A 57,671-nucleotide genomic window follows, 5' to 3' on the forward strand; every position below is an offset into this window, starting at 1 on the left:
CCTCACCGCACAATCGTCCCCACCCCCCCGCTCTCCCGTTCGGGGCCGGGTGGGTGCTGCGGGGGGGCGGCGCCCGGGGCCCCCGCCCCGCCGGGCTACGGGAAAGGCGGAGCGGAGGCCCGGCCGGTCTGAGGGTGCCGTCAGACGGTCAGGCGGCCCGTCAGGGGACGGACAGCACGAAGTCGAACGTGGCGGTGCCGCTCTGCACCTTCATGAGCAGGCGCGGGTCGTAGATCGTGTCCGTCTGGTTGCGCGGCTCGCCGGGGAAGTAGAGCTGCGTGGTCAGGATCGGCCTGTTGGGCGCCTGCGCCTTGACGTGGATGTGGCGGGTCCGGCCCGGGTACAGGCCAGGCACGATCGTGGTCAGGGTGAAGACCCCGTTGGCGTCGGTGAACAGGTGACCGCGGAACCGGAAGCCGGTGTTGTCGTAAGTGCCGACGTTGTCCGCCTGCCAGAAGTCCAGCAGCACCTGCGCCAGCGGCTTGCACGACCGGCTGTAGACGCGGCCGGTCACGGTCAGCTTGGTTCCGGCCGCACCCGTGGGGATGATGTTGCTGCGCAGCGGCGAGTTGGGCTTGAAGTACGGGCCCTCCGTCTGCGAGATGGTCGTGGAGCCGCCGGGGGTGCAGGCCAGCAGCCCGTCGTCTGACTGCAGCGCGGCGGCGGGTCCCGCGACGGCGCCCGCGACCACGGGGGCGGCGATCGCGCCCAGGCCGACCGCCGTCACGAACTGCTTACGGCTGAGGCCGGACTCCAGTTCCTCTTCGGGGGTGCGAGGGAACTCGGTCATCAAGGTTCTCCTTCGGAGATGTGTCCCCGTGCTGGGGGGTGCGCACGGTTCCAGTCGTGTATATCCACTTGGCTGACTTGCAAGGTTGACTCTGAGTGCCAGACTTTTGTCGAGGCGTGCCGGGCATAACGCCATGTTGGATCCGAATGGGATTGCCGCAGAGTGGGAACCGGGGGTGAAGCTAGGGTCATCGCCTCATTAACGCCGAGGAGAGCGTCATGCCCACACTCGTCAGTACGGCCGGCCTCCCCCCCAGGGAGCAGGTCGAGTTCTGGCGTAATGTCGTGTCGGACGCCTTCGGCCCGCTACAGCTGCGGGCCGGGGACACCGGGGGGTTCGCGGGCCGCATCGCGGGTCGCACCCTCGGCCCCGTCCAGGTCAGCGACGTACGCGCCCCCGCGCACGTGGTCAGTCGTGCCGCGCGGCACATCACCACCAGAGGGGGCAGGGAGCACTACAAGTTCTGCCTGCTGTTGCGGGGTTCGGGAGTAATCGAGCAGGCGGGACGTCGTGTCGTCGCGACCGCCGGGGATCTGGTCTTCTACGACCTGACCCGTCCGATGGAGCTGGTTCTCGACGCCCATCACCTGCTCGCCCTCACCGTGCCACGCTCTGCCATACCGCTGCCCGCCGCCCATGTGGCGGATCTGGCGGGCACGTTACTGGCGAGCAGGCAAGGTCCGGGAAGGTTGACCGTCTCCTTCCTGACGGCCCTGGCCGCGGAGGGTGACGCCGTGGACGGGCCGCACGGCCAGTATCTCGGGGAGGCCATCGTCAACATGGTGACCTCGGCCCTGAGCGAGCGCCTCAGTGGCGACTCACCGGTTCCCGGCGCGGGCGCCGAGCTGCTGCAGTGCATCACGGACTGGATCGAGCGCAACCTGCACCGCCCCGATCTGTCGCCCGCCGTCATCGCGCACGCCCACCACGTCTCGGTGCGCCAGCTTCATCGGATCTTCCACTCGGCCGGCATGACCGTGGCCGCCCACGTGCGGACCCGCCGGATGGATCGCTGTCGCCGCGAGCTGTCGACGGCCCACCTGCGCGCCGACCGGGTCAGCTCGATCGCCGCACGCTGGGGTTTCTCGGACGCGGCCTCGTTCAGCCGGGCGTTCCGCCGGATCTACGGCTGCGCGCCCAGCGACTATCGCGCGGCGCTCGCCGACGACGACGTGGTTGACGAGGCCGAGACCCAGCAGCGGAGGCCCGCCTAACGCGTGTTCCCCGGCCGGACGGTGATCGTCGGTCAGCCCACAGGCCAAACCGTGGGACTGGTTGCGACATGGGACGCCGTTCGGCTGGGGACCGGTTGTGGTGTGGGTACCTCAGTGTCTGGACTGGGACCCGCCCCGCCTCATTGCGCTGGGACTGGTTGTGGCTTGGGCGCGTCGGTGTCTGGACTGAGGAGAGAGGGAGCGAAGCGACCGAACGACGAGGGAAGACACCGACACATGGGCGCCCAAGCCCGCGACGCCGAAGGCGTCGCAATCAGCACAGCCCGCGACGCCGTCAGGCGTCGCAATCAACACAGACTCGCATCCACCCGGTGGGGGGCGGATGCGCCGGTACGGCCCGCGTCCGTCGATCGTGGCGTGGAGGCGGGCCGTACCGGGCTGAGTGCTGTCCGCGTGGCCCCGTGGTCGTCGTGGCTTTAGTCGAGGACCACGACCTGGCGCAGGACCTCGCCGCCCCTCAGCGCGGCCACCGCGTCGTTGAGGTCGGAGAGCCCGATGCGGGCACTGATCATGCTTTCCAGGTCGAGCCTGCCCGCCTTGTACAGCTCGGCGAAGAGGGGGAAGTCTCTGCGGACGTCTGCCCCGCCGTACAGCGAGCTGAGGATGTTCTTGCCCTCGAACAGCAGGTTGAAGGCGCTCAACGGGACCATGTCGTCTGTCGCGCCCGCGCCGACCACGATGACGTCGCCGCCGCGGCGGGTCGCCCGCCAGGCCGTCATGGTGGCGGCGGACGTGCCGACGGCCTCGAAGCCGTGGTCGAACCCCTGCCCTCCGGTGAGCGTGCGGACGGCGTCGGCGACCTGGCCGGGCGTGACGGCGTGGGTCGCGCCGACCTTGAGGGCCAGCTCGTGCTTGGACTCGAGGGGGTCGATCGCCAGGATCGTGGTCGCGCCCGAGAGCCGGGCGCCCTGGACCACGGACAGGCCGACGCCACCGCAGCCGACCACCGCGACGGTCGAGCCCGGCCTGACGCGGGCGGTGTTGAGCACCGCGCCGACGCCGGTCGTGACGCCGCAGCCGATCAGCGCCGCCGCCTCGAAGGGTACCTCGGGGTCAACCTTGATCGCGCCCTGCCAGGGCACGACGATCTCCTCCGCCCAGGTGCCGCATCCGGCCATGCCGAACGCCGGGGTTTCGCCGTCGTAGCGGAAGCGGGCGTTGACGAAGCTGTCCATCATGTACGTCATGCACAGGAACGGCTGACCGGCCAGGCAGTTCGGGCAGCTGTCGCAGGCCGGGGTCCAGCTGATGATCACGTGGTCGCCCGGCTTGACCGTGGTCACGTGGTCGCCGACCTCGACGACCTCGCCTGAGCCCTCGTGACCGGGGATGATCGGAAGCGGCATGGGCAGCACGCCGTTGATCACCGAGAGGTCGGAATGGCAGACTCCGGTCGCCCTGATCTTGACGCGGACGTCCGCGGGACCCATCGGAGCGAGGGTGAAGTCGTCGCGGATGTCGAGCCGGTCGTCACCGACGGCGTGCAGAAGCGCGCCACGCATGAGGGTCCCTCCTAGTTCTCCTCAAGGGAGAGAGCGGCTTTCGGGCAGGACCGCACGGCGTGCCGGACGCGGTCCAGCATCTCCGGCGGCGGCTCGGGCATCAGCACGTGCAGTTGGTCGTCGTCGTCGAGTTCGAAGACCTCGGGAGCGAGCCCGGTGCAGACCGCGTTGGCCTCGCACACCAGGTAGTCGACTTTGACCTTCATGTGAGCCTCCTAAACGGGGGTCGCGAGCTTGCGGTGGTCCCAGGAGATCACTCGGGTCGGTTCGATCACGTAGGCGACCCGCTTGCGGCCCGTGTAGGCGACATACTCTGCCAGAAGCCCCTCCTCGTCCGGCATCCCGGCCATCCGCCGGGCGACGTTCATCCCGACCTCCAGGACGCCCTCCGAGTCGTCGATCAGCTTCGCGACGCCGTACACCAGGACCCCGCGCAGGTCGGAGTACTCGTCTCCGGCCTCGATCAGGCAGCTCACCCGGGAGTCCCGCTGGATGTTGAGTGTCTTCTGGGCCTTGCCGTAGGTCCAGAACGAAATCTTCCCCTCGGTCAATCCGTAGAACATGGTCACCATATGCGGTGTTCCATCCGGGTTGATGGTGCCGAGCTGGAGTTTCCGTGACTCGCCGATGAAAGCGGTGATCTCGTCGCCGGACATGGAGATACGGGCACGCTGGTTCACGGTGAAAAGTAGAACACGTTGCACTGGGGCGGGCAAGGGGCGTTCGGAATATTGTTCGGTCCGGGTAGCCTGCTCCGATGAGCAACGCGACCATGCCCGCCGACCTGCTGCACGCCGCGAAGCGGGCCAAGGGTTTCATGCCTCACGCCGAGGGGCTCGTCCTCTTCGAGACGGCCGTCGAGTACGGCCCGCGAGGTCCGATCTGCGAGATCGGCACCTACTGCGGGAAGTCCGCCGTCTACCTCGGCGCGGGAGCCAGGCAGGCCGGTTCCGTCGTCCTCACCGTCGACCACCACCGAGGCTCGGAGGAGATCCAGCCGGGCTGGGCGTACCACGACCCCACGCTGATGGATCCCCGCTTCGGCAAGATGGACTCGCTGCCGACCTTCCGGCACACGATCGCGGCCGCGGGCCTCGAGGAGGAGGTCATCGCGATCGTCGGTCGCTCGGAACGGGTCGCGGAGCTCTGGAACACCCCGCTGGCGATGCTCTTCATCGACGGCGGCCACTCGCAGGACCCGGTGACCAGGGACTACGAGGGATGGGCGCCGCACGTCGTCCAGGGCGGCGCGCTGGTCTTCCACGACGTCTACCCCGACCCGGCCGAGGGGGGGCAGGCGCCCTACCACGTCTATTTGCGGGTGCTCGCCTCGGGAGCGTTCAAGGAGGTCAGGCAGGAGGGATCCCTCCGGGTCCTGGAGCGGGTCGGCCCCGGCATCGGCTGACCGGCCGCCCCGGACGGCCCGGCCGCCCCGGACGGCCCGGACGGCCCGGACGGTCCGGTTCCGGCGCGGGGGCGTACGCGGGCGGAAACGGCCAGGAACGCGCCCCGGCCCGCGCAGACGACCAGGAGCGAGAGCGGTAGTCCTGGGGCGACAGGCAGTCCGTAGACCGCCGCCGCGGCCAGGCCGAACGCGACCTGGTTCCGCGCTCCTGGCGGGGTCGTGCCCGCGTCGGCCAGCACGTAGCAGGTGTGCAGGACGAAGGCGGCGCCGGTCATCGGCAGCAGGGCGCAGCTGACCGGGACGTCGCCAAGCGCGCCCCTGACGAGCCCCTGCAGGGCGAACCCGCCCGTCCAGGCCAGCACCAGCGGCAGCCGCCCGGCCGGTCTCACGTACGCCGTGCCCAGCGCCAGGACGGCCAGCGGCACGAGCGCGTCGAACGGCCCGGAGACCCACGCGGTGAACTGGTACGGCGGCGCCGCGCCGACCCCGGGGAACAGCAGCGGGACGACGGTGACACCGAGAGCCACCGGGTTCAGGAAGGGCACGCCCTGCCCCTCCCGCGGCCCCGGGCGCGCCAGGCCGAGCCCGTCACTCGCGCCCGGCCGCGACCTGCCGGGAGACCTGACCCGCAGGGCGTACCTGCCGCCGACCCCGATCAGGACGGCCAGCGCGACCGGCGCCAGGTGGGCGTCGCCGTACAGCAGCATCGCGCAGAGCAGGCCCTCGACGTACGACGGCAGGAGGAAGTCGACGATCCCGCCTGGCCGGGTGCCCCGGTATCCGGGGGTCCTGCCGAGGGCCAGCGCCTCCACGGTCTCCAGCACCAGCTCGGCGGTCACACCGGTGAGCACGCCCACGACCGGGGCCAGGTAGGCCTGCTCGAAGCCGAGCAGGCAGTGCCCGACGACGGTGATCCCGGTCACCGAGGCCGCCAGCCGGCGCAGCGTTGTGTCGCGCCTGTGCGGGACGGAGGTCGCGCGGCGGCGCGGCGCCGTGTCGCGTCCGTGCGGGACGGTCACGACCGCTTCATCTCCGAGGCGCCCCGCTCGGTCAGCAGGAGGTGGTGCCAGCCGGGATCCAGGGACGTCGACGCGGTGCGCGGGACGCCACAGGCGTCGCGCCAGGACAGCTCGACAGGCAGGGAACCGCCCCCGGCACCGCCCGCGACGACGCCCCCCGCCATGCTGTCTCCCACGCCGCCCACTGTGCTGCCCACCGCGCCGCCTGCTGTGCCGCCTGCTGTGCCGTCTTCGGCGTCGCCGAGGCCGAACAGCAGCTCGGGAGCGGAGACGCCGTTGTGCCCGCCCGCCGGGTAGAGCTGCCGCGCGAGCGTGCCCCCGCCAGGCAGGCGCAGCCTGGCCGTTGCTCCGATCGCGGGACGCGTCATGCCGCCCGCCGTGGCGCCGCCCGGCCCCGTGCCGGTCGCCTTCGTGCCGCCTGTCATGATGCCGCCCGTCGTAGCGCAGGGGCCGGCGGGCAGGCGCAGCCGCAGCCCGACGAAGGGGGCGGTGACGCCGTGGTTGCGGTACAGCGTGGACGCGGCCCACTGGTTGGCGACCGCGAAGTCGAGGCGTCCGTCGTCGTCCACGTCGCCGACGGCGAGGGCCCGGCCGACCGTTTCACCGCCGACCCCGGCCGGTGCCGCCACGTCCGTGTAGCGGCCGTCCGCGCCCCTGGTGAGGAAGGTGTTCGCGTCGTGGCCCGACAGCTCGTCACCCGCCCTGAGGGCAGGCCACAGCGCCGGGTCGGAGACGGCCAGGTCGTTGGACATCGCCGCCTCCCGCAGGCGTGCCGACCTGTCGGCCTCGCCCAGGACGAACCCGGTCGCGTACACGATCTCGTCGCTGCCGTCGTTGTCGAAGTCTGCGGCCTTGACGTCCCACGACCAGCCGGTACGGCTCAGCCCCAGCTCCTCCGCGCGGTCCTCGTACGGCGCCTCGCCCTCGTGGAGGCGGTCGTGAACCTCGCCGGACTCCGAGACGAAGGCGAAGTTGCTCTCGTGCGGTCCGTAGTCCTTCGCGGTGTTCCCGACCAGGATGTCCTGTACGCCGTCCGCGTTGAGGTCGGTGAAGCCGACCCCCCTGCTCCCGAAGGAGTCCTCACCGAGGACGGCCGACCTGGGTGTGGTCAGGTGCCGGGTGCCCGACGCCCGGTGGAACCGGATCTCGCCGGGTGCGGACTCGTTGACCAGCAGCAGGTCGGGGCCGAAGTCGTTGGCCACGTACAGTTCGGGCAGCCCGTCGCCGTCCAGGTCCTGGGCGCCGAGCGCGAGCGTCCAGCCCGTGCCCCCGACCTCGTCGAACGCCCCTCGCGCCTCGCCGAACACGCCGAGTCCTCTCCCGAGGTACAGCCGGTCCCGGCCTCCGTCACGGGCGTTCGACAGGGAACCCGGCATGATCGCGTCGCCGTGGCGGCCGGTCCTGTCCAGCACCCCGACCCCGTCGGGGAAGTAGTTGCCGAAGACCAGGTCGAGGCGCCCGTCGCCGTCGAAGTCACCGGCCGTCGCGGCACCGGTGTTCCAGATCTCCCGCTCCGGGGTCAGGTCACGCCGGCGGAAGGCCGCGCTCGACGGCCGCGTCCCGGGGATACGCATGAACAGGCAGGGGGAGCGGCCCCAGTAGTAGACGACCAGGTCCTGCAGGCCGTCCTGGTCGAGGTCGGCGGGCAGGCACCCCGTCGGGGCCTCGTACGGCCTGCGCTCCGGCGCGGCCAGTGTGAACGGCCGGTAGCCCCCGTGTGTGCCGGGCGCGGGCTCGACGGTCACCGTGTCGCGGCGCGGGTCGACCAGGCAGACGTCGTCGGAGACGATCTCGTCGTCGACGTCGAACAATGCGACTCCCGCGCCCGTTGACGAGACCCAGGCCCTGAGGTTCTCGTAGCCGGGGGCGACAGGGCGCACCCGGCGGTCGCCGGGCCTGCCGGGAGGACCGAGCGGCTCGGCGACGAAGGAGAAGCCGGGAAGCGTCCCCGGTGCCCTTGCGCCACCGGTGGCGCCGCCCGACGCCCCCGCCGTACCGCTCGCCGGGTCACCTTCCCTGCCGGCCGCTCTGCCGGTCGCCCCGCCGCCCGGCGCCTCAGGCCCGCCGCCCGTCGCCCCGGTCAGCGCCCATCCTGCGGTGACGGCGGCCAGGGCCAGAGCTCCCGCCGCGCACCTGCGAATCCCCGATGTGGATCTCAACGCTCTCCCGATGCCCGGTCATGAATCGCGGTTGCGTCTCGCCCATGCCTTCCTGACCCCGGCTCGCCACGCCTGGTACTGGTCGCCGCTGTGCGCGTTGTGCCCCAGGGCGACGAACGCCGTTTCCGTCCAGTGCCCGGCCTCCTCGACGTCCACCTCGCACAGCGCGGAGACGGCGGTCGCCGTGTGCTCCGGCACGGTCCCCGAGATCAGGCGGACGGCACCGGCGAAGGCGGCGCCCTGCACGAGGTGGGCGCGGAAGCCGTCCTCGGCCGCCGCCGTGTTCAGCCGTTCCAGCTCCCGGGCGTCCGCACCGCCGACGTACGCGGCGGCCAGGCCGACCCCACTCCACAGGTCGGCGCGGCGCCCCGCGGGAAACTCGGCGACGCGCAGGATGACGTCGTCGACGCCCGCGCATTCGTGGAACCAGAGCGCTCGGCCGACCCCCTGATCGAAGATCGCCCGCCGGGTCCGGTCGAGCAGCCCGGCCGTGCGCTGCCGCCCGACCGTCCGGTCGGCCGCGAAGAAGCCCTGGTGAAAGCCGAAACCGTCGAAGGCCAGCCAGCGCAGCAGGGGATGAACGGAACGGATGCCCCACATCGGGCGCATCCGCAGCCGGGCGTACGCCCAGCCCGTGCCCAGGTGGATCAGGTGCGGGTGGCGCATGCCCTGCCCGCTGAGCAGGTTCTTGAGCCGCCTGCCACCGGTGATCGTGAGCACGTCGAGGGTCGCGCAGGCCATGCCCGCGCCCTCGTAGGCGAAGCCGCGCAGCTCCTCGCGCAGGTCGTCGATCCGCTCCGCCTCGCCCGCGACCACCGCGTTGTAGCCCGCCAGGCACGCCTGTCCCGCGGCCTCCAGGTGCGGGCGGGCCTGTCCGAGCCGGAAACGCCGCACTCCGAACCCGGCCTGGCCGAGGTCCTGCCACAGCAGCCCGGCCAGGCCACGCGGCCTGGCCGGCGTCAGCTCCGAGGGTGAGCGGATGAGGCCCGCGCTGCCGGGGTCCTCCTCCCCGGGCTTTCCCGAACCCTTCTCCCGGACCTCGCCGGGGGCGTTTCCCGGGGTCTCGGCGGCGTCCGGGACGACCTCCCTCCGGCCGGCCTCCGGCCTGTCCCCCTCGGGGCGGCCCGCCTCCCTCTGGCCTGTCTCCGGCCCGTTCCCCTCGGGGCGGCCCGACTCTCCCGGGTCCGCCTCTTTCCGGCCTGTCTCCGGCCCGTTCCCCGCTGAGTTCGCCTCTCCCGGATCCGCCTCAGGACGGTTCTCGTGGGGCTCCGGCCGGCTCTCTCCGGACGGTCGCCCGTCCCGCCCGTTGACCGGGAGGCTCGGCCGCGGCCGTACCTCAGGCACGAAGACCTCAGGCGCCGGGATCTCGGGCGCCGTGGCCGTCTCGGCCCCGGCCGCGCGGGGGACGTCGGTCGTGCCGGGAGTGAGGGCCTTCACCGCGACGGCCGCAACCTCGGGCTCATCGCTTCGAGTAATCTCTCCGTTGCCCTCCGCATCGCTCACGGGCTCGAACGTAGTGAGCCGTCAGCGAGCCTTCAAGCACCGCCTCGGGTTCCCGGCGAAGAAACCGGGGGAACCTTCGACGCCGGGCCGTCAGGCCAGCGAACCGGCGTGACTGCAGCCGCAGGCGGCCGTCGGACGGTCGGTGACGTACCCGCCGGCATCCCTGAAGATCCCGGAGCCGGGGGTGTGACCGTACAGCGCGTCGGCGGCGAGCACCACGGCCGCAGCGGTGTAGGCGGAGCGCTCGTGCGGGAAGCACTTCTCGTTCACGAACTGCCACCCCGTCCAGTAGGAGCCGTCCTCGTGCCTGAGGTGCTGCATGTCCGCGAAGAGCCTCAGTGCCCTCTCCCGGTCGCCGACGGCGTCCAGGGTGAGCACCAGCTCGCACGACTCGGCACCGGTCACCCAGGGCTGGTCGGACACGCAGCGGATGCCGAGGCCCGGTTCGACGAACGTGTCCCATTCGCCCGCCAGCCGTACTCTCGCGGCAGGGCCGCGCACCGCGCCGCCGAGGATCGGGTAGTACCAGTCCATCGAGAAGCGGCTCTTGTCGGCGAACGCCTCGGGGTGCGCGGCGAGCACGTGGCCGAGCTGGTCGGCGGCGAGTTCCCAGTCGGGCTGCGGGTCGCCGAGGCGCTCGGCGAGCAGCACGCCGCTGCGCAGTCCCTGGTGGATGGAGGCGCAGCCGGTCAGCAGGGCGTACTCGGCGGCTTGGCCGTCCGCGGCGCGTTCCCAGACGATCTCTCCCCTGGTGGTCTGCAGCCCGACCACGAAGTCCAGCGCGGACCTGACGACCGGCCACATCTCGCGGGCGAAGCCGACGTCCCCGGTGACCAGCAGCTCGTGCCAGACCCCGACCGCCACGTACGCGGCGTGGTTCGACTCGCCGTTGTGCTCCGAGGCGCGGCCGCCGACCAGCTTCATCGGCCACGAGCCGTCGGCCCGCTGGGTGCGGACCAGCCAGTCGTAACCCCTGCGGGCCGGTCCGGTGAGCCCCGCGACGCTCATGGCCATCAGGCACTCGACGTGGTTCCACGCGTCCACGTGCCCCTCGGGCCACGGGACGCCGCCGTCGGCCTCCTGTACGGCCGCGATGCTCAGGGCGGTCTGGACGACCTGCTCCCACCTCACCGGTCGCTCACCGCTCCTCGTCCGCCACAAGGCATGTCCGGTTTCCGCTTACCCCGCGCACCACGCCGGAGGACCGATGCCCGGAGCCCGGCCCCGCGTGTCTGGCACGGGGCAGAGCCCGCGTGGATCACGCAGGTTTCCGCATGTAGAGAACCACGCTCTTGCCGATGAGCGGGTTCAGCAGCGTCTCGGCGATCCGGGTGACGGCGGGGCGCTTCATGATGTCCCACACCAGCAGCTCGTGGTACGCCTTGGCCAGCGGATGGTCGTCGTTGCCGACGCCGACCGCGCACTTGATCCACCAGTACGGCGCGTGCAGACCGTGGGCGTGGTGGTGTGAGCCGATCTCCATGCCGACGGACTTCAGCTTCGCGCTCAGCTCGGCCAGCGTGTAGATGCGCACGTGCCCGCCGGGAGCGGTGTGGTAGTCCTCGTCCAGCGCCCAGCAGATCCGCTCCGGCAGGAAGCTCGGCACCGTGACCGCCGCGCGGCCACCGGGCTTGAGCACCCGGAAGATCTCCCGCATCGCGGCCATGTCGTCGGGGATGTGCTCAAGCACCTCGGCCGCTATCACCCGGTCGAAGCTCGCGTCCTCGAACGGCATCTTCAGCGCGTCGCCGGTCACGGTCTCGCCCGTGGCGCCGGGCGGGACCTCGCCCGCCTGCTCCATCGCGGAGAACATGTTCGCCACGCCCTCGAGCTCCTCGGCGTCCATGTCGAAGGCCACCACGTCCGCGCCCCTGCGCAGCACCTCGAAGGCGTGCCGCCCGCCGCCGCAGCCCAGGTCGAGGACTCGGGTTCCGGGCCCGACGGGCAGTCGGTCGAAGTCGACAGTCAGCACTCGCCGCTCCTTCTGGTCCTTCTAGAGTGATCGGTCAATTGGTGCCGTCCGGTCCTCGTGAGAGGGGTGCTCACCTGCCGCCGCGCGCCGCGATGGCCTCACGGTAGGCCTCAACGGTCCGCTGGGCGACGACGTGCCAGGTGTAGCGCTCCATGACCCGGTCGTAGCCCTTCTTGCCGACGGCGGCCCGCTCCTCGGGGGAGTCGTGCAGGCGCCGCAGGACGGAGGCCAGCTCCTCGGGGTCGCCGGGGGCGACCTGGATGGCCGCGTCGCCGACGACCTCGGGCAGCGCCCCCGTCCTGGAGGCGACGAGCGGGGTGCCGCAGGCCATGTGCTCGACGGCGGGCAACGAGAAGCCCTCGTAGAGGGAGGGCACGACCGAGATCTCCGAGGTGGCGATCAGCTCGCCCAGCTCGGTGTCCGAGATGCCGTGCACGAATTTCACCCGGTCGTGCAGGGACAGCTCGGAGACCAGCTTCTCCGTCGGGCCGCCCGGGGTCGGCCTGCTGACCACGGTCAGGTTCACGTCGCGCTCCGTGGCGAGCTTGGCGACCGCCCGCAGCAGCGTCGCGACGCCCTTCATCGGGGAGTCCGCGCTGGCGACCGCGACGATCGAGCCTGGCCGCTTCGGCATCTCGGGGCGGGGGTGGAAGTAACGGGTGTCCACGCCGAGCGGGATGAGCCGCATGTTGGCCTGGGGCACGTTGAAGTCGCGGTGGATGTCGGCCAGGGAGGACTCGCTGACGGTCAGGATCGGGTTCAGCCTGGGCGCGACCTTGGCCTGCATCCTGACGAAGCCGTACCACCTTCTGAGCGAGAGCTTCTTGCGCAACGGTGCGGCTTTCAGCTCGATCCGCCGGTCGACGCTGATCGGGTGGTGGATGGTGCCGACCACGGGGAACAGCTTCTGGATGTCGAGCAAGCCATAGCCGAGTGTCTGGTTGTCCTGCACCACGTCGAAGTCGCCGACGCGTTTGGCCAGCTCGCGGCGTGCCCGCAGGGTGAAGGTCAGCGGCTCGGGGAACCCGGCGGTCCACATGGTCGCGACCTCGAGCCAGTCGATCCAGTCGCGGTACTCGTGCAGTTTGGGGGTGCGGAAGGGATCCTCGTCGCGGTACAGGTCAAGGCTGGGGACCTTGGTGAGGATGACGCCCTCGTCCAGTTCGGGGTATGGCTGGCCGGAGAAGACCTCGACGCGGTGCCCGAGGGCGACCAGCTCGCGGCTGAGGTGACGCAGGTAGACGCCCTGGCCACCGCAGGTCGGCTTGCTGCGGTAGGACAGCAGCGCGACCCGCAGCGAGTCCGCATCTGGCACGGCAACCCCTTCCTCACCCTGTCCGGAAGGGGACAGGTACCGTGAAAGATGACCTTAGTATTCGGACCTTACCATTCGGTAGGTCTCTTCCACCCGATGTGGAATTGTTCCTAAAATCACTCTTACAGTGCGCGAACTGCGGCGTTAAGCTAACCGAATATCGTTCGGTGAAACATGTTCTAGCGCTGTTGCGGTCGGTGACGTGCCCGTCCCCGGGCGTGGCGGTACATTCGCCGTCACACGGCACTCAGCCGAGCGGAAGTCCCACTTCCCGAGCTTCACGAGCGAGGAGGACGCGTTGGCCAGGCGCGCGCTGATCACCGGTATCACCGGGCAGGACGGTTCCTATCTGGCCGAGTGCCTGCTCGATCGGGGTTACGAGGTCTGGGGGCTCGTCAGGGGGCAGGCCAACCCGCGCGTTTCCCGGGTGCGCAGGCTGCTGCAGGACGTCCATCTCGTCCGTGGCGACCTCCTCGACCAGGGCTCGCTGATCTCCGCGGTGGAGAAGGTCCAGCCGGACGAGGTCTACAACCTGGGCGCCATCTCGTTCGTGCCGATGTCCTGGGAGCAGGCCGAGCTGACCGGAGAGGTCACCGGGATGGGCGTGCTGCGCATGCTTGAGGCCATCCGGGTCTGCTCCGGCATCTCCTCCTCGCGGACGGCCGCGGGCTCGGGCCAGATCAGGTTCTACCAGGCGTCGTCCTCGGAGATGTTCGGCCAGGTCCGCGAGACCCCCCAGACCGAGATCACTCCTTTCCACCCGCGCTCGCCGTACGGCGTCGCCAAGGCCTACGGTCACTTCCTCACCCAGAACTACCGCGAGTCGTACGGGATGTTCGCGGTCTCGGGAATCCTGTTCAACCACGAGTCCCCGCGCAGGGGCGCCGAGTTCGTGACCCGCAAGGTCTCCCTCGGGGTCGCCCGGATCAAGCTCGGCCTGGCGGGCGAGCTCCGCCTGGGCAACATGGAGGCCCGCCGCGACTGGGGCTACGCGGGGGACTACGTCCGCGCGATGCATCTGATGCTCCAGGCTGAGCGGCCCGAGGACTATGTGATCGGCACGGGCCGTACCCACACGGTGCGCGAGCTGGTCGAGGCCGCCTTCGCCGCCGCGGGCCTCGACTGGGAGCGCCACGTGGTCACCGACCAGTCCCTGCACCGCCCCGCCGAGGTCGACCTGCTCTGCGCCGACCCGAAGAAGGCCCGCGCCCAGCTCGGCTGGGAGCCCTCGGTCTCCTTCGAGGAACTCGTCGCGATGATGGTCGAGTCCGACGTCAAGTTGCTCTCCGAGGGCGGGGATCCCGACCAGGACTCCTCCTGGCCCTGAGGCCTTTCTCCCCCGGTGGGAAAGTCTGTCGTACCTCTCCCTGTTTCGTTACCTTCAGTAATGGATATGTAGCTCTAGGTAACAGTGAAGGGTGATGCTCCGCATGCATCCCCTGAATGAGAGGTAGTACAGCCATGACCGAACAGCTGGTACAGATTCCGATCATCGACGACGGCGCATACCACCTGTACTGGTACGGCAAGGACTTCAAGAAGACCCGCGAGGATGCCCGCGCCTTCGCGATGGCTCAGGGGGAGGGGCGCCAGCTGGCCGACATCCCCTCGGAGAAGGTGCGCGACGCCGCCGCCGCTTACCTCGACGGCCCGGTCTGGATCTACTCCTGGAAGGGTGACAACTACAACAACGGCAACGTCGTCCTCCACCCCAACGGGTCGATCGGCGTCGTCGAGAACGCGAACCAGAGGCTTCCGTTCCTGATCAGCTACGTCGACTAGTCGCCCACCCGGTGGGTGGCGTCCCACCTCTTAGAGCCTCGCCCGCTGCCGGGCGAGGCTCTTCGCCCGTTGGTCCGGGGAGAGATCAGCCGTTCTCGTGGCGACGCTGGCATCCCATGCAGAAGCGCGCCAGCGGGCGGGCCTTGAGACGCTCGAACGGAATGCCGGAGCCGCAGCCGTCGCAGCGGCCGTAGGTCAGCTCCGAGATGTCCTTCAGGGCGTTGCGCACGACGGCGGTGCTCCGCTCCGCGGAGACGATGTCAGCGAGCAGGGCGGCCTTCGCCGACACCTCAACGGTGTCGTCGCCGACCGCGGCCTCCAGCTCGGCGAGCTGCCTGCTCCACCGCAGCAGCTGGCCCTCCAGCTCCTCGCGGATGGTGTCGATCTGGATGCTGCTGAGGTGGACGTCGGAGATCATGACGTTCTGGTCCTTTCTGAGGTTCGGGAAAGAGGCGGGAGCCATCCCGGCCGCTTCCGCGGCGGGGCGCCCATGGCGGCCGGTCGTGTCATCGCCCCCTTGGGCGTGGCAGTCGGCGCAGTGCCGGGTGTGCGGGACGCGCCGCAGCCACCCCAGGGCGATGAAGGCCCCGCAGCGCAGGCAGGTGCCGTACACCCCGAAGTCCAGCCGGTCGATCGCCGCCTCGATCTCCGCGACGACCGCTCTGGCGCGCTCGGCCCGCTTCACCGACAGGGAAACCGGCTCGCCGATGGGCATCGGCCCCGGCACACGCTCGTTCTCGTTCCCGGATTCGGTCGTGCTCTTGTTCTCGGCCTTGTTCTCGGCCTTGTTCTCGGCCTTGGTCTCGGCCTTGGTCTCGGTCTCGGTCTCGGTGAGAGAGTCCCGCTCAGCCCGCGCGGCGGCGAGCCGCTCGTGCAGGAGCGCGCGCAGTTCCTCCAGTTGCGCGGTGTGGCGCCGGTAGTCCTCAAGCAGCCTGCTCGTCGATCTGATGTCGCCCATGGGACATCGACTCCTTGGATGACTCACGGCGGCTCTGGCCGGACGCGCGGCCGGCCGCCGGGAAAGCCGGAACCCAGGCGCATGACGGTACGGAGCACCGCGCGGCTGGGAGACCCCGGTCAAGCTCACCGCTCGACGGGGGCGGGGAAAAGGGAAGGAGTCTAGGCGCGCGGCGGACTGCGTGAGGTGACGGCTCGCTGGACGTCACGTCGGGGCGCGGTGGCGGGCCCGGTGGGAAGCCAGGCGGGAGAAAGCAGCGCGGGGGTCGCGACCGCGGCGCCCACCGCCGTGAAAGAGCGGAGCTGCCCCGGCGCGGGCAGATGCTCGGCTCCGCCCGCCAGAAGCCTCGGTGCGGTCGACTGGTGCGCGCCGCCGGCCTCGGGAACCCAGAAGCCGGTGCCCGAATCTGTGGATCTCCACGCGCCGGACCACGAGGAGGGGGCGATCGCGGCCAGAACGACCACGAGAACCAGACCCACCACGGTCGCCGCGGTGGGCCTGGGTGTACCCCACCGCGGTTCCCTCATCACCTTGACCATAGTCCACAGCCCGTGAAAGGGCACTTCATGTCATGGTCGGTGTTTCACCAGGGATGACCGGCATCCCGGGGTGTGTGGCGTTGGCGCGGTCAGGCGAAGACGTCCTGCTGGTAGCGGCCCTCCGCCTCCAGGGCACGCAGCCACTCCTCGCCGTCGCCCCCTGTCCTGTCCCGGTGGATCGTCGCGAGGGCCCGCCGTACGGCAGGCGCCATGCGGAGCCCGTCGCCGCAGACGTAGACGTGGGCGCCCCGTTCGAGCAGCTCCCACACCGTGTCGGCCTCGGCGGCGACCGCCTCCTGGACGAAGCGGAAGGGGTGCCCGGAGAGCGCGGAGAACGCCGTGTGCACCCGGGCGACCCCTGCCTCCTCCCAGTCGCGCACCTCGGACCGGTACAGCCAGTCGTGCTCGGGATGGCGGCAGCCGTAGAAGACCTCGGCCGGGCCGGTCGCCCCGGTCAGGGCCCGCTCCTCGAGGAAGCCGCGCAGCGGGGCGAACCCGGTGCCGGGGCCGATGAGGATCACCGGCGTCGCCGGATCGACGGGGAGGCGGAACGGGGGCGTCGGAACCCTCACGTATCCGTAGAAGACGTCACCCGGTTCAAGACCGGCCAGGTAGGCGGAGCACATGCCCCGATACTCGCCGCCACCTGACCACGAGGGCCCCTCGACCAGGCCGACGGTGATCCTGACCTGCCCCGGTGTGGCCAGTGGCGAGGAGGAGATCGAGTAGTAGCGGGGCCTGATCGGCCCGGCCATCTCCAGGAAGATCGGCAGGGGCAGGGCGATCGCGGGGAAGCGCTCGAGCAGGGTGAGCACGGAGACGCGCTTGGCGAGGATCTCGTCGGCGTAGGAGGCCTCCAGCTCGGCGAGTTGGCTCCTGGTCCACGGGCACTGGGTCTGCTCGGCGAGCACCGCCAGGTCGGAACGCGTCGCCACCTCCTGGAGCTCGGCGAACTCGGTCAGCAGCAGCCCGGCCGTCACCGGGGTCCCGACGGGCAGGTGGGTCGTGCCTCTGGCGCGGAGCCGTACGACCTGGTCGCGGGGGACGCGGAGCCGGCGTAGCGCCCACTCGACCAGGTCGGGAGCGTTCTTGGCGAAGACGGCGAGGTGGTCGCCCGCCGTGTACGTCGTTCCCTCCGGCAGCTCGGCCACGATCGAGCGCACCCCGGGGCGGGGCGCCTCCAGCGAGAAGTCCCACAGCCCCGAGGGGTCGCCGGTCAGCTCCTCGTTGGAGAGCACGGTCAGCGGGACCGCCTGCGGGGAGACGACCGCGGGACGCACGTCGGCCTCGGTGAGGACGTCCATCTCGTAGCGGGGCCCGCTCTCGGCCGCCGCCGTGCCGTACTCCGCGGCCAGTGCCGCCCAGAGTGTGGCGGTCCACGCGGAGACGTCGCCGTCGAAGTCGCCGTCGGCGTCCGCCTCGCCACGCTCGATGAGCGGTACGGCTCCCGCCAGGGTGAGCTTGTCGAAGACGCGCCTGGGGAAGTCCTGGTAGGTGGGCCACTGGGTGTTCCCGCAGCCGAGCAGCGCGAACCGCACCCCGTCCATGGCGGGCAACCCCTCAAGGGCGTCGAAGCGCTGGGCGTTGTCGGGGGCCTTGCCGTTGTAGGTCGAGGTGATCACCACGAGCAGCCCGTCCTTCGGCGGGTCCAGCTCGTCCAGGGTCGTCAGCGTGGTCGCGAACCCGGAGCGTCCCGCGACCTCGGCCAGCCGCTCGGCCACGTCGGCCGCGGTACCGAGGTTGGAGCCGTAGGCGACGGTGAGGCCGACACCGGTGACGGCAACCTCGACCGGCCGCTCCTCCACGACCTCGGCCGTCTCGGTGACGCCCCTCTCGTGGGGCTTGCGCTCCCTGACCCGGACCGTGAAGCCGTCGGGCTTGAGGGTGAGCATCTGCTTGATCTGCATCCGGTACGCGTCCGGGTCGGAGATCGCGAACCGCTGCAGCACGAGGGCCAGGGCCAGCCTGGCCTCGGTCAGCGCGAACTGGCGGCCGATGCACGCCCGCTCGCCGTTGCCGAACGGCTTGTAGGCGCCGGGGTGATGGCCCGTCCTGTTCTCGGGGAGCCAGCGGTCGATGTCGAACTCGTCGGGCCGCTCCCACGCCTTCGGGTGCCGGTGCAGCGGCGGCAGCAGGACGACGGCTGTTTGGCCCTCGCGAACCGGGTAGCCGCCGATCGTGGTGTCCTCGAAGGACTTGACGGAGAATGCCGGGATCGGGGACCAGATCCGCAGCGTCTCCTCCAGGATCCGCGGGATCACGTCCAGCTTCATGATCGTGTCGTAGGTGGGCGCGGTGTCCCCGGGCAGCAGCCGGTCGACCTCGGCGTAGGCCTGGGCGAGCACATGCGGGTTGCGCAGCAGGTTGTACAGGGCGAAGGACAGCAGCCCGCTGGTGGTCTCGTGACCGGCGATAAGGAAGGTCAGGACCTGGTTGCGGATGTTCTCGTCGGAGAGTCGTTCGCCGCTTCGCGGGTCCGAGGCCTGGAGCATCAGCCCGAGCAGGTCTCTGGTGTCGTTCCCGCCCGCGCTCCTGCGCTGCCTGATGACGTCGTCGACCAGGTCCTGCATGACCAGGATGTCGGCCCGGTAGGCCTCCTCCTGCTTTTTCTTGAGCTTGGTCACCAGGGGGAGCTGCCGGTTGCGGTGCATCGCCTCGGTCAGCGTGCGGCCCATCGCCTGCAGGAACGGGTGCAGCTCCGGGGAGTCGAACGAGTTGAACCGGTAGTCGAACCCGGTGAGGGAGATCGTGTCGAGGGTGAGCCTGGTCATGTCGTCGGGCACGTTGACCTCGTCGGAGATCGCCCACTTGGCGACGAGCGCCTCCGCCACCTCCAGCATCTGCGGGAAGTACGCCTTCATGGACCGCTGGCTGAAGGCGGGCATCAGGATGCGGTGCGCGTGTCCCCAGACCGGCTCGTCGTGACGGGCGGTGAACAGCCCGTCGCCGCTGAAGTCGCGGACGATGGACAGCGGCGGGTCGATGCCCTTGTAGAAGCGCGTCTCGTCGCTGAGCTCCGCGACCAGGTCGGGGTCGTAGACGAACAGGACCTTACGGCCGAGCAGATCGAGCTGGTAGACGCCGCTGTCGTGTTGCGCGGCGAGCTTGTCGAAGTACGCGTTCGGCGCGTGCGCCGGTATCTGGAGCGTGTTGCCGAGCAGGGGCAATCCCTGCGGGGCGGGGATGGAACGGGTCACCGACATGGAAACTCCTCCTTTACTGACGATCTCCCGATTCCGTCAGCCATACACCGTATGACAGACGCTACCATACGGTGTATGGCAGTGAGCGCGCGCAGGGGACAGCCCCTGACAATCGAGGAGATCAACGCGACCGTTCTGCGGCTGGTCGACGCGGGCGGGGTCGAGGGCCTCTCCATGCGGAAGCTGGCGGCCGAGCTGAACGTCAACCCGATGTCGCTCTACCACCACGTGGAGAACAAGGACGCGCTGCTGCGCGGGGCGTGCTCGGCCGTCGCCCTGGGCCTGCGGCTGCCTCCCGACGACGGCACCCCGTGGCAGGAGCAGCTCCACGCGCTGGCCCACGCCTACCGCTCCGTCGCGCGGTCGCACCCGGCGCTCTGGTCCTACGTCAACGGTCACCCCGACCTGGTCGAGCAGGAGGGCGGCATGTGGCCGGTCTTCAACCGGGTTCTCACCGCCGCGGGAGTCCCCGCGGGGGAACTGGTCCGCGTCCGCACGGTGCTCTACACCTTCGTCTCCGGGCTCCTGTCCGCCGAGACCAGTGGGCTGCTGGTCGAGCTCGACAGGACGGGGGACGCCGACGGCGTCTTCGAGAGCGCCGTCGCCCTCATCGTCTCCGGCCTCGAGGTCCGCTACTCCTGAGCCGTCCCGGCACGCCTCCGGGCAGTTCCGGCACGTCGTGAAGTGTCGCAGCCGCCCGCTAGTGTCCTGCGAAGAGGTGCCGCACACGATCCCGGGGAGCGTACGGTGACCGTGCTCGCCAAGCCGCGCACGACGGATGTCGAAGCCTCCGTCGAGCAGCTGGTCTACGTCCGCGACGACGAGTACACCGTCGCGCGGATGAGCGCGGACGGCCTCGACGGCCTCGACGGCCTCGGTGGCTTCGTCGCCTCGGGGCGCGCGCTGGCCGGTGCGCAGCCGGGCGAGACGCTGCGGCTGGCGGGGGAGTGGGACGAGCACCCGCGCCACGGCAGCCGCCTGCTGGTCAGGCAGTGCGAGCGGGTGGTCCCCTCGACTGTGCGCGCCATCAGGCTGTACCTCGGCTCCGGCCTGATCCGCGGCATCGGGCCGAAACTCGCCCACGCCATCGTCAGCCACTTCGGCGAGCGGACGCTCACGGTCATCGACACCGAGCCGGAGCGCCTCACGGAGGTCATCAACATCGGCGCCACGCGGCAGGCGCAGATCGTCCAGGCCTGGGCCGAGCAGAAGGCGGTCGCCGAGCTGATGGTCGTCCTGCAGGGCTTCGGGATCAGCCCGCTGCTCGCGGCCAAGATCTACCAGGTGTACGGAAACGACTCGCGCGACGTCCTGGCCCGCGACCCGTACCGGCTGATCGGCCAGGTCAGGGGGATCGCCTTCCACACCGCCGACCGGATCGCGCTGCGCTCAGGGGTGCCCGAGCACAGCCCGCGGCGGATCAGGGCGGCGGTCCTCGACCGGCTGGAGGCGGCGGCGGCCCGCGACGGGCACTGCTATCTGCCGCTGACCGCCCTCCTCGCCGCGGCGGCGAGCCTGGTCGAGCAGGAGGAGGAGCTCGTCCGCCAGGCCGTCGACGCGTTGGTCGCCGAGCGCATGGTGGTCGTCGAGACGTCACCGGCGGGGCCAGGCCAGGTGGTGTACGCCAAGGAGCAGCACGGCCGCGAGGTCGCGCTCGCCGCGCACCTGACCAGGCTCTGCCGGGCCAGGTCGACGCTGCCGCTGCGCCCGTTCGCCGACGACGAGGGGCTGCACGAAGACCAGCAGGCCGCGGTGAACCTGGTGCTGACCAGCACCGTTTCCGTCCTGACCGGCGGTCCGGGCTGCGGGAAGAGTCACACGGTGCGGGTGATCGCGGCGACCGTGCGCGCGATGGGCGGCACGGTGACGCTGACCGCGCCAACGGGCAAGGCGGCCAAGCGCCTGTCCGAGCTCACCGGCCTGCCCGCGATGACCGTGCACCGGATGCTCGCCCAGCAGGAGGAGCCCGCGGAGGAGGGCACGCTGTTCCGGCGATCCCCCGCGGAGGCGGACCTGGTCGTGGTCGACGAGGCATCGATGCTGGACCTGCAGCTGGCCACCCGGCTGACGGCCGCGATCCCAGCGGGCAGCCATCTGCTGCTGGTCGGCGACGGTGACCAACTCCCCAGCATCGGGCCGGGCAGTGTGCTGGCCGACCTGCTGCGCGTCGAGGAGGTCCCGCGCGTCCGGCTGACCCACGTCTTCCGGCAGGCGCAGGACAGCGGCATCGTCAGGGCCGCCCACCGGATCAGGACGGGCGAGCTACCCGCACTGCCGGGCAGGGGCGGCTTCTGGTTCGAGGAGCTCGACGATCCCGACCAGGTGGCCGACCGGGTGGTCCACCTGGCGACGGAGGCGATCCCGCGCAAGCAGAACGTCAGCGCCGACCAGGTCCAGGTGCTGTGCCCGATGCGCAAGGGCGCGACAGGTACGGCGGAGCTCGGCCGCAGGCTGCAGGAACGGCTCAACCCGGCGCGCGAGGGTACGGCTGAGCACTGGTCGGGCCCGTCGGTCTTCAGGGTTGGCGACCGCGTCATGCCGATCCGCAACAACTACGACAAGGGCGTGTTCAACGGGGAGACGGCCACGGTCACGGCGGTGAACCCACAGGACAGGCTGGTCGAGCTCCGTACCGGCGACGGGGAGACCGTACGGTATTCCTTCGACGAGCTGGACGAGCTGACCCACTCGTACGCGATCAGCGTGCACCGCTCCCAGGGCAGCGAGTACCCCTTCGTGGTCGCGCCGATCGTGGCCGAGTCCGGGGGCGTGATGCTGCGCAGAGGCCTGCTGTACACCCTGGTCACCAGGGCGAAGGCGTGGGTGGTCCTGGTCGGCCAGCGCGAGGCGCTCGAACTGGCCGTGCGCAGGCTCGGCCACCGCAGGAACACCGGCCTGGCCCTCCGGCTCGCCCTGAGCCTGCGGAGCTGACAGCCGGTCCCGTACCGGACCAGGACAGCTTCCGGGTGGACTCCTGGCCTGGGCCTGGGCGGGCGGTGGGCGGATCATCATGGGCTCGGGACGACGACCTGGCCCGCCCTGCCTCGGGGGACCGGTCGCCGTTCCTGCCTGTGCTCCTGCCTGTGCTCCTGTCCGTGCTCCTGGCTGGTGTCAGGTGAGCGTGACCGGCAGTTCCTTGATGCCGTTGATGAAGTTGGAACGCAGGCGGCGGGCCGGGCCCGTCTGGGCCAGGTTCGGGAGCCGCTCCGCGAGGACCTCGAAGAGCACCCGAAGCTCCAGCTTGGCGAGATGGTTGCCAAGGCAGAAGTGGGCTCCGCCTCCGCCGAAGCCGATCTGCGGGTTGGGGGTGCGGCCGATGTCGAAGACGTCCGGATCGGCGAACACATCCTCGTCCCGGTTGGCCGAGCCGTAGAACACCACGATCTTGTCGTTCTCCCTGACCTCCTGCCCGCCGATCACCGTGTCCGCGGTGGCCGTACGGCGGAAGAGGTTGACGGGGGAGACCCAGCGGACGATCTCGTCGGCGGCCGGGCCGGCGAGCGCGGGGTCGGCGATCAGCCGCCGCCACTGCTCGGGGTGCTCGAAGAAGGCCAGCATGCCGCCGGAGGCCGCGTTGCGGGTGGTCTCATTGCCCGCGACGACCAGCAGCAGCACGAAGAGGTTGAACTCGTTCTCGTCGAGGGTCTCACCGGTGACGTCCGGCAGGAGCAGCTTGGTCGCGATGTCCTCGCGGGGCCGCTCACGCCGCTCGGCCGCCAGCGCGTTCGCGTAGGTGTACACCTCGGCCGCCGCGTTCTGGCCGACCGAGGGGTCCGCCGCGTACTCCGGGTCGTCGGCCCCGATCATCTGGTTGGACCAGTTGAAGATCTTGTCGCGGTCCTCGACGGGGGCGCCGAGCAGCTCACAAATCACGTACAAGGGCAGCGGAGCCGCGATGTCGCGGACGAAGTCCACCGACGGAAGCCCCTTGGCCTCGTCGACCAACTCGTGACAGATGTCGCGGATGTGCTGCTCGAGCGCCCCCATCATGCGCGGGGTGAAACCACGGTTGACCAGGGAGCGCCGCCGGGTGTGCTCGGGCGGGTCCTGGTTGAGCATCATCAGCCGCTGGAGCTCACGCTGCTCCTCGGGCATCTCGTCGAAGAGCGAGAGCTTCCTGCTTGAGGAGAACAGGTCAGAGCGCCGCGACACGTGCACCACGTCGGCGTGCTTGGTGACCGCCCAGAACGCGGGCCAGTCGCGCTCCGCGTCACCTTCGTGCAGGTAGACCGGCGCGTTGGCGCGCAGCCAGCGGAACTGGTCGTGGGGCGCACCGGCACGCGCGTAGACGTCTTTGTCCACAAGATTGATGTTCATTAGTCCTCCTGGGGCGAACCGTACGCGTATCGCCCCGGTGGCATGGACGGAACCGGGGCATGATCGCCTGACGTCCTCGGGAACCCGCCGGGACGGCCTTCCTGCCGTGAGGGCGCCATCCTCAGTTGCTTGGCCGAGCGCTTGGTGGAATACCGTCTTGAAACGTGTTCTATTATGCGTGCTCTTTCGCGTCAAGCGACGGGCCCGCGCTCGCGACGGTGGCCGTTTCGCCCTTTTCCGCCGGTACGGCGGGCGGATGGGAGGGGGCGGCGAGGGCCGCTCGCCGTAAGGCGTCATGGAGGTCGTCGTGGAGGTCTCGGACGCGGTGAGGGCGTGCCGGGAATGCCGGGTCAGCCGACCGGACCCGCCCAGCGGTTCGCGCGGCCGTCTTGCTTGATGATGAAGCCGCGTTTCAGCGGGAGAAGCATCATGGTCGTCTCGATCGCCCGCATCCCGGGCAGCCCGCCGATCTCCCGCAGGATCTCGTAGAGCTCGAACCGGCCCGGCACCGCCACCTGGGCCACGAGCTGATGGTCGCCCGCGACCGCCAGGACGTATCTGACCTTCGGCAGGCGGGCCAGGGCGTGGCCGACCGCCTCGACCTCCCGTTCCGCGACCCGGAGCCAGAGCGCGGCCTCGATCGGCAGTCCGAGGTAGGAGGGCTCGATCTCGGCGCGGATGCGCAGGATGCCCCTGCGCATCAGGGAGTCCAGTCTGCGGCGGGCGGTGGACTCGCTGATCCCGGTGGCCGCCGCGATCTCCGCGTGGGTGGCGCGGCCGTCAGCGGCGACCGCCGAGATGATCCGCTCGTCCTCGGCCGAGGGCATCTCGCTCGTGCGGTGGAAGCGTTGCGGCAGCGGGGCCCACTGCTCGAGCAGCCCGTCGACCTCCTGCGGGGTGAGCACGTCGACGTGCCACTCCTGGGGGGTCTTGAAGTATCGCAACGCGGGATAGGTGGTGCTCTCCACCACCCCGTCGATCGACGGGATGCCCCTGAAGAGCAGCTCGACCAGCGCGTCGTCGGCCACGGACAGCTCGGCGGCGCAGTCCGCGGAGCCCGCGACCAGCGAGACGAACCGGGTCTGGGGCAGCTCGGCCAGTGCCCTGCCCACGTCGATCACCGAGCCGGGACGGCAGCGCAACCGCAATACGGCCGAGCCCATCCTGCGGTCGTCGAGCACTCCGATGACAGACAGGACACCTGTCTCCATCAGCCGAGTCGCCCGCCTTGCCACATTGCGGGTCGACTCGTCCAGCACCCTGCCGATCCGGTCCCAGGTGGCGCGCCCGTTCACTTGAAGGGCGGCCACCACCCGTAAATCGGCTCCGTCGAGCGGCTGCATGGGGTCATCCTCGTCGTCGGGGAATCGTTCCGCCCCAAGAGTACGACTTTGTGATCTTTTATGATGTGATATCCGCTCAGGTAAGCGCGTTACGGAGCCATTCCTCGACTCCGGCGATGTGAACCGTCGCCCAGGCGCGCGCCACGTCCGGTTGCCGGGTGGCGATGGCGTCGCAGATCGCGGTGTGCTGCTCACGGGTCTTTTCCAGGGCGTTCTCCCTGGCGAGGCCCTGCCAGACCCAGGTCCTGGTGGTCGGTCCCGACAGGCTGTCGATGAGCGAGCACAACACCGCGTTGCCCGAGCCCGCCGCGATGCGCTGGTGGAACTCCAGGTCGTTGGCGACAAGTTGCTCGATGCTCGGGTCCGCGGGCAGCCCGGCGAGGATCTCGCGCAACTCGGTGATCTCCGCCTCGGTCATCCGGGTCGCGGCCATCGCGGTCGCCTCGGGTTCCAGGATCCGCCGGACCTGGAAGAACTGCAGCGCGGTGTCGTCCTGGTGGAAGTCCGCCACGAACGACATCGCGTCCAGTAGGAGCCGGGGCTCCAGGCTCGTCACGTAGGTGCCGTCGCCCTGGCGCACATCCAGCACGTTGATCAGGGCCAAGGCGCGGACGGCCTCACGCAGGGAGTTGCGGGACAGGCCGAGCCGCTCGGCCAGGTCCGCCTCCTTCGGCAGCCGGCCGCCCGGCGCCAGCTCGCCCGAGAGGATCATCTGCTTGATCTTGTCGATAGCGGCGTCGGTGACCGCCACGCTTCACCCTCCTCGGAGGAGCTCAGACGTCGGATGTCTACGAGTGTACGGCGAAGCGGACCGGCTCACTTCCCTCGCTGCGGCGAATCGCCCCTCTGGCCTCCAGGGTGCGCAGGTGGGCGGCGGCCTCTCCCGCGGCCATGCCGCGCAGCATCGAGGGAAGGTCCTCCCAGGGACGGTTCCAGGTCATCCTGGCGGCGATCTCCCAGATGGTGAGGGGCTCGCCGGCCTCGGCGAGCAGGGCCGCGAGCTGGGTGAGCTTCTCCTCGTGATGCGTGCCGATCACCCTCGCGCGAGCCGCCGTGTCCTGAAATATCCATTCATGGGCGGGCAGGGCTTCGAGCATGCCCAGCTCCGCCACCTTCTCCAGCGAGGCCAGGAAGTCACCGAGCGGGTCCGTGTCGGTGCGGTCGTAGGGGTAGATGCCGATGTGCGGGGTGATGCTCGGTAGTACGTGGTCCCCGGTGAAGAGCCGGTCCGCGTCCTCCAGGTGCAGGCAGACGTGGCCCGGGGTGTGACCGGGCGTCCAGACCGTACGGAGCTTCCGCCCGGGAAGGTCGATCAGGTCGCCGTCGTGGAGCGTCCGATCGGGCAGCGCGGGCGGTCGCTGCCGGTGCGCGGTCACCTCCTCGACCTCGACCGCGCCCGCTCCCGCCCGGCGCAGCATGCCGGCCCGCAGATCACGCTGGACGCCTTCCTCGAGGTCGTGCATGTTCCTGATCAGCGCGGCGTCGGCCTCGTGCATGGCGATCCACGCCCCGGACTCCTGCCGGACCTGCCCGGCCAGCCCCGCGTGGTCCGGATGGAAGTGCGTGACCACCACTCCTCTGACCTCCCGGATGTCCATCCCGGCGGAGGCCAGCCCGTCCCGCAGGGCCAGCCAGGCGTCAGGGTGGTTCCAGCCCGCGTCGACCAGCACGGGACCGGACGGCGACTCGATCGCGTAGACCAGGGTGTATCCGAGCGGGTTGGCGGGGATCGGCACGGGCACGCTCCACACCCCGCCGCCGAGGTCGGTCGTGCGCTGCTCGCTGTAGGGCCTGCGGAGGGATTTCAAGGGGGACGCTCCCTGTTCCTGGGTTTCCGTGCGTGCTGTTCCGCGCGTGTCTCGCACGCGACAATCCTGCGTCGTCAAGACGCGGGGTTTCGCCGCGCATGTCTGGCAGGCGTTCGAGGACGGTCTTCGATGATCACCACACCCATACGGTCTCCCGCCCCGCGGCTCGGAACCGGCATCGGAAACCGATCCTCCGAACGCGTCACTCCAGAATGTTGATCTGGTTGCCTCCGATTGTGACAGTAACGCGTTCTATCTTTCAGGTGGAAGGCGGGGTGGGGAAATCGGCGAGCAGCCTGGTCGCGGCGATCTCGATGTGGCGATGGATCTGCTCGTACGTCCTGTGTCCTTTGAGCATCGCCAGCAGCTCGTGAACCCAGACGCTCGCCAGCGAGCCCGCCAGGACGCACTGCTCCTCGGTGGCCGTCTCCGGGCTGAGCCCGTGCCCGGAGACGCGCAGCATCAGACCCGTCATGCGGTCCCCGAACGGGGTCTCGACCTCTGACGTGATCAGTGACCGGATGAGGGCGTCCGCCAGCTCCGGCTCACGCATCAGCCCGCGGGTGGCGCGCATCAGGACGTCGACGGCGCGCCCAGAGGGCGTGGTGGCGGTCGGCGGCCTGCGTTCGATGCTCCCCTCCAGGAGATCGATCTCCTCGCTGACGACGGCCACGACCAGATCCATTTTGGAGGGGAAGTAGCGGTAGAGCGTGCCGAGGGCGACCCCCGCGCGCTCGGCGACGGTGCGCATCTGCATCGCCTCGACGCCGCCGCGGGAGGCGAGGGCGGCGGCGGCCTGGACGATGCGCTTGCGTCGCTGGTGCTGGCTCCTCGCGCGGACGCCGGTTGACGTCGATTCGCTCTGCACGCCGGGTGCCCCCTTGGTCGTGGCCGGTCCGGTGTCGCTCGGGGCAGGGGCACCGCTGAGGCGCGAGGCGACCGGCGGCCCCGTGGTCGCATGCGGGGTACGCATAAGAACACGTTATCTGATTTCCGGATGCTCCGGTGGGTTATTTGCGAGTCACAAGAGAGCCCTATTCCCACATGTCATGCGTGTTATGGCGACATGTCGCCACCCGTTGGTCCGGCCCCAACCCAAGTCAATAATGGAATCAGTTCTATTAAGGCGGACTTCTGGCCCGGCCGGATCACCGGGGAGCGGAGGGACCCTTGCCCGATAAGGGGGCGCCCACCGCGCCGGGTGCCTCGCCGGGTAGTGAAGTTTCACCCCTGGGAGGGGAAAAGGCAGCCCGATGTCCGCGAGCCGTACCCGTTGAGGCTCGAAACCGGCGGGGAGAGCGCGTTCTTCTGGAAAGGTGTCCGAGGGCGAGCGCCGGACCGGGAAACACGCCGACTGTGGCGAGCCGCGTCAGGTCACGGTGGGTTACGGTGCCTGTCGGATCCGGCCAGGGCGTCGTGCCGATCGGCCGGGTGTACGGCGTGGCGGGTGGTGAGGGCGGTGAGGGCGGGGCCCTCCGGCTCAGCCGCGCGTCACAATCCCCGGTTTCGGGGCTTGGGACCTCTTTTGTGGTCGCTGTGGTGGAACTGTCGGAAGGTGTGCGGACAGTAGGCAATGTCGTGGACTGTCTACGTGGAGAAGTGGGTATCGGTATGCCGTTGTGTGTGACGTACCGCCAGATGGACGACGAGTCATCCTGCCGATATGGGTCCCCCCCGGGAGTCGTGATGCGGACACCTACCGAAGAGCAGGTCGAGATCGGAGCCGTCCTTCCCGGCCTCACGATCGCACTGACCCCCGCCGTGACCATCTCGACGGGGTCGGCGACCGCGGATCTCACACCGGTCCGGCGCGAAGCGGAAGGAGCCAGGACCCGGCGGTCCAAGGACGACTTCCTCAACATCCTGATCACGATGGGACTCGTCGAACGGTACGTCACCGACTGGGCGGGCCCCGAGGCGCTGATCCGCGGCATCAACGTCAAGCTCGGCGTCCCCGCCTACGAGGGCGACACACTGGCTCTGACCGGCACCGTCGTCGCCTGTGAGGACGGCGAGTTCACGGTGCGGGTCCGGGGAGAGGTCAGCATCGGAGAGCACACCTCCGGCACCGTCCGCTTCGCCTTCCCCGACAGCTGACCACGACCTCCCGGATGCCGTGCTCCGGCATCCGGGGGTGCCGCCCTCCGGCCGATGACCTCGGGCGGGCACCGGCCGTCGGCTCCTGGCCTCAGGGGGTGACGATGGTGGGCACCGCGAAGAAGACGAGCATGGCGATCGCCACGCAGATCACACAGATGACGAAGCCGAACAGCTCCCACGCCCAGTCGTGGTGCTGTTCGGTCTTCCTGGCCTGCCTGCGCCTGCGACGTGCCCGCTTCTCCTGCCGCGCCGAGCGGGCGGATCCCGCCGTCTGGAGCGTCCCTTCCGGGTGATCCTCCGCGTCCGGATCCTCCGTGACCTGGCTTTCCGCGCCTCGATCCGCCGCGGTTCTGGCTGTGCTTCGGTCCGCTGCGGTCCGGGTCTCCGTGCTTCGGTCCGCCGTGCTCCAGGGCTCCGCGGTCCGTGCTTCCCCGGCCTGGCCGCCGCTCACGGTCAGGGTCGCGTCCGGCCGCCAGGTCGCCTCCGTGTCTCCGGGCCTGGAGTCGTCCGCGGCGCTTGTCTCCTGCGGGGAACGGATGCCAGGAAAGTCGGCGGCCAGGACGTCGTGCCCCGCGGTGTCGGGCCTTGTGACGTCGAATCCTGCGGTCTCGGGCGCCAGGATGTCGGGCCTTGTGATGCCGAATGCTGCGGTCTCGGGCGCCAGGACATCGGCTCCCACGGTGTCGGGCCTCGTGCTCCCCGGCATTGTGACGTCGTCCGCAGGAGGTGTCCCGTGTGAGGCACGGTGCAGGCCCGGCCGTTCCGCGCGTCCGGTCCTTTCCGCCTCCGCCTGCTCTCCGGCTCCCCTGGTGCCAGGCCGTTTCGCGTGCCGGGCGCGGTCGCCGGGCATTGGCGTGCCCAGTTCGTCGGCTCGCAGGGGCCAGTCGGGCAGCGTCGGCCGTGCCGCCAGAGGCTCTCGCAGACCGGGGGCGGTCGCGTCCAGTTCCTCGGCCCGCAACGGCCAGCCGGGCAGCGTCGTCTCGGTGTCGGGCACCTCGTCCCTGGGGGCCGACGCCACCAGCTTGTCGGTGTGCGGCCTGGCCCTGGGCTCCGGGGTGAACGGCTGGAACAGGTCCTCCGCGGGGGAGGCGTCGCCGGGCCCGGCACCCTTGGTCCGGAGGGCGTCGTCGAGCACGTCCGCCGGGGGCGGGGCGGCCAGCGGCATCGCCCGGCGGGGCTTCGGCCGCTGGAGCTTGCGGCGAGGGGAGCGGGGCACGATCTCGTCGAGCGCGCTCAGCACCGAGTCCTTGAGCTTCGGCATCGGCGCGGTCGTGGCCTCGTGCGCGGAGACCACGTCGGGGTCGGGCGGTGAGAAGGGGTCGGGGAAGCGGTCCTGCGAGGAGGAGGGCGGGAAGAAGTCGGCCGGGGAGAAGGGAGGCGGCAGCTCGGGCGGCGGGAAGACGCTCGTGCTGGTCAGCGGGTCGGTCTCGGTGAGCGGCAGCGGCCAGGTCGGAGGCGTCGGCCACAGGGGCTTGAGTGGCGTCACGGAGATCACGGAGGTCACAGACGCCGCAGCCTGGGTGGACGAGGGCGGGGCGGCGAGCGCCGTACCCGGCCGCGGCGCGAGCGCGACCCCGCGCAGTGCAGCGGGCGGGACGGCCCAGGGGGCGCGGACGAGCACGTCACGGATCGGGGCCACGCTCAGCGCGCCGAACGCGTCGGCCAGATGGGCGGGCACCCTGGCCGAGGCCAGGGCCAGTTCCAGCGACTGGGCGAAGCGGCGGCAGGCGCTCACGGTCAGCTCGTCGGCCGTGTCGGCGGCCACGTCGAGCACCCACGACAGTTCCGCGGTGTCCATCTCGCGCACGCCGGACAGGTACAGCACCTCGCGCTGGTGCGGGCGCAGGTCGCGCAGCACCCGCTCGACGAAAGCGGAGACCGGGTCAACACTGGGCGCGGGTGAGGCGTAGAGCACGTTCCGCTGATGGATCTCACGGCGGGCGAGCGCGTAGAGCGCGGCACGCGGTGGCTCGGCGTCGGCGGCGGGGAGGCCGGTGAAGACGGCCGCCAGCGCCGCCGCCGCCGACTCAGGGTCGCCCAGCTGGTCATGGCAGTAGGCGAACAGCCCGGCGGCGTGCTTGTCGTACAGCTCGGTGATCAGTTCGCCGCGCGAGCGCTGATCGAGGATCGGTGGGGTCACGGGACCGGTTCCTCTGGGGTCGTGGTGAAGAGCAAGGGCGTGGAGCCCGTGGTGCGTGTGACTGGAGGGGTCGATGTCCACGATATGGGTAATCGTGCAGAGTCGTAGAGGTTCTCAGCACTATTGAGTGTCCTTTTGATAGATATCCCGCTAGCCTGGGCGGCTCGATTGGGGGTAGCAGGGCGGAGCCCAAGGGGCCGCCGTAGGCTGTTGGCCGACAGATCATGGGGCAGTTGTGGCAGGGGGGCCGCGGCCCTGCCGAGAAGCATGAGGTTGCGCATGATCACATTTGACGGGGTCACCAAGCGTTACGCCGACGGGACCGTCGCCGTGGACCATCTGAGCCTTGAGGTGCCGACGGGGGAGATAACGGTTTTCGTCGGCCCTTCCGGCTGCGGCAAGACCACTTCTCTCCGGATGATCAACAGAATGATCGACGCGACGGAGGGCCGGATTCTCCTCGACGGCGTCGACGTCAAGACCATCGACCCGCCGACCCTGCGCCGGGGCATCGGTTACGTCATCCAGCAGGCGGGCCTCTTTCCGCACCGCAAGATCGTTGACAACGTGGCGACGGTGCCGTACCTGCTCGGCTGGGACAGGAAGAAGGCCCGTGACCGGGCCATGGAGCTGCTGGAACGGGTCGGGCTCGACCTCAAGCTGGCCGACCGCTACCCCTTCCAGCTCTCCGGAGGCCAGCAGCAGCGGGTCGGCGTCGCCCGCGCGCTGGCGGCCGACCCGCCGGTGCTGCTGATGGACGAGCCGTTCAGCGCGGTCGACCCCATCGTGCGCACGAGCCTGCAGGAGGAGCTGCTCAGACTGCAGGCCGAGCTGAACAAGACCATCGTGTTCGTCACCCACGACATCGACGAGGCGATCAAGCTCGGTGACCGGGTCGCCGTGCTCCGCGTCGGCGGTCACCTCGCGCAGCTCGACGACCCCCCGACCCTTCTCGCCAGGCCCGCGGACGACTTCGTCCGCGAGTTCCTCGGCCGCGACAGGGGCATCCGCCGCCTGTCGTTCATCTCGGACGAGGGAGTACGGCTCCGCACCGACCTCACCGTGCCCGCCTCCGCGGAGGCCTCCTCGGTGCGCGGTACGGCCGAGCCCTGGCTGGCCGTGGTCGACGGGGAGAACAGGCCGCTCGGCTGGGCCAGGGTCGAGGACCTACCGGAGTCCGGCACCGTGGCGGAGGTGCGGCTGGCGCCGTACGGGACGTTCGTCAGGGGGCGTGACTCGCTGCGCGGCGCGCTGGACGCGACGCTGCTGTCCCCCTCGGGCAGCGCGATCGCGGTGGACGAGGCGGGGCGGGTCGAGGGCGTGGCCACCCGCGAGGCGCTGGACGAGGCGTTCGACAAGGTCGCCGGAGGCAGCGGCGCGGTTGCGGGGAGCGCGGGCGCGGTCCAGGGCGCCGCGGGCGCGGCTCCGGGAGGCGCCGGTGCGTGAGGAGCCGCTGATCCGCTGGGACTGGATCGGGCGCAACTGGCCCACCATCCAGGGCCTGCTCGAGGACCACGTGGTCATGTCGCTGGTGCCGATCATCGTGGGGCTGCTCGTCGCGCTCCCGCTCGGGCTGGCCTGTGTCCGCTGGCGCTGGCTCTACCAGCCGACCGTCGGCGTCATGAACGTGGTCTACTCGCTGCCCTCGCTGGCCGTCTTCATCGTGCTCATCCCGATCACGGGCCTCGCCACGCGGACGACCGTCATGATCCCGCTCACCTTCTACGCCATGGCCGTGCTGATCCCGGCGGTCGTCGACGGGCTCACCGCGGTTCCCGACCACGTGCGCCAGTCCGCGGTCGCCATGGGCTTCACCCCGCTGCGCAGGCTGCTGCGGGTCGAGCTGCCGATCGCGGTGCCGGTCGTGCTGGCCGGGCTCAGAGTGGCCGCGGTCTCCAGCATCAGCCTGGTCAGCGTGGGCGCGCTGGTCGGCAGGGGCGGCCTCGGCTACCTGTTCATCGACGGCTGGCAACGACAGTTCTACACCCCGATCATCGTGGGCATCGCGCTGGTCGTGCTGCTGGCCGCGATCGCCGACACGCTGCTGGTGCTGGCCCAGCGCCTGCTCACTCCGTGGTCGCGGGCGAGGGGGACGGCGTGAACTGGTTGCTCGACTTCTTCGGGAACCCGGCCAACTGGTCGGGACCCGACGGCATCCCGGCCAGGCTGCTGGAGCACCTGCAGTTCTCGGCGGTCGCGTTGCTGCTGGCCGTACTGATCGCACTGCCGCTCGGGCTGTGGATCGGCCACACCGGCAGGGGCGCGCTGTTCGCGGTGCTGAGCGCCAACGCGGCCCGCGCCCTTCCGACGCTGGGCCTGCTCGTGCTCATCGTGCTGCTCATGGGCGTCGGCACCGACATCCCGGTGCTGATCCCGCTGGTGGCGCTCGCCGTGCCGCCCATCCTCGTCAACACCTACGAGGGCATCAGGGGTGTCGACCCCGAGCTGCGGGACGCCGCGTACGGCATGGGCCTGCGCGGCGGCCAGGTCCTCGGCAGGGTGCTCGTGCCGGTCGCGCTGCCGCTCATCCTGCTCGGCCTGCGGATCGCCGCGATCCAGGTGGTCTCGACCGCCACCGTGGCCGCCTACGTCGGGCTTGGCGGTCTCGGCCGGTTCATCGTCGACGGCCTCGCGACCAAAGACTTCCCGCGCACGATCGGCGGAGCGGTGCTCGTGGCGCTGCTCGCCCTGGTCGTCCAGCTGGGGTTCACCGTGATCCAGCGCCTCGTGGTCTCTCCGGGGGTGAGCGAGCGCCAGGCCATACGGTAATGTCTATATTACCTCCCGCTTTAGAAGGGAAAAGCACGATGAAGCGCCTTTTCAGCACCGTGGTTGTCGTCCTCACCACGGCGCTCGCACTCAGCGCGTGCGGCGGCGGTGGTGATCCGCTCACCAGCGCCTCCGCGAGCCCCGCGGGCTCCGGGGCCGCGTCGCCGACCGGGGGAGGCGGTGGTGGCGGGGGCAAGGCCGTCGTCGGCTCGGCCAACTTCCCGGAGAACGTCCTGCTCGCCGAGATCTACGCCCAGGCTCTCGAGGCCAAGGGTGTCCAGGTCGAGAAGAAGCTCAACATCGGCAGCCGTGAGGTCCTCTACGACCAGGTCAAGAGCGGCGGCCTGACGGTCCTGCCGGAGTACATCGGCTCGCTTCTCGCCTTCGTCGACAAGACGACCACCGCGAAGACCAAGGACGACGTCGTCGCCGGGCTCAAGGAGAAGCTCCCGGCCGAGCTCGAGGTCCTTGATCCCGCCGCGGCCGAGGACAACAACTCGCTGACCGTCACCAGGGAGACCGCGCAGAAGAACGGCCTCACCACGATCGAGGACCTGGTCAAGGTCGCCAAGGGCTACTCCATCGGCGGACCGCCGGAGTTCCAGTCACGCCAGGAGAAGAACTTCAAGGACACCTACGGCCTGGAGTTCAAGGAGTGGAAGAAGACCGGTGACGCGACCGCCGACGCCATCAAGGACGGCACCGTCCAGGTTGGCAACGTCTTCACCACCGACCCGAAGATCGTGATCAACGGCCTGATCTCGCTGCAGGACAACAAGAACGCGTTCGCCGCCGACAACGTCGTGCCTCTGGTCAACAAGGCGGCTGCGAACGACACCGTCAAGACCACGCTGAACGTCGTCTCCGCCAAGCTCGACACCCCCGGTCTCCTCGCGCTGATGAAGCGCGTCGCGATCGACAAGGACGACGCCGCGACGGTCGCCAAGGACTGGCTGACCCAGAACGGCCTGGCGTAGCCGCGGGCTCCGGCCCGCCACGACCGAGGAAACGGCCATGACCCGGCCCGCGCCGTCCGAAGGCGCGGGCCGCGTCATGTCCGCGCCCGGTTCCCCGCCCGGCTGTCCCGCGTGGCTCGAGACCTTCGCCGCGTCCGGTCCCGCACCCTGGCCCCTCCGGGGCGGTCCCGCGCCCGGTCCGGCCCCGACCCCATGCCCACCTTTCGGGATGATGACCGCATGAACGAGTTCATCGAGGCCATGGCGCAGGTGCCGACCGGCGTGACGGTCGTCACCGTGAAGGACGAGCGCGACGACGTGGGGGCCACGGTCGGCACCTTCGTCTCGATCTCGCTCGACCCGCAGCTGGTCATGGTGAGCATGGAGAGCACCGGCTATCTCAACGAGCTGTTGTTGCGCCGCGACCGCTGGGCCGCCAGCGTGCTGTCCGCCGACCAGAAGGCGATCGCCAGCCGTTTCGCGACCGAGGGCCGTCCCGGCGCCCGGCTCCTGCTCGCCGGGACGCCGCACCACCGGGGCAAGCTGAGCGAGGCGCTCGTCGTCGACGGGGGCGTCGCCGCCCTGGAGGCCGAGACCCTCAAGGTCGTCCCGGCCGGAGACCACACACTCTTCATCGCCCGCGTGCTGGCCGTCGACTACGTCACCGCGGGCCTGGCCCCCCTCGTACGGCTCCGCAGTCGCTACCGCCCCATCGGCTGACGCCCGGTAAAGCGCCGACGAGCCGCCTGGTGGGCGGGGACCGGCGGCCGGCTCCGTGACCGGCCCGGCGGCGGGTCCCCCGTACGGCGCACGGCTCGGTGAGCGGTACGGCGTGTGACGCGGTGAGCCGTACGGCGCGCGGTTCAGTGAGCCGTACGGCGCGCGGCTCAGTGAAGCGTCATGTCGCGCAGGCCCGTCTCCATCACCTTGACCAGCTGGGTGAGACCCTCGATGATCTGCGCACGCTGCTCCCCGGTCATGCCGCTGAGCAGTTGCACCTCGATGGCGAGCTGCTTGGGGAACAGTGAGTCGACGGCCCGCAGGCCCTCGTCCGTGAGGCGTACCAGGGCCGTCCTGCGGTCGGCCGGATTGATCTCGCGGGTGATGTAACCCCGCCGCTCCAGCTTGGCCAGGGTCTTGCTCAGCGCCGCCGGGGATCGGCTCATCTGCCTGGCCAGTTGCCGGGCGATCGTCGGCTGCTCGGCGTGCCGGAGCCTCAGCAACACGTCGAGTTCCGGCGAGGTCACCGAGGCGCTGTCGAAGAGCGGCTCGATCGCCAGGTCCAGCAGCGCCTGAACGCGCTTCAGCGGGCCCACAACCTCCATCGACGAGATGTCGAGGCCCGGATACATCTGCCGCCATCGTTCGTACGCGGGGTGAGAGGGGGTTTGCATGAACCCTCCAATTCGTTAACCTGTGAACTACTTGTATCCGTTAACTAGTTAACTACTTGTTTCATATATCGCCCATCGTAGCGGCCCGGCCGCCCGCCCAGCGGTCTGTTCACCTGCCCTACCAGCCAGAAAGCGGTTCACAGCCATGTCCGCAGACACCCCCCTGGCCGCCCCCGCCGTAACCGGTGGGGGAGGACCACCCAAGCACATCGGCCGACTGCTCATCGTGCTCGCCGCCCTCAGCGCGGTCGCCCCGCTGGCCACGGACATGTACGTGCCCGGTTTCCCCGCCCTGGCCCGGTCCCTGGAGACCACCGGCCCGTCGGTCCAGCTGTCCATGACGGCCTTCCTCGTCGGCCTCGCCGCCGGTCAGCTCCTGCTGGGCCCGGTCAGCGACGCCGTGGGCCGCCGCCGTGTCCTGCTGTCGGGCGCCGCGCTGTTCACGGTGCTCTCGCTCGTCTGCGCCGTCGCGCCCGACATCAACGTTCTCAACGCGGCGCGACTGCTGCAGGGGGTCGCCGGAGCGGCGGGCATGGTGGTCGCCCGCGCCGTTCTCACCGACCGCTTCCACGGCACCCCCGAGGCTCCCCGCCACTTCGCGACCCTGTCGGCCATCGTGTCCGTGGCCCCGGTGGTCGCCCCGGTGCTCGGCGGTGCGATCCTCGGCGTCGCCTCCTGGCGGGTCGTGTTCGCCGTGCTGGCGGTCTTCGGCGTGCTCCTGTTCGTCGGCGTCATGGCCTGGGTGCCGGAGAGTCTTCCCGCCGCCGCGAGGCGGTCGGGCGGGGTGAGAAGCACCTCCCAGGCCATCGCCGGACTGCTGGGCAGGCGCGCCCTCGTGGGGTACATCCTCGCCTCCTCCCTGTCCGGGGCCGGTCTCTTCACCTACATCGCGGGCTCGACGTTCGTCTTCCAGGATGTCTACGGCCTGTCGCCCACGCAGTACAGCTTCGTCTTCGCCGTCAACGCCCTCGGCCTGCTGGGCGGCAGCCTCTGCTTCGGCCGCCTGGCCGCCCGCGTCCGGGTCAACACCCTGTTCACCGCGGGCCTCGTCACGGCCCTGGCCGCCACGGCCGTCCTGGTCGTGCTGCTGGCCACCACCGGCGGCGGTTTCGCCACCACCTGGATCTGCCTCCTGCTGACCGTCACCGGCCTCGGCATCGTCCTGCCCGCCACCATGACCGTCGCCCAGTTCCTCGGCCACGACGCCCCCGGGGCCACCTCCGGTCTCCTCGGCGGCGTCCAGTTCGTGCTGGGGGCCGCGGCCTCACCCCTGGCGGGCCTGTTCGGAACCAGCAGCCCGATGCCGATGGCCGCCATCATGCTGGTCTCCTTCGCCCTGTCCATCCTGGCCCTCGTCGTGCTCGCCCGCCCCTGGCAGGGGCATGGAGAACCGATCCGTACGGCGGTGGCCGAGGCCTGAATCGCTCGTGGTGTCGCTCGCCAGGCGGTGGTTATGCCGCGCGACGAGGGGGCGGCCTTTCCGGTCTTCCGGGTGACCACGCCGCGGTCCGTCCACCAACGGTGCGGGCGGCGCCTGGCCGGATCCGGCCAGGGGGACAACTGGTCATGCCCCATGCTCGTCTACGACGCTGTAGGGGTATGTGGTGCTGTGGACGGCGGTTTTGTGAAGTGGGGAGAATTTGTCTAATCCCGTAGAGGTGAGATCAGGGCCTCATGAGTTACTGCTTGGCTACAACGAAAAGATTCTCGACCTGCATGAGGCGATAAGGGTTCGGAAGATTCAGGTTCGGTCTCTTTTGGTTTCTGGATTCATTTCCGTTTTCGCCACCGTTGTCATATTCTCCGTCACCGTTGCGACATGGGGAAGGTACGACGTCGGCCCGTGGAATCGGGTTGCGATTCCGCTGGTGATCCTGTGCGGGGCGTTTTTCGTCTGGCAGTTGGACGTCGAGTACAAGAGGAGCGGCGATCGGAAGAAGACCGTCCGCAGACTCCGGCTGGACCTGGAGCTGGCGGAGGAGTCCCGCCGTATCTATGCCTCCAATCTCAACCTCCCCGTCTACCACCGGCAGTACTCCTACAAGGAGGACGTTCCGCGGGAGCTTCGACAGCTGCGGACGGAGGCGAAATATTATCGCAGGATCCACAATGTTTTTCAGGCGATCATCATCGTAGGGTCCCTGGGTACCACCACCGCTGCCAGTCTTGCCGACACCCCTGCCCCTTTGAAGTGGGTGACGGTGGCGCTGAGCTTCGCCGTCGGCGTGTCCGCTGGATTCACCGGTTACTTCAAGTATCGCGAGCGAAGCTTCTACCTGCAGCAGACGGCGGATGCCGTCGAGCAGCATGTGTCTGCTTTCGAGCTGGGGATCCCTCCGTACGAAGAAAGAGATGAGAGGGTAAACATATACAGGCTCGCCAGGGAGATAGAGCTGCTCCGCGTGGAACAGCGAAAGCGGCAGCAGCAGCTGGACCAGCCGTACGAGGGGCGAGAGAGCACTCTCTGAACGCGCCGGTGGCCGGCCGGGAGAACCGGCCGGTAATGCGGCGGACCGTCGGAGGGATCGTCCGTCGGTGTGTCAGCGGATCGTCCAGGAGCCGGGGAGCATGAGGGGACCGTAGGAGGGCAGGCCGAGCTCGGTGGCGAGGTGGGCCAGCGGACCCCAGGCCTCGATGCGGACCCTGGCCAGCGCGGCGGCCCTGTCCTCGCTGGAGTCCGCCGGGCGCAGGCGCTCAAGCGGGTTCAGCTTGGGATAGCTCCGCACCGGGGCGTCCGCGGGCAGACCGGCCTTCTTCCTGGCCAGGGCCAGGGCGTCCTCCAGGCCGCCGAGCTCGTCGACGAGCCCGCCCTCGCGGGCGTCGGCACCGGTCCAGACCCGGCCCTTGGCCAGCTCGTGGGCACGCTCGCGCGACAGGCCGCGGCCTTCGGCCACCTTGCTCACGAAGTCGTCGTAGACCCGGTCGAGCCAGGCGTTCACCCGCGCCCACTGGGCCTCGGAGAAGGCGGTCGTCGAGGAGAACATCCCGGCGTTCGCGCCCTCGCCGACCGTCTCCGAGGAGACGCCGAGCTTCTCCAGCAGGCCGCCGATGACGGCCTTGCCGCCGAAAACGCCGATGGAGCCGGTGAGCGTGCCCGGCTCGGCCACGATCGCGTCCGCGGCCATCGAGACCATGTAGCCGCCGGAGGCCGCGACGTCGCCCATCGAGACGACGATCGGCTTGCCCGCCTTGCGGGTGAGCACGACCTCACGCCAGATGGCGTCCGAGGCCACGTACGAACCGCCGGGGCTGTCCACCCTGAAGACGACGGCCTTGACGTGCTCGTCGCGCCGGGCGGCGCGCAGGGCGGCGCAGACGGTGTCCGAGCCCATCGCCCCGCCCCCGCCGAGAGGGCTGCGTCCGCTGCGGCCGAGGCGGATGGGACCGGTGCCGTGAACCAGGGCGACCGTCTGGCCGCCGGGGTGCGGAAGCTTGCCCGAGATCGGCCCCTTGGCGTAGCGGCCGACATAGAGCAGCAGGGCGCTCTCCCCCGCGGCCTGCTTGACCTCGTCGTAGACCTCGTCGCGGTAGGCCATCCGGTCGACGAGCCCGGCCTCGACCGCCTCGGCGCCGATGAACGGGCCCTGGTCGACGAGCTCACGGACCAGGGCGGGGTCGAGGCCCCGTCCCTCGGCGATGCCCGCGACGATCTGCTCGGTGACCGACTCGGTGATCCGGCCCATCGACTCGCGGTGGGCCTCGGTCATGTGATCTTGGGTGAAGGTGTTGGCGGCGGTCTTGTATTCGTGCCGCTGCCCGATTTGATACTCGACGCCGAGCTTGCCGAGCGCCCCCCGTAGGAAGCGCTGCTCCATCGAGACGCCGGTGAGCCCGACGTCACCGGACGGCTGCAGGTAGACCCGCTCGAAGGCGGTGGCCAGGTAGTAGGGGACGGTGCCCGCGCCGAACTCGCCGAACGTCTCGGCGAACGCGACCGTCAGCTTGCCCGCCTCCCTGAACCGGGTCACGGCCCGCCGCAGCTCCTGCACCGTCGCCAGGCCGAGCGGCTGGGTGCCGATCTTGACGATCAGCGCTCTGACCCTGGCGTCCTTCCTGGCCCGCTTGAGGCCGGAGAGCACGTCGGCCAGACGCGCCTTGCGCATGGACAGGATCGCGCCCAGCGGGTCGGCGGGGGGACCCTCCGCCAGCCCTTCGGTGAGGTCAAGCTCAAGGACCAGCGGAGCGGTACGCCGTTGCCGGAGCCGGTCGACGGTGTCGATGATCACCTTGGTCGCGTCCATGGTCTCACCCTAAGCGACGCATCCGCGCTTGGGCCTTTCCCGACGACACATCCCGGACTCTCTTGCGGCGGTCCCGTTCTAAGCGGTACGGCGGGCGTTGACCTGCTTCCTCAGCAGCGAGATCGACGCCGAGGGGAAGGCCCCTCGCAGCCGCCTGTCCTCGGCCGTGGTGAGGGCGTCCTTGACCGTGGCCGTCCCGCCGACCCCGGCGGTGAAGTTGACCCCGCCGTTCGCCCAGTTCAGCCACGCGGCCAGCAGCTCACTTTCGAACTTCGCCCGCTTCGTCTTCTTGGCGGGCTTGAGCACCCGCTGGGCGGTGGTCAGCGTGGACACGCCGGTCAGCTCGGAGAAGACCCTGCTGGCCTTGCCCACCATGCCGAGATAGCACCTGAGCGTCGCGTCCGGCAGTGTTCCCCTGCCGGGACCGACCTCGACGGCCCACCGCGCGGCGCTCAGTGTCTTCTTCGACTTCCCGCGGACGCACATCGCGGCCTGGGCCGCGGGGGCGGCCGGGCTCGGCGAGGTCGCCGGGGGCGCCGGGGGCGCGGTCACGGTCACGGTTACGGTGACCGTCGGCAGCGGGACCGGGACGGGGGCCTGCGTCGGTCCCGAGGGCGGGGGCAGGGAGCCGGGCTGCGGGCTCGGGCTGGGGTCGTCCGGATCGTCGGAGGAGTCGTCGCCGGGGTCGCCGGGCTCGGACTCGTCCGGGTCGGGAGTCTGGGTCACGGCGGGGGAGGGGGAGGCCCCGGTGAGCGCGCCGTACAGGTCGAGGCGGGGTGTGGTGACCCCGTCGTAGACGATCGGGCGGCCCGCGGCGGTCAGCCTGCCGACGAGCGCGTCCGCCGCAGTGCCCGCCGCAGTGCCCGCGCCGGTCTCCGACGCCTTCTGGGACAGTACGGCCAGCGCGCCGGTGACGTGCGGGGTGGACATCGAGGTCCCGCTGTAGACCCTGGTGCCGCCACCCGGCACCGAGGAGTCGATCTCGACGCCGGGGGCGAAGAGGTCGAGCACGGAGCCGTAATTCGACCAGTCGGCGACGCGGTCGGTGTCGTCGGTCGCGCCGACCGTCACCGCACCGGAGATGCATCCGGGAGCTCCCGCGCCGAGATAGCCCTCGTTCCCGGCAGCGGCGACGGCTGAGACGCCCTTGGCGCGCAGCACGTCGATCCGCTGCTTCATCCCCTGGACCTCGGACTCGGCGTCGCAGGCTCCGCCGTAGAGGCCGCCGCCGAGGCTGAGGTTGACCGCGACGAGGCCGGGGACGGTGTCCTTCAGCTCCGCGACGTAGTCGAGCGCGAGCAGGAGCGACGACTCGTAGGCGGTGATGCAGGTCCCGCCCCCCTCGGGACAGTCGTCCACGCGACTGAAGACCTGGATCGCCACGATGTCCGCGCCGGGCGCGACGGCGTGGGCGATGCCCGCCACGTGGGTGCCGTGCTCGCACAGGTTGCCCTGGTCCTGCTGGCACGCGGGGGTCCTGGCGTCCGCCGAGTCGTCCGTCTCCTGGCCGTTCGGGCACAGGGACTTCGCGCCGTCGCCCGTCACGGAGAAGCAGGCCTCCTTCACGACCTTGCCGCCCAGCGCGGGATGGCCGCCGTCGATCCCGGTGTCGATGATCGCGATCGTCCTGCCTCTGCCGTCCGCCCCCTCCGTGTGGGCCCGGTCCGCTCCGATCAGCGTCAGGCCCGATGCCAGCGAGGTGGGGGAGTAGGTGCGGTCACGACGGATCGAGACCACCCTGGGATCCTTGGCCAGCTCGGTCAGTGAGTCGCCGGTGCCCTGTACGACGATGAAGGAGGTGTCCGGCGGCTGGAGCACGACGTCGGCTCCCGGCAGCGCCTGCGCCTCACCGGCGACCGGGGCGGCCTGCGCGGGGGCGGCCACCTCGACGATGACCCGGGCGCCGTCCTCGTCGGCGGCGAGCCCGACCTCCAGCTTCGGCGCGGGCGACGATGCCGGGTCCGGCTGGGCGGGCGTCGAGGTGGGGTCCGTCTGCGCGGGAGGTGCCTGTTCCGTCTGCGCGGGAGCCGGGGGAGTTGTCTGGGAGGCGACCGTCTCGGTCGTCTGCGCCGCCGTGACGGCGGGTTGATCCTCGGCGAGGGCGGCTACGGCGGGGGCGATGCTGAGCACGGTCACCAGGGCCACGAGGGCTCGAAGTCGCACACATCCTCCGGGGGATCGGACAGCTCCGGGCAGTCGATCAAGGCGTTATGGAGTCTAAGTAGCGTTTTGTCGCCAGTGAATAGCACGTTCCAGATTTTGAGGATCTTCTCAGCCATAGTTCATCTACGGTCCCGCCGCGTCCTCCACGGTCGGATGTCTCACTCCCGGGCGGACCTGTCACCTACGGTCGGACGTCTCACTCCCGGGCGGGCCTGTCACTCACGGTCCCGGGCCTGGTCGTCTGCGGTCCGGACGCGTCTGCGGCAGCCGGAGGCGGAGCGGCGGGAGGCCGTACATGGCTCGACCCTCCGCGGCGTGACGCGCACGGAGGGCCGAGTGTCCGAAATATTACTACTTGAGGCCGTTGGCGAGTGCGGTGATGAGCTCACCGTTGGGGGTGTCGCCGCTGGTCTCCCAGAAGAACGCGCCACCAAGGCCCTGGCTCTTGGCCCAGGCCATCTTGCTGCTGATGGTGGCGGGGGTGTCGTAGCTCCACCACTGGCCGTTGCAGAAGGCGTAGGCCGTACCGGCGATGGTGCCGTTGGAGGGGCACTTGGTCTTGATGACCTTGTAGTCCTCGATGCCGGCCTCATAGGTGCCGGGCGCGGCGGCGGTCGCGGTGCCACCCGGAGCGGCCTGGGTCACGCCGGTCCAGCCGCGGCCGTAGAAGCCGATGCCGATGAGCAGCTTGTCGGCGGGGATGCCCTTGCTCTTCAGCTTCTGGATCGCGGCGTCGGTGTTGAAGCCGTCCTTCGGAATGCCGGTGTAGGCGGTGAGGGGCGAGTGCGGAGCCGTCGGGCCCTTCGCGTCCCAGCCACCGAAGAAGTCGTAGGTCATCGGCATGAACCAGTTGAGGTACTGGGTCGCTCCGGCGTAGTCGGCCAGGTCGATCTTGCCGCCGTCGGCGCCGTCAGCGGTGATGGCCGCGGTGACCAGAGCGCTGGAGCCGAACTTGTTGCGCAGCGCGGAGACGACCTTCTTGAAGGCGTCGGGGCCGCTGCTGTCACAGGTCAGGCCACAGGCGTTCGGGTACTCCCAGTCGACGTCGATGCCGTCGAAGACGTCCGCCCAGCGCGGGTCCTTGACCACGTTGTAGCAGGAGTCGGCGAAAGCGGTCGGGTTGGCCGCGGCCTGGGTGAAGCCGCCGGACCAGGTCCAGCCGCCGAAGGAGTAGATGATCTTGAGGTTCGGGTAGAGCTTCTTCAGCCTGCGGAGCTGGCCGAAGTTGCCGCGCAGCGCGCCGTTGTCCCAGGTGTCGCCGACGCCGTCGACGCTCTCGCCCGCGCTGTACGACTTGTCGTAGTCGGCGTAGGCGTCGCCGATCGCGCAGCGGCCACCGGCGGTGTTGCCGAAGGCGTACAGCAGGTGGGTCAGCTTCGGCGCGGTGCCGCTGGTGACCAGGTTCTTCACGTGGTAGTTACGGCCGTAGACGCCCCACTCGGTGAAGTAACCGACAACCTTCTTGTCCCCGCCGGGGCCGGTCGGCGTCACGGTCGGGGTCGGGGTCGCCGTCGGGGTGACGGTGGGGGTGACAGTCGGCGTCGCGGTGGGGGTCGCGGTGGGGGTGACGGTCGGCGTCGCGGTGGGGGTCACCGTCGGCGTCACGGTCGGCGTCGGGGTGGGGTCTCCACCGCCGTCACAAGACCCACCGTTGAGCTTGCAGTTCAGCACACCGGAAACTCCGCCGGGTGAGCCGGTGAAGCCGAAGCTCACCGAGGCTCCCGCGCCCAGAGCACCGTTCCACGACTTGTTGGCGAAGGTGTAATGGCTGCCGCTCTTGGTCATGTCGGCGTCCCACGCGGAGGCGATCGACTTGCCCGCGGGGAGGTCGAACTCGACCTTCCAGCTGGTCAGGGCGCTCGATCCGGCCTTCACGGTGACATTGCCCTGGAAGCCTGAGCCCCAGTCGGAAGTCGTGGAGTACGTGGCGGTCGCGGGAGTGGCGGCCGTCGCTGTGCCCATCCCGATCCCAACGGGGACGAGCAGCGCTGTGGCTGCGATCAAGGAGCCGATGGTCATTCGTCGCAAGGGTTGCTCCAGGTCAAAGAGTTCCTAGCCCCCGAATTCATAGGAAAGTTTCCTATTAGTTTCCAGAGCGTAGGTTCTCCTTCCTGGGTGGTCAATGGCTCGCTGGCCGATATAAGGCGGATTTAAGGTTTGCAGGCGTCCCGGCAAACCCCGCCTGAACGGAAAAGGGCCGGTCACGCGTTACGTGACCGGCCCGGGGTGGTGTGAAAAAATTTATCCGGACTCGTTGACCCGTCCGTTCGGACGGATGGTCAAGACTCCGCCGGGGCGGAGATGGCCGTGGGTGTCCCGGGGGACTCCGCCTTGGCGCCCCCGCCGTCACCGCCGGTGGCTGTGTCACCACGGGTGGCCGCAGCCGTTCCGGCGGTCGTGTCACCGTCGGCGGTCGCAGTCGTTCCGGTGGTCGTGTCACCGTCGATGGTCGCGGTCGTTTCTGCGGCCGTGGCCGTGGCGGCCAGTTCCGGTTCGGCGGCGGCCTCGGCCTCGTTCACGGCCTTCCTCGTGGTTTCCTCTCCCACCTTCGTCTCGGCCCGCTCGCGGGTCGCGCTCTCCGTGGGAACGGAGGTCGCGCCCCGCCTGAGCCAGACGGCGCCCAGCGGCGGCACTCGCAGGTTGGCGGAGTACGGCAGGCCGTGCCAAGGCTCCTCGACCGCCTCGATCGCGCCCATGTTGCCCACCCCGCTGCCCGCGTAGTCGTAGGCGTCGGTGTTGAGCGCCTCCTCCCACGTGCCGCCCGACGGCAGGCCGAGGCGGTAGTCCTCGTGCGGCCCGCCGGAGAAGTTGACGACACAGGCCACGACCGACCCGTCGGGGGCGTACCTGAGGAAGGAGAAGACGTTGCCCTGCGCGTCGTCCGCGTCGATCCAGCGGAAGCCGTCGGGGGAGGAGTCGAGGGCCCACAGCGCGGGCGTGTCCCGGTAGATCCGGTTGAGGTCCTTCACCAGCCGCTGGACCCCCTTGTGCCCGTCGAAGTCGAGCACCCACCAGTCGAGACCTCGGACCTCCGACCATTCGGACCCCTGGCCGAACTCGCCGCCCATGAACAGGAGCTGCTTTCCCGGGTGGGCCCACATGAAGGCCAGCAGCGCGCGCAGGTTCGCGAACCGCTGCCACTCGTCGCCGGGCATCTTGCCGAGCAGTGACCCCTTGCCGTGCACGACCTCGTCGTGCGAGAGCGGGAGCACGAAGTTCTCCGAGTAGGCGTACATCAGCGAGAACGTCATCTGGTGGTGGTGGTACTGCCGGAAGATCGGCTCGTGCTTGAGGTAGGCGAGGGTGTCGTGCATCCAGCCCATGTTCCACTTGAACCCGAAGCCGAGCCCGCCGAGATGCACGGGACGGGAGACCCCGGGCCAGGCCGTCGACTCCTCCGCCACGGTGATGATCCCCGGCTGGTCCCGGTAGGAGAGCATGTTCATCTCCTTGAGGAACTCGACCGCGTCGAGGTTCTCGCGCCCGCCGTACTCGTTGGGCGTCCACTCGCCCTCGCGCCGCGAGTAGTCCAGGTAGAGCATCGAGGCGACCGCGTCAACGCGCAGCCCGTCGATGTGGAACTCACGCAGCCAGTACAGCGCGTTGGAGACCAGGAAGTTGCGCACCTCCCTGCGGCCGAAGTCGAAGACGTAGGTTCCCCAGTCGGGATGCTCCCCCCTGGCCGGGTCGGCGTGCTCGTAGAGGGGCGTGCCGTCGAACCTGGCCAGCGCCCAGTCGTCCATCGGGAAGTGCGCGGGCACCCAGTCGACCAGCACCCCGATGCCCGCCTCGTGCAGGCGGTCGACCAGGTAACGGAAGTCGTCGGGGCCGCCGAAACGGGCCGTTGGCGCGTAGTAGGACGTCACCTGGTAGCCCCACGAGCCGCCGAACGGATGCTCGGCGACCGGCAGGAACTCCACGTGGGTGAACCCCATGTCGACGACGTACTCGACCAGCTCGGTGGCCAGCTCCCGGTAAGAGAGGCCAGGGCGCCACGAGCCGAGGTGCACCTCGTAGGTGCTCATCGGCTCCTTCAGCGCGTTGGCGTCCGCGCGCCGCCGCATCCACTCGTCGTCCTGCCACTCGTACGACGATTTCTCGATCACCGAGGCGGTCGCGGGCGGCACCTCGGTGCGCCTGGCCATCGGATCGGCCTTGGCCCGCCACACGCTGTCGGCGCCGAGGACCTCGAACTTGTAGTGGTCACCCTCGCCGAGACCGGGGATGAACACCTCCCACACGCCGGACCTGCCCAGCGAGCGCATCGGATGGGCGGTGCCGTCCCAGTGGTTGAAGTCGCCGATCACTCGGACACCCCGCGCGTTCGGCGCCCAGACGGCGAAGGCCGTACCCTCGACGTCCTCGTGCCGCATGGCCCGGGCCCCGAGCACCTCCCACAGCCGTTCGTGGCGTCCCTCGCCGATCAGATGCAGGTCCACCTCGCCCAGCGTGGGCCAGTGCCGGTAGGGGTCGGCCATCTCGTACGGCTCCGCCCCCGCGTACGTGACCCGGAACCGATAATCCGGCACCTTGTCCAGCCCGGCGAGCGTCACCGCGAACACACCGTGGGCCACGTGTTCCATGTCATGGGTGTGATCGTCCACGACGACCTGGACCTTCTCGGCCAGCGGGCGCAGCGTCCTGATGGTCACACCGCTCGGCCCCGGGTGCGCACCGAGGATCGAGTGCGGATCATGGTGCGCTCCGCCCGCGAGCCGCTCCAGGTCCAAGTCCGCGTTCATGGATCACTCCCGTAGATCGGTATCCCCTAACCCTGCCCTACTCGGGCGTTACCACCCATGCCCTTGTCCGCTATCACCATGCGTGTCGCGAAAATGGGTGGATAGGCGGGGAGGAAAATCCCATTTGTGCTGCTAGGGCGTTGTGGAAATACTGTCCGTTGATCTAGCTGATCATACGAAGGACGGCAATGACCCCTTCCTCCCCACCCCCCGAAGCTCCCGAGCCGGGGGGCGCCGTGCCGAAGTCGGCCCCGCGGGCATGTGCCGTTTCCCCCCTTGCCCTGTCCCTCACTATCCCGTTCGTGTTCGTCCGGCGCCTCCAGCCGGTGCGTAACCTTCGGGACCTGACCTTCACGGTGCTCGTCGCGTTGTGCGTCGACGTTCTTGCCAAGATCGTCCTGATGCTGGCGGGCCCCCGGTTCGTCCTGTCGGCCGCCGTCCTCACCGGCCGGTCCACCCACCCGGACACGGACGCGCTGTTGCGCTGGCTGTTCCTGCTGCATCTGCCGACCGCCCTCTTCGCCTGGGTCGCCTTCATGCTCTGGCTGCTGGAGGCGCGCATGAACGCCGAGTCGCTGGCCCCGCTCCCACACCGCTGGTTCAAGATCTTCATCCTGCTGGGCTGGCTCGTTCCGGTCGCCAACCACTGGATTCCCAAGCAGATCGTGGACGACGTCTGGGCATCGTCCCGGCCGGGTGGTGTACGCGGTGACTTCATCGGCAGGCAGACGCACTCCGGGTTGGTCTGGGCCTGGTGGATCTCGTGGGTGCTGGCGAACTGGATGACGCCGCTGAGCTGGGGCATGTTCACCGCTCCCCACCGCCCCGCCTTCGCCGCCCTACTCCTGATCGACGCCCTCTTCCTGCTTCCCTCGCTGGTCGCGGTGGTCCTGCAGATCGCCGTCGTCCTGCGTGTCACACAGTTCCAGGAGTATCGTTCCGTCCTCCACCGGTCGTGGGTACGGGATCAGTAAGGGTTGCGGGCTGTGACGTCACGTGGGGTGATGCGGAAGCCCTGCCAGTGGGTCGGCATGGGGTCGGCGTCCTCGTCGCGGGCGACATGGTGGAAGTCGACGTTGACCCAGACCACGGGATCGGTGAGTTTCTCGCCGTTGACGTAGCGGTCGACGGAGTTGGCGCATCTGGGGGCCGGGTTGGTGGTCGCCAGTCGCTCGCAGGAGCGGTAGTTGGTGACATAGAGGTCGGCGCGGGTGAAGGGCTCGTTCGCCGGGCCGCGATACTCCGCGCTCTCGGTGTTGTCGATCTCCCAGGAGACGGGGTGCCTGTCGGCGTTGCGGACCCCGCGGTCGACCACCCGCCACCAGCGCGCCCTGCCGTTGACGGCCCTGGTCTCCCGGGTGAAGACCGTGCGCTTGAGCCTGCGCTTGGCCGTACCGGCGCCCGCGAAGTCGTACTGCTCGACGACGTCGCCCGTCCTGCCCTGGATATCGAAGTCCAGACGCCAGAAAACGTTGTGGGTGTGGCTCGCCTCGAAATGGCGGTTTCCCACGCCGATCGGCCAGCCGTGCTCGGGCGTGGTGGTGAACCCGGCCAGCGAGCCGGTCGCGCCGACGCGCGGGGTGATCGCGCCGTCGTCGGAGAAGGCCCATTCGACCAGGTAGGTGTACCAGCCCAGCTGGAACGCGGCGAAGACCACCAGGTCCGTGCCCTGGGCGGTCTTGCCTGATCCCTCCTCGTCCGACTTCAGGTAGGCGTGACCGCGCGCCCGAGTCGTCACGCAGACGAACTGCTCGCGGCGCTCCCCTCCGGGACAGTCGGTGCCCTGCAACGGGATGGCGGTGTACCCCATCGCCCCGATGTCGTGGAAGCGGGGACTGCCCTTGTCATATGGCACGTGGATCTGGGCGAGCGCCGCGCTGCGCAGCACGCTGATCGGCCCGTTGCCCTTGGGGGTGTAGACCACCTCGGTGAGGGTCAGTCCCTCGATGTTGCGCATCTCCCAGCACATCTGCCAGCGCGCGCCGTTCGGCAGCACCCTGTCCACCCGGTACGGCGTGCTGCACCGCGGCCCGGGAGCCGCCTTCGCGGCGAGAGGCGGTCCTGAGGAGAGGAAGCCGGAGCCGTGAGGGAACGCGAGACCCGTGGGGAACACGGCGCCGGTGAGCGTGGCGCAGTACATCACCAGGCTGAACGCGATGCGGAGCGGTCGCGAACCGGAGAGAGGACGGCGCGGGCCCAGAGGGAGAACCAGGGAGAAGTACCGCATCAGGGGAGGCAGGAGAAACACGGTCACCACTCCAGAATGTGGATCTTCTTGGCGGACAGGTCGACGATGATCCGGCTGGTGTCCAGCCAGTGGCCGCCCGGCAGCCGGACGAACAGCCGCAGGCACCGGTGGACCGCGCACTGCGTGGCGGCCCCGCCCTCCTGCGATGGGGTGAAGACCAGTCCTCGCAGCCCGAGATCGGAGGCGGAGCGCAGCAGCCTGCCCGCCGTCCCGGCATAGGAGAGCCGTACCCCGTCTCCGAGCTTCGGCTGGGCCAGCAGCAGTTCGGCTGCGCGTAGTTCCTCCGCCTTCGAGGGCGGCGGCTGCACGCCACGCGAGGCGGTCTCCCTCACCACCCTGTTCGTGCCGAGATCCACGGTCCGCACGATGAGGGTGTCCGTGTCGTAGTCATACAGATAGGCCTCGGCGAGCCGCCGCCCTCCGGAGCCTCCAGAACTCCCGGAACTCCCGGGGCCTCCGGAACTCCCCGTGTCTCCCGCCGTCCCCGGCCGTCCGGCCTCGCCGGCCTCCCCGGCGTCCTTGTCGTCGTCCCGCTCGACGTAGAGCAGCCCAACCCGTCCCATCGCCATGTGCTGACGTGACCCGGCGGACGCGAGCGCCTCCGCCCGTCCGATCTCCTCGTCGGTCAGCGGGTCCGCGGGCGCGGGCGCGGAAGGCGCCGTCTCCGCGGCCCGCGACTTCTGCTCGACGGGCAGGGACAACAACCCCATCCCCACCGCGGCGACCACCCCCGCCCCCGCGACCGCAACCACGACCCGTCGCCGCCCCATGAACACCCTCTTTACCGATTGTTGAGCATCGACTGCGAAGGGTAGCGGCGATGGGGTGTTCGGGCAGGTCAAAAGGCGTATTGCGGCTTTAGTGGTATAGGTGAGATTCGTTGGCAGGCGGCGGAGAGCTCTGGCAGGATCCCCGGATGAAGGCCTCGCCATCCGGGGAATCCGGTGCGCGGTGGCCGAAGGCGGCGTGCGGGTTCCCGTGCTTCGCGCTCTCGGACTCTCCCGCGTGTCCCGTGCTCGCAGGCATCCGATCACCGGTGACCGTCAAGCGGCGCGTCATCCACTGCGCGAACCGTCCGTGAGCCGTCACCAGTGCGGCGAAGGCCACGGCCAGCGCCGCGAGCAGCGGCAGCCGTTCCTCGTCGGCCAGCAGGATGGACTGGGCGTCGGCGAAGCCGGTACTGGCCGAGGCCCAGCCGGTGACCGTCACAGTCACCCACCGGCCGCCACGCCTGATGGCCGGGTGCGCGGTCGCGGTGGCGGCGGCCGGTACGGCCAGCACGGCGAAGACGACGGCGATCATCGCCGTCGCCGCAACGGTGAAGGCGGTGTCCACGCCGACGGCGAGCGCGACCGCGCGCATCAGCAGCCGGGCCACGAGGCCGCCGACCAGCCCGGCTGTCAGTGCCGCCACCGCCGTCGCCCACACCACACGGCCCCACGGAGACTTCTGTTCCTGCGCTACATCCCCATATCGCATTTAAGAGGATGTAGAGATATTTTCCCGACAAAGCAATGCCAGAAGAGAGCCGAAACCGGCTTGTTACCGACTGTGCTCCGTCACGAGGTGCGGCGGGGAGGCAGGGCGGCCGCCGCCCTCCGCGGCGACCCGCTCAACCCGTGCTTCCCGCCGCGATGCGCGGCTTGAGATCGTCGTCCGCCGGGCGGTACGGCCCGCCTCCCCGGGCCACCCGGGGTGACCGTGGTGCGGGGACGGCCGGTGCCTCATCGGAGGAACCGGATCTGCGGGTAGCGGGGTGAGGGGCGCTGGAGCAGGTGGTTGTCGAGGTGGCGTAGATGAAGGTCGAAGAACGCTCGTACGTAGTCACGTTGCGCGCGGATGGCGCGTTGCGGGTCGAGGGTGCCGATTGCCTGCGTCACCTGGCCAGGCGTCAACCCGAGGATGGGCGCGGCCTGGGGGAGCAGCGTTTCCATGTCGGTGAATGAGGCGTGGGTGGAGCCGGTGAGGGCCAGTTCGCGTTTCCAGCCGTGCTGGCCGGCCCAGAACTGATCCCAGCTGGGATCCTCCGGACCTGAGCCGGGGTCGCTGCCGAAGAGCAGGAAGGGGCGGTCGGTGCCCGCGGTGACGGGTGGCAGGAGGCTGCCGTCCAGGTTGACGCCGGCCCGCAGGCGCTGGTCGGCGCGGATGGCTGCGGCGGCTGTGGCGCCACCGAGGGAGTGGCCGAGCATGCCGACGCGGGACAGGTCGAACGCGCCGGTGAGGGTGGGGGGCAGGGGGCGCCGTCCGGCGTCGGGGTTGTGTCCGGCGTTGAGCGCGGTGAGCTGGTCCAGCACGAACCGGGTGTCCGCGGTGCGCACCGCGAGGGCCTTGGCGATCAGGGCATCGTCGATGTCGCTGGTAATGGCGAAGGTTTCCATCCGGCCGCCGGGAAACTCGACCTGGTCGGCGTCGTAGGTGTGGTCGATGGCCACGACCAGGTAGCCGTGGCTGGTCAGTTCCTCGATCAGAACGGTGCCGAGGCTGCGGTCGCTGCGCAGGCCCGGTGAGTACAGGACGACCGGCCTGCCGCGCCGGCCGGGGTTCACCGGTGCGGCCAGGTGGGCGTGCGTGGTCGGCAGCAGCAGCGTGCCGGGTGGGATGCCCTGACCCTGCTCGAAGAAGGGGACGGCGCCGGGTGACATCCAGGGCGCGGGCGGGTGGCCATGGGCCGCGCGTGCCGGATACCAGATCTGGATCATGAGTTCACGGGCCGGGCGGGAATCCTTCCAGGGATCAACGCGTGCCCGGTCGACCAGGTGCAACGAGACCGTGCCCAGGGGGTGCGGACCGGTTGGTGCGGGCACGGTAAGCCGCAGCGGAGTCGGCGTGGGATTGGGCGTGGGGGTGGCGGCGACCGGCGAATTCGCGGCGGGTCGCGACTGGGCGAATGCCGCGCTGGCCAGCGGGAGGGAAGCGATGGCTGACGCCACGGCGGTACCGAGCAGCGCTCGGCGGGTCAGGAGTCGTCTCTCGTTCACATCGCCAAAATGTAAGGTGTCCCTTCCATGAGGTCAAGGTCGCTTGACTTTATGGAAGGGACGCCTTACCTTCGTCGCATGGCAAAGCAGGTACAGCAGGACCAGGTGACCCGTGCGGCCCGCCGTGCTGTGCTCATCGACGGCATACCCGTGAGCACGTTGGGCGTGATCGCCCTGGCCCTGGGCGGTAACCCCGATCAGAGCACCGCCCAGAAGGCCTGGTGGATCGCGACCACCACCGCCTTCACCATCGCGATTGCCTGGGTGCTGCTGCGGGCATTCCGGCGCGCGGACGAATACCTGCGCAGGATTCAGTTGGAGAGCATGGCCATCGCGTTCGCCGCAGTCCTCGTAGGGCTGCAAGTGGCTACCCTGCTCGATGCCGCAGGCATCATCCAGCTCCATCAGCTCGCGCAGTTGATCCTCCTCGGTGGCGTGGGAATCTGGCTGCTGATCGCGGACCTGCGTACCCGCTTGCACCGCTGACGGAGGAGCATCTGTGAAGAACCGGCTACGCGAACTGCGCGCAGCTCGCCGGTGGAGCCAGGCCGACCTGGCCGACCGGTGCCAGGTCTCCCGGCAGGCCATCAACGCCATCGAAACCGAGCGGTACGACCCCAGCCTGCCTTTGGCGTTCACCATCGCCGACGTCTTCGGCCTGGCCATCGAGGAAATCTTCCATCCTGACCGGGCGGAAACGACGGGCAACCCGGCCGGACATTAAGTCTTTTCATCCGGTGTGGCGCTTTGATTCGATGTCGTGCAGGACGAGGATGGTCTGCACGATTGCGATGGCGCGACGTGCGCGGCAGTGCGGCTTGGCTAAGATCTTCCAGGTCTTGAGAATGGCGATCGCTCGTTCGCCGCGGGCGCGGATCTTCGCGTGGGCCCGGTTCACGGCCTTCTGGCGGCGTGACAACTTCGGCCTGAAGCAGCGCTGACAGGCGAGGTTCCTGGGCGGGGCATCGGATCTTGGTCGACTGCTGTCCTGCCTGGAGCCTCGCCCTCATCGATCTCCGGCCAGCTTGCCCGACGCGACCAGCACTGTCGGGTTGGAAAAGGCTCTCTGATGATCTGTTCCATCGGATGGACAGATCCTTGATAAAGCTGCCCTGTCCTGGTTTTCAGCGAACACGCGACGCTTTTATGTCTGTTAATAATTCTCTGGCTCGCCGATCCGAATTTCGGGTATGACAAAATGCGGTCAGCGATATTGTCAGCCCGGTCATGTCGGCACACACTCGGTGACAAGAGAGCATCCCCCAGTGTTTGGAGCCACAATGGACCGAGCCGTAAGTGGAGTTAACGGGCGTAGAAAACCGATGTTCCGGCGCCTCGCATCCGCCGCCGTCGCGGTGTTCACCGTCCTGTTCCTCTGCGTGCCGCCCGCCAGCGCCCTCGTGTTGCCGACGCCGAAGGATCTGACCTCCTTCCTCGACCTCGAGTGCTTCAAGACCAGCCCGTACCAGCCACCGGCCACCACGCTCACACTGCGACACCTCAACCCCGTGCTCGGCAACCTGCCGACCGAGACCGTCACCCTCGGCCAGCGTGAGCAGCTGTGCGTCCCGGTCGCCAAGAACACCCAGACGCCGCCGTCGCCCGCGCTCGACTTCATCAGGTACATCGACCTGGCCTGCTACAAGATCTCCGGCACCACGGTGAACACGAGCCTCGTGCTCAGCCACCTCAACCCGCTGTTCCAGAGCCTGCCGCGCACCGAGGTCCTCCTGAACACTCCGCAGCAGCTGTGCGTGCCGGTCATCAAGAACAACGCGGCCCCGCCCGCCGAGGTGCTGCGGCTCGTCAGCCACATCGACCTCAAGTGCTACGGAATCACCCCCAACAACCCGCTGAACCAGCAGGTGTCCCTGCGCCAGCTCAACCCCGTCCTGACCCCGACGATCCCCACGCACGGCGCACAGATCCTCAACGCCCGCCAACTGTGCGTCCCGGTGCTGAAGGCCGGTGACACCATCCCGAGCGACGTGCTCAACATCGTCCGGTGGATAGACCTGGAGAAGTTCGACATCGTCACCCCGACCACCCTGCCCACGGTCTCGCTGACCCTGCGGCACATCAACCCCGTCCTCGCCGGCCTCCCGGTCGAGCAGGCCACCCTCGGCGGCGCCACTCAGCTGGCCCTGCCGGTCGCCAAGAACGGCAACTTCCCCCCGTGATCCCTCTGCTCCTGAGCCCTTCCACCGTGCCGGTGGAAGGGCTCCGCCGTTCCGTCCGGCCGTTGACCGTCCGGGTTCTCCGGGTCATCGGGAGGAGGTTCACGAGCCGGTGATCTGAAGGGGGCTCACGGTGGGGGAGGGCAGGCGCCAGCGGGCCCAGGCGGTCTTGCCGGGGCCGTCGGAGAGCGGGGTGACGCCCGAGTCGTCGGCGAGGGCGTCGACGATGGTCAGTCCCCGGCCGTGGACGGCCTCGACCCCGAGGTCGAGATGGCGCGGCTGGTCGGGGCCGTGGTCGGTGACCCGGACGCACAACTCCCCGACTCCCGCCCACATGGAGAGCCTGACCGGAGGCTCGCCGTAGGTGATCGCGTTGGCCAGCAGCTCGCCGACCACCAGGACCACGTCGTCCGCCAGATGCGTGAACGCCCACGTGGCGAGGGTCTCGCCCACCACACGGCGTGCCTTGCCGACGATCGACGGGTCGTACGGCAGGTCCCAGCAGGCGGCACGCAGGCCGTCCGGTGTCTGGTGCATCGGGGCTCCTCCGGTCGGCGGGGGGAGTGGCGTGGACGGGGAAGCCGTGGAGGTGGGGAACGTGGGCGGGGAAGCTGTCGAGGCAGGGGACGCGGACAGGGAGGCCGTCGAGGCAGGGGAAGATGACCGCCCCGGTTCTCCGGAGGCGAGCGGGAGGACACGCGCCGAACCCGCTGTCGCGCCCCCGGTCATGCACGCCACTTCTTCGGCCGTTCCTGTGTCCCCGGCCCCGGTCGTGGACGTCGTCTCTCCGGCTACGGTGTCGGCCGTTCTCGTGTTCGTGGGCCCGGCCGGGTGTGCGGGACCTCCGAAGGCTCCCGTGACGGTGGGCCGAGGAGGTGTCGCCTGCTCGGCCGCGCGCATGAGACGGCACAGCTCGTCCGTCGAGCGGGCTCGTATGACCAGTGGCTCGGGCACGGGCCAGCCCGCGATGGCGTAGAAGCATCGCGTGCCCACGCCGTACCAGACGGTCCAGGCGGGCTCGACGCTGTCCAGTTGCTCGGCGGAGGCCCGGTCGGCGGGGTCCCAGCGCCGGGGCCGGACCTTGGAGAGTGGCTCGCCCCGCCGGTGCCGCCCGCCGAGCCGTACCTGGGTGTCGCGCCAGATCACGGAGCCTCCCTCGGGTACGGCACGCGCCAGGTGGGCGGCTCACCCCCGACGGTGGGCGGCTCGCCCTCGAAGCGCGGTGCGGCCCCCTCGTCCGCCTTACGTGGCGGTGACAGGTCCGTATCCGGCGAACATTCCGCCCCTCCGTCCGAACAATGCGTTTCCCGCGTCTCGGTGCGCATTTTTCACCCCTTTAATCCAGACATAGTCGGTGATTTTGCGGTGATGGTGTGAGGGGGCGCCCTATATGCATGACGAGGCCTCCCGGAGGGCCTCTCCTCGCGTCCCCGCCCACTTCACAGGGTGCCCCCGACCGGCTACGTTGGGTATCCAAAGCCGCAACACATTGCCACCACAGTTTGTACTGAGCTGTGCTGAAGTGTGCTGAGGTGTGCTGAAACTGTGCTGGTGTGCTGGCGGAGTAGCGATTCCCCCGACGGACGGAGCTGAAATGTCCGTGTTACCCAAATCTGACCCTTCGGCCAAGCCCCTGGTCATCCTGGGGGCCGAAATGCGCAGGCGCCGGAAAGAATTCGGCTTGACGCAGGACCGGCTGGCGGAAATCACCCAGTTCAGCCAAAGTCTGGTGGGTTTCATCGAAAGGGGGGAACGCACGCCGAGTCGCAACTTCATGCAGCGCTACGACGACGCCGTCGAGGCGGGCGGCGAGCTGGTCCGCCTGTGGGAGAGGCTCACCCACGCGGCGAGTCCTCGCTGGTTCCGGACCTGGCTGGACGTCGAGCAGCAGGCCCAGAGCCTGCACACCTGGGAACCGCTCGTCGTGCCCGGTCTGCTGCAGACCGAGGAGTACGCCCGGCTGGTCATCCGTGGCGAGCCCGGCATCACCGACGAGCAGGTGGAGAAGGCCGTCGCGGCCCGAATGAAGCGACAGGAGATCTTCGTCCGCGCCACCCCGCCGCTTTTCCGCGCGATTTTGGACGAAGGCGTCCTTCATCGCCCCATCGGCGGAAAGAAAGTCATGCGTCGGCAGCTCGAACGCCTGATGGAGACGATAGAGTCCCCCCGGATCGGCCTCCAGGTCGTTCCCATGGCGCTGGGGGTGACGACCGGCATTCTCGGCGGCTTCGTGATCGCGCGCCTTCCAGGAAGGCCGGATTCGGTGTATATCCAATCTGCGGCCCACGGACATGTGTCGGATCGCCAGGAAGACCTGGAGCTCATCCACAGCAGATACGACACCCTGCGAGCCGAGGCGCACCCTCAGCCTGTTTCCATCGCGTTGATCAGAGAGGCGGAGAAACTGTGGACCTGAGCGATGAGCTGAAGAACGCGGTCTGGCGTAAGGCCACCAAGAGCGGCTCCGACCAAGGGAACTGCCTTGAGGTGGCTCCGTTGTCCGGTGGTCGGGTGGGGATTCGTGACACCGAGGCTCCGGGGCGGGCGCCGTTCGTGGTGAGCGCGGGTGTGTGGGACGCCTTCGTCGACGGCGCCAAGAAGGGCGAGTTCGACTTCTGATCCCGGCCTCGGTGCTGTGGCCTCACCTTCATCGCGTCATGCCTTCAGGTCATGTCTCCACCGAGCGTGGGCTACGCACGGTGCCGGTATGACGAGTGGTGATGCGGAGCGGATCGGCGCCGATGAGCGGTGCTTCGCCCAGTGAATGTCGGCGGCCATGGCACCGGCAACGCCAACCTCCGTGGAACGGATCGGAGAGGTGGAGAGACTGTGGACCTGAGCGATGAGTTGCACGCACGGTTCTGAGGGGTCCTGATGCAGCAATGCATCAGGGTTACCCGGCGAGAAGAGCTC

Annotated in this window: 49 protein-coding genes and 2 pseudogenes; 21 read left to right on the top strand and 30 right to left on the bottom strand. The window is 69.6% G+C overall.

Annotated elements, in window-relative coordinates:
• Positions 1-160: 160 nt before the first annotated feature.
• Positions 161-790 carry a dioxygenase gene (locus tag AB0395_RS20220; RefSeq protein WP_366282582.1) on the bottom strand — a complete coding sequence of 210 codons (630 nt, stop codon included), beginning with the start codon at positions 788-790 and terminating at the stop codon, positions 161-163.
• 218 nt (positions 791-1,008) lie between these two features.
• On the opposite strand from AB0395_RS20220, the gene AB0395_RS20225 reads away from it, so the two are divergent.
• On the top strand, positions 1,009-2,004 hold the full coding sequence (locus AB0395_RS20225; protein ID WP_366282584.1) for a helix-turn-helix domain-containing protein: 996 nt from the start codon (positions 1,009-1,011) through the stop codon (positions 2,002-2,004).
• Between the two features lie 437 nt (positions 2,005-2,441).
• On the opposite strand, the gene AB0395_RS20230 is transcribed toward AB0395_RS20225, so the two are convergent.
• Genes AB0395_RS20230 through AB0395_RS20240 form a run of 3 tightly spaced genes read right to left on the bottom strand, consistent with a single transcriptional unit; the run spans position 2,442 to position 4,207 of the window.
• Positions 2,442-3,527: a Zn-dependent alcohol dehydrogenase gene (locus tag AB0395_RS20230; protein ID WP_366282585.1), complete on the bottom strand. Its 1,086-nt coding sequence runs from the start codon at positions 3,525-3,527 to the stop codon at positions 2,442-2,444.
• Between the two features lie 11 nt (positions 3,528-3,538).
• Positions 3,539-3,733 carry a ferredoxin gene (locus AB0395_RS20235; RefSeq protein ID WP_366282586.1) on the bottom strand — a complete coding sequence of 65 codons (195 nt, stop codon included), beginning with the start codon at positions 3,731-3,733 and terminating at the stop codon, positions 3,539-3,541.
• 9 nt (positions 3,734-3,742) lie between these two features.
• Entirely contained in the window at positions 3,743-4,207 is a 465-nt protein-coding gene (locus AB0395_RS20240; protein ID WP_366282587.1) for a pyridoxamine 5'-phosphate oxidase family protein, read from the bottom strand.
• Positions 4,208-4,284: 77 nt separating this feature from the next.
• Here AB0395_RS20240 and AB0395_RS20245 point away from each other — a divergent pair, with 77 nt between their 5' ends.
• Positions 4,285-4,932: a class I SAM-dependent methyltransferase gene (locus tag AB0395_RS20245; RefSeq protein WP_366282589.1), complete on the top strand. Its 648-nt coding sequence runs from the start codon at positions 4,285-4,287 to the stop codon at positions 4,930-4,932.
• Here AB0395_RS20245 and AB0395_RS20250 read toward each other — a convergent pair.
• From AB0395_RS20250 to AB0395_RS20275, 6 genes are all read right to left on the bottom strand, one after another.
• Positions 4,839-5,951 (bottom strand): enediyne biosynthesis protein UnbU, encoded by a 1,113-nt coding sequence (locus AB0395_RS20250; RefSeq protein WP_366282591.1) that lies wholly within the window; start codon positions 5,949-5,951, stop codon positions 4,839-4,841. The genes AB0395_RS20245 and AB0395_RS20250 overlap by 94 nt on opposite strands.
• The gene (locus AB0395_RS20255) at positions 5,948-8,110 is read right to left on the bottom strand and encodes a CRTAC1 family protein (protein WP_366282593.1); all 2,163 of its coding nucleotides are present in this window, start codon (positions 8,108-8,110) and stop codon (positions 5,948-5,950) included. The genes AB0395_RS20250 and AB0395_RS20255 overlap by 4 nt, the downstream gene beginning before the upstream one ends.
• An 18-nt stretch (positions 8,111-8,128) precedes the next feature.
• Positions 8,129-9,613, bottom strand: coding sequence for a DUF1702 family protein (locus tag AB0395_RS20260; protein ID WP_366282595.1), 1,485 nt, complete (start codon positions 9,611-9,613; stop codon positions 8,129-8,131).
• A gap of 90 nt (positions 9,614-9,703) precedes the next feature.
• Complete coding sequence (locus AB0395_RS20265) at positions 9,704-10,744, bottom strand: prenyltransferase (RefSeq protein ID WP_366282596.1); 1,041 nt, start codon at positions 10,742-10,744, stop codon at positions 9,704-9,706.
• A 127-nt stretch (positions 10,745-10,871) separates the two neighbouring features.
• A complete protein-coding gene (locus tag AB0395_RS20270) occupies positions 10,872-11,585 on the bottom strand; it encodes a methyltransferase domain-containing protein (RefSeq protein WP_366282598.1) in 714 nt (237 codons plus the stop codon).
• Positions 11,586-11,655: 70 nt separating this feature from the next.
• Entirely contained in the window at positions 11,656-12,900 is a 1,245-nt protein-coding gene (locus tag AB0395_RS20275) for a glycosyltransferase family 4 protein (RefSeq protein WP_366282601.1), read from the bottom strand.
• A gap of 298 nt (positions 12,901-13,198) precedes the next feature.
• On the opposite strand from AB0395_RS20275, the gene AB0395_RS20280 reads away from it, so the two are divergent.
• Together AB0395_RS20280 and AB0395_RS20285 are read left to right on the top strand one after the other, a co-directional pair.
• The gene (locus AB0395_RS20280) at positions 13,199-14,227 is read left to right on the top strand and encodes a GDP-mannose 4,6-dehydratase (RefSeq protein WP_366282603.1); all 1,029 of its coding nucleotides are present in this window, start codon (positions 13,199-13,201) and stop codon (positions 14,225-14,227) included.
• Positions 14,228-14,361: 134 nt separating this feature from the next.
• Positions 14,362-14,682: a hypothetical protein gene (locus AB0395_RS20285; protein WP_366282605.1), complete on the top strand. Its 321-nt coding sequence runs from the start codon at positions 14,362-14,364 to the stop codon at positions 14,680-14,682.
• 85 nt (positions 14,683-14,767) lie between these two features.
• Here the strand turns inward: AB0395_RS20285 and AB0395_RS20290 are convergent, their stop codons facing one another.
• The 3 genes from AB0395_RS20290 to AB0395_RS20300 form a co-directional block, all read right to left on the bottom strand.
• Positions 14,768-15,640: a TraR/DksA C4-type zinc finger protein gene (locus AB0395_RS20290; protein ID WP_366282607.1), complete on the bottom strand. Its 873-nt coding sequence runs from the start codon at positions 15,638-15,640 to the stop codon at positions 14,768-14,770.
• Between the two features lie 161 nt (positions 15,641-15,801).
• Positions 15,802-16,167 carry a hypothetical protein gene (locus AB0395_RS20295; protein WP_366282609.1) on the bottom strand — a complete coding sequence of 122 codons (366 nt, stop codon included), beginning with the start codon at positions 16,165-16,167 and terminating at the stop codon, positions 15,802-15,804.
• A 101-nt stretch (positions 16,168-16,268) separates the two neighbouring features.
• Positions 16,269-19,382 carry a cytochrome P450 gene (locus AB0395_RS20300; protein ID WP_366282611.1) on the bottom strand — a complete coding sequence of 1,038 codons (3,114 nt, stop codon included), beginning with the start codon at positions 19,380-19,382 and terminating at the stop codon, positions 16,269-16,271.
• A gap of 75 nt (positions 19,383-19,457) precedes the next feature.
• Here AB0395_RS20300 and AB0395_RS20305 point away from each other — a divergent pair, with 75 nt between their 5' ends.
• Both AB0395_RS20305 and AB0395_RS20310 read left to right on the top strand, forming a co-directional pair.
• Positions 19,458-20,024: a TetR/AcrR family transcriptional regulator gene (locus tag AB0395_RS20305; protein ID WP_366282613.1), complete on the top strand. Its 567-nt coding sequence runs from the start codon at positions 19,458-19,460 to the stop codon at positions 20,022-20,024.
• Positions 20,025-20,129: 105 nt separating this feature from the next.
• Positions 20,130-22,313 (top strand): ATP-dependent RecD-like DNA helicase, encoded by a 2,184-nt coding sequence (locus AB0395_RS20310; RefSeq protein ID WP_366282615.1) that lies wholly within the window; start codon positions 20,130-20,132, stop codon positions 22,311-22,313.
• Between the two features lie 180 nt (positions 22,314-22,493).
• Here the strand turns inward: AB0395_RS20310 and AB0395_RS20315 are convergent, their stop codons facing one another.
• From AB0395_RS20315 to AB0395_RS20335, 5 genes are all read right to left on the bottom strand, one after another.
• Positions 22,494-23,699, bottom strand: a complete 1,206-nt coding sequence (locus AB0395_RS20315) for a cytochrome P450 (protein WP_366282617.1) — start codon at positions 23,697-23,699, stop codon at positions 22,494-22,496.
• Positions 23,700-24,049: 350 nt separating this feature from the next.
• Complete coding sequence (locus tag AB0395_RS20320) at positions 24,050-25,042, bottom strand: Lrp/AsnC family transcriptional regulator (protein ID WP_366282619.1); 993 nt, start codon at positions 25,040-25,042, stop codon at positions 24,050-24,052.
• Positions 25,043-25,118: 76 nt separating this feature from the next.
• A complete protein-coding gene (locus AB0395_RS20325) occupies positions 25,119-25,793 on the bottom strand; it encodes a FadR/GntR family transcriptional regulator (protein WP_366282621.1) in 675 nt (224 codons plus the stop codon).
• Between the two features lie 37 nt (positions 25,794-25,830).
• Positions 25,831-26,850, bottom strand: coding sequence for an MBL fold metallo-hydrolase (locus tag AB0395_RS20330; protein ID WP_366282623.1), 1,020 nt, complete (start codon positions 26,848-26,850; stop codon positions 25,831-25,833).
• Between the two features lie 259 nt (positions 26,851-27,109).
• Entirely contained in the window at positions 27,110-27,823 is a 714-nt protein-coding gene (locus tag AB0395_RS20335; protein ID WP_366282625.1) for a TetR family transcriptional regulator, read from the bottom strand.
• A 554-nt stretch (positions 27,824-28,377) separates the two neighbouring features.
• Here AB0395_RS20335 and AB0395_RS20340 point away from each other — a divergent pair.
• Positions 28,378-28,467: pseudogene (locus AB0395_RS20340) on the top strand (OB-fold domain-containing protein); the annotation flags it as partial.
• Between the two features lie 69 nt (positions 28,468-28,536).
• Positions 28,537-28,947, top strand: a complete 411-nt coding sequence (locus tag AB0395_RS20345) for an acyl dehydratase (RefSeq protein ID WP_366282723.1) — start codon at positions 28,537-28,539, stop codon at positions 28,945-28,947.
• 91 nt (positions 28,948-29,038) lie between these two features.
• Here AB0395_RS20345 and AB0395_RS20350 read toward each other — a convergent pair whose 3' ends face one another.
• Positions 29,039-31,090 carry a hypothetical protein gene (locus tag AB0395_RS20350; protein WP_366282626.1) on the bottom strand — a complete coding sequence of 684 codons (2,052 nt, stop codon included), beginning with the start codon at positions 31,088-31,090 and terminating at the stop codon, positions 29,039-29,041.
• A 279-nt stretch (positions 31,091-31,369) separates the two neighbouring features.
• On the opposite strand from AB0395_RS20350, the gene AB0395_RS20355 reads away from it, so the two are divergent.
• The 5 genes from AB0395_RS20355 (at position 31,370) to AB0395_RS20375 (ending at position 35,535) form a co-directional block, all read left to right on the top strand.
• Positions 31,370-32,536 (top strand): ABC transporter ATP-binding protein, encoded by a 1,167-nt coding sequence (locus AB0395_RS20355; protein ID WP_366282627.1) that lies wholly within the window; start codon positions 31,370-31,372, stop codon positions 32,534-32,536.
• Positions 32,529-33,191, top strand: coding sequence for an ABC transporter permease (locus AB0395_RS20360; protein ID WP_366282629.1), 663 nt, complete (start codon positions 32,529-32,531; stop codon positions 33,189-33,191). The genes AB0395_RS20355 and AB0395_RS20360 overlap by 8 nt, the downstream gene beginning before the upstream one ends.
• Positions 33,188-33,859 carry an ABC transporter permease subunit gene (locus AB0395_RS20365; protein WP_366282630.1) on the top strand — a complete coding sequence of 224 codons (672 nt, stop codon included), beginning with the start codon at positions 33,188-33,190 and terminating at the stop codon, positions 33,857-33,859. The genes AB0395_RS20360 and AB0395_RS20365 overlap by 4 nt, the downstream gene beginning before the upstream one ends.
• 38 nt (positions 33,860-33,897) lie before the next feature.
• Entirely contained in the window at positions 33,898-34,836 is a 939-nt protein-coding gene (locus AB0395_RS20370) for an ABC transporter substrate-binding protein (protein ID WP_366282631.1), read from the top strand.
• 219 nt (positions 34,837-35,055) lie between these two features.
• Complete coding sequence (locus AB0395_RS20375) at positions 35,056-35,535, top strand: flavin reductase family protein (RefSeq protein ID WP_366282633.1); 480 nt, start codon at positions 35,056-35,058, stop codon at positions 35,533-35,535.
• Between the two features lie 167 nt (positions 35,536-35,702).
• Here AB0395_RS20375 and AB0395_RS20380 read toward each other — a convergent pair whose 3' ends face one another.
• Entirely contained in the window at positions 35,703-36,209 is a 507-nt protein-coding gene (locus AB0395_RS20380; RefSeq protein WP_366282634.1) for a MarR family transcriptional regulator, read from the bottom strand.
• A 145-nt stretch (positions 36,210-36,354) separates the two neighbouring features.
• On the opposite strand from AB0395_RS20380, the gene AB0395_RS20385 reads away from it, so the two are divergent.
• Both AB0395_RS20385 and AB0395_RS20390 read left to right on the top strand, forming a co-directional pair.
• A complete protein-coding gene (locus AB0395_RS20385; RefSeq protein WP_366282636.1) occupies positions 36,355-37,629 on the top strand; it encodes a multidrug effflux MFS transporter in 1,275 nt (424 codons plus the stop codon).
• 220 nt (positions 37,630-37,849) lie between these two features.
• Positions 37,850-38,677 (top strand): DUF4231 domain-containing protein, encoded by an 828-nt coding sequence (locus tag AB0395_RS20390; RefSeq protein ID WP_366282638.1) that lies wholly within the window; start codon positions 37,850-37,852, stop codon positions 38,675-38,677.
• A gap of 72 nt (positions 38,678-38,749) precedes the next feature.
• On the opposite strand, the gene sppA is transcribed toward AB0395_RS20390, so the two are convergent.
• The 4 genes from sppA to glgB all read right to left on the bottom strand — a co-directional run bounded on the left by sppA (position 38,750) and on the right by glgB (position 47,355).
• The gene (gene sppA / locus AB0395_RS20395) at positions 38,750-40,450 is read right to left on the bottom strand and encodes a signal peptide peptidase SppA (protein ID WP_366282640.1); all 1,701 of its coding nucleotides are present in this window, start codon (positions 40,448-40,450) and stop codon (positions 38,750-38,752) included.
• 78 nt (positions 40,451-40,528) lie between these two features.
• Positions 40,529-42,613 carry a S8 family serine peptidase gene (locus AB0395_RS20400; protein WP_366282642.1) on the bottom strand — a complete coding sequence of 695 codons (2,085 nt, stop codon included), beginning with the start codon at positions 42,611-42,613 and terminating at the stop codon, positions 40,529-40,531.
• Between the two features lie 351 nt (positions 42,614-42,964).
• The gene (locus AB0395_RS20405) at positions 42,965-44,617 is read right to left on the bottom strand and encodes a glycosyl hydrolase family 18 protein (protein ID WP_366282644.1); all 1,653 of its coding nucleotides are present in this window, start codon (positions 44,615-44,617) and stop codon (positions 42,965-42,967) included.
• A 275-nt stretch (positions 44,618-44,892) separates the two neighbouring features.
• Positions 44,893-47,355: a 1,4-alpha-glucan branching protein GlgB gene (gene glgB, locus AB0395_RS20410; protein WP_366282645.1), complete on the bottom strand. Its 2,463-nt coding sequence runs from the start codon at positions 47,353-47,355 to the stop codon at positions 44,893-44,895.
• A gap of 302 nt (positions 47,356-47,657) precedes the next feature.
• On the opposite strand from glgB, the gene AB0395_RS20415 reads away from it, so the two are divergent.
• Positions 47,658-48,329 (top strand): DUF4328 domain-containing protein, encoded by a 672-nt coding sequence (locus AB0395_RS20415; protein WP_366282646.1) that lies wholly within the window; start codon positions 47,658-47,660, stop codon positions 48,327-48,329.
• Here AB0395_RS20415 and AB0395_RS20420 read toward each other — a convergent pair.
• The 4 genes from AB0395_RS20420 to AB0395_RS20435 all read right to left on the bottom strand — a co-directional run bounded on the left by AB0395_RS20420 (position 48,323) and on the right by AB0395_RS20435 (position 52,581).
• A complete protein-coding gene (locus AB0395_RS20420; RefSeq protein ID WP_366282648.1) occupies positions 48,323-49,609 on the bottom strand; it encodes a copper amine oxidase in 1,287 nt (428 codons plus the stop codon). The genes AB0395_RS20415 and AB0395_RS20420 overlap by 7 nt on opposite strands.
• The gene (locus AB0395_RS20425) at positions 49,606-50,373 is read right to left on the bottom strand and encodes a hypothetical protein (RefSeq protein ID WP_366282649.1); all 768 of its coding nucleotides are present in this window, start codon (positions 50,371-50,373) and stop codon (positions 49,606-49,608) included. The genes AB0395_RS20420 and AB0395_RS20425 overlap by 4 nt, the downstream gene beginning before the upstream one ends.
• 88 nt (positions 50,374-50,461) lie before the next feature.
• Positions 50,462-51,016, bottom strand: coding sequence for a hypothetical protein (locus AB0395_RS20430; RefSeq protein WP_366282651.1), 555 nt, complete (start codon positions 51,014-51,016; stop codon positions 50,462-50,464).
• A gap of 311 nt (positions 51,017-51,327) precedes the next feature.
• Entirely contained in the window at positions 51,328-52,581 is a 1,254-nt protein-coding gene (locus AB0395_RS20435; protein WP_366282653.1) for a lipase, read from the bottom strand.
• Positions 52,582-52,659: 78 nt separating this feature from the next.
• Between AB0395_RS20435 and AB0395_RS20440 the strand changes: the two genes are divergently transcribed.
• Positions 52,660-53,067, top strand: a complete 408-nt coding sequence (locus AB0395_RS20440; protein WP_366282654.1) for a hypothetical protein — start codon at positions 52,660-52,662, stop codon at positions 53,065-53,067.
• 13 nt (positions 53,068-53,080) lie between these two features.
• Positions 53,081-53,305 carry a helix-turn-helix transcriptional regulator gene (locus tag AB0395_RS20445; protein ID WP_366282655.1) on the top strand — a complete coding sequence of 75 codons (225 nt, stop codon included), beginning with the start codon at positions 53,081-53,083 and terminating at the stop codon, positions 53,303-53,305.
• A 6-nt stretch (positions 53,306-53,311) separates the two neighbouring features.
• Here the strand turns inward: AB0395_RS20445 and AB0395_RS20450 are convergent.
• Positions 53,312-53,512: pseudogene (locus AB0395_RS20450) on the bottom strand (transposase family protein); the annotation flags it as partial.
• A 391-nt stretch (positions 53,513-53,903) separates the two neighbouring features.
• Between AB0395_RS20450 and AB0395_RS20455 the strand changes: the two are divergent.
• Positions 53,904-54,761 (top strand): hypothetical protein, encoded by an 858-nt coding sequence (locus AB0395_RS20455; protein WP_366282657.1) that lies wholly within the window; start codon positions 53,904-53,906, stop codon positions 54,759-54,761.
• Positions 54,762-54,860: 99 nt separating this feature from the next.
• Here AB0395_RS20455 and AB0395_RS20460 read toward each other — a convergent pair whose 3' ends face one another.
• Positions 54,861-55,904: an ATP-binding protein gene (locus AB0395_RS20460; protein WP_366282658.1), complete on the bottom strand. Its 1,044-nt coding sequence runs from the start codon at positions 55,902-55,904 to the stop codon at positions 54,861-54,863.
• 448 nt (positions 55,905-56,352) lie between these two features.
• On the opposite strand from AB0395_RS20460, the gene AB0395_RS20465 reads away from it, so the two are divergent.
• Together AB0395_RS20465 and AB0395_RS20470 are read left to right on the top strand one after the other, a co-directional pair.
• Entirely contained in the window at positions 56,353-57,174 is an 822-nt protein-coding gene (locus tag AB0395_RS20465) for a helix-turn-helix transcriptional regulator (protein WP_366282660.1), read from the top strand.
• Positions 57,165-57,377 carry a DUF397 domain-containing protein gene (locus tag AB0395_RS20470; RefSeq protein WP_366282662.1) on the top strand — a complete coding sequence of 71 codons (213 nt, stop codon included), beginning with the start codon at positions 57,165-57,167 and terminating at the stop codon, positions 57,375-57,377. Before AB0395_RS20465 ends, AB0395_RS20470 begins: the two co-directional genes overlap by 10 nt.
• Positions 57,378-57,671: the final 294 nt, after the last annotated feature.

Origin of the sequence: Streptosporangium sp. NPDC051023 (assembly GCF_040689595.1) — a bacterium.
In the GTDB taxonomy this organism is placed as follows: Bacteria; Actinomycetota; Actinomycetes; order Streptosporangiales; family Streptosporangiaceae; genus Streptosporangium.

Excerpts from the sequence above, each read along its gene's own strand:
- AB0395_RS20320 (WP_366282619.1), bottom strand. The coding sequence starts at position 25,042 with ATGCAGCCGCTCGACGGAGCCGATTTACGGGTGGTGGCCGCCCTTCAA.
- AB0395_RS20455 (WP_366282657.1), top strand. The coding sequence starts at position 53,904 with ATGTTCCGGCGCCTCGCATCCGCCGCCGTCGCGGTGTTCACCGTCCTG.
- AB0395_RS20335 (WP_366282625.1), bottom strand. The coding sequence starts at position 27,823 with ATGCGTACCCCGCATGCGACCACGGGGCCGCCGGTCGCCTCGCGCCTC.
- AB0395_RS20355 (WP_366282627.1), top strand. The coding sequence starts at position 31,370 with ATGATCACATTTGACGGGGTCACCAAGCGTTACGCCGACGGGACCGTC.
- sppA (WP_366282640.1), bottom strand. The coding sequence starts at position 40,450 with ATGGACGCGACCAAGGTGATCATCGACACCGTCGACCGGCTCCGGCAA.
- AB0395_RS20425 (WP_366282649.1), bottom strand. The coding sequence starts at position 50,373 with ATGGGGCGGCGACGGGTCGTGGTTGCGGTCGCGGGGGCGGGGGTGGTC.
- AB0395_RS20245 (WP_366282589.1), top strand. The coding sequence starts at position 4,285 with ATGAGCAACGCGACCATGCCCGCCGACCTGCTGCACGCCGCGAAGCGG.
- AB0395_RS20305 (WP_366282613.1), top strand. The coding sequence starts at position 19,458 with ATGGCAGTGAGCGCGCGCAGGGGACAGCCCCTGACAATCGAGGAGATC.
- AB0395_RS20230 (WP_366282585.1), bottom strand. The coding sequence starts at position 3,527 with ATGCGTGGCGCGCTTCTGCACGCCGTCGGTGACGACCGGCTCGACATC.
- glgB (WP_366282645.1), bottom strand. The coding sequence starts at position 47,355 with ATGAACGCGGACTTGGACCTGGAGCGGCTCGCGGGCGGAGCGCACCAT.
- AB0395_RS20235 (WP_366282586.1), bottom strand. The coding sequence starts at position 3,733 with ATGAAGGTCAAAGTCGACTACCTGGTGTGCGAGGCCAACGCGGTCTGC.
- AB0395_RS20375 (WP_366282633.1), top strand. The coding sequence starts at position 35,056 with ATGAACGAGTTCATCGAGGCCATGGCGCAGGTGCCGACCGGCGTGACG.
- AB0395_RS20295 (WP_366282609.1), bottom strand. The coding sequence starts at position 16,167 with ATGAGGGAACCGCGGTGGGGTACACCCAGGCCCACCGCGGCGACCGTG.
- AB0395_RS20380 (WP_366282634.1), bottom strand. The coding sequence starts at position 36,209 with ATGCAAACCCCCTCTCACCCCGCGTACGAACGATGGCGGCAGATGTAT.
- AB0395_RS20440 (WP_366282654.1), top strand. The coding sequence starts at position 52,660 with ATGGCAAAGCAGGTACAGCAGGACCAGGTGACCCGTGCGGCCCGCCGT.
- AB0395_RS20220 (WP_366282582.1), bottom strand. The coding sequence starts at position 790 with ATGACCGAGTTCCCTCGCACCCCCGAAGAGGAACTGGAGTCCGGCCTC.
- AB0395_RS20315 (WP_366282617.1), bottom strand. The coding sequence starts at position 23,699 with ATGAACATCAATCTTGTGGACAAAGACGTCTACGCGCGTGCCGGTGCG.
- AB0395_RS20370 (WP_366282631.1), top strand. The coding sequence starts at position 33,898 with ATGAAGCGCCTTTTCAGCACCGTGGTTGTCGTCCTCACCACGGCGCTC.
- AB0395_RS20290 (WP_366282607.1), bottom strand. The coding sequence starts at position 15,640 with ATGGGCGACATCAGATCGACGAGCAGGCTGCTTGAGGACTACCGGCGC.
- AB0395_RS20385 (WP_366282636.1), top strand. The coding sequence starts at position 36,355 with ATGTCCGCAGACACCCCCCTGGCCGCCCCCGCCGTAACCGGTGGGGGA.
- AB0395_RS20225 (WP_366282584.1), top strand. The coding sequence starts at position 1,009 with ATGCCCACACTCGTCAGTACGGCCGGCCTCCCCCCCAGGGAGCAGGTC.
- AB0395_RS20300 (WP_366282611.1), bottom strand. The coding sequence starts at position 19,382 with ATGTCGGTGACCCGTTCCATCCCCGCCCCGCAGGGATTGCCCCTGCTC.
- AB0395_RS20465 (WP_366282660.1), top strand. The coding sequence starts at position 56,353 with ATGTCCGTGTTACCCAAATCTGACCCTTCGGCCAAGCCCCTGGTCATC.
- AB0395_RS20285 (WP_366282605.1), top strand. The coding sequence starts at position 14,362 with ATGACCGAACAGCTGGTACAGATTCCGATCATCGACGACGGCGCATAC.
- AB0395_RS20345 (WP_366282723.1), top strand. The coding sequence starts at position 28,537 with ATGCGGACACCTACCGAAGAGCAGGTCGAGATCGGAGCCGTCCTTCCC.